The 57,083-nt window shown below is 73.3% G+C and carries 50 protein-coding genes and 1 pseudogene (2 of these 51 cut by a window edge); 22 read left to right on the top strand and 29 right to left on the bottom strand.

What is annotated here, in order from left to right; translation table 11 throughout:
• On the top strand, positions 1-2,295 hold the 3' portion of the coding sequence (gene treY, locus K304_RS0115115; protein ID WP_027764431.1) for a malto-oligosyltrehalose synthase. Its footprint begins 96 nt before the window's first position; the window shows 2,295 of its 2,391 coding nt (coding positions 97-2,391); the start codon falls outside the window, past its left edge; the stop codon is at positions 2,293-2,295.
• Positions 2,296-3,499: 1,204 nt separating this feature from the next.
• On the opposite strand, the pseudogene K304_RS34080 reads toward treY, so the two are convergent.
• A pseudogene (locus K304_RS34080) lies at positions 3,500-3,734 on the bottom strand (IS5/IS1182 family transposase); the annotation flags it as partial.
• 368 nt (positions 3,735-4,102) lie between these two features.
• Between K304_RS34080 and K304_RS0115110 the strand changes: the two are divergent.
• The gene (locus tag K304_RS0115110; RefSeq protein WP_027764430.1) at positions 4,103-4,372 is read left to right on the top strand and encodes a hypothetical protein; all 270 of its coding nucleotides are present in this window, start codon (positions 4,103-4,105) and stop codon (positions 4,370-4,372) included.
• Positions 4,373-4,839: 467 nt separating this feature from the next.
• Here K304_RS0115110 and K304_RS0115105 read toward each other — a convergent pair whose 3' ends face one another.
• From K304_RS0115105 to K304_RS0115085, 5 genes are all read right to left on the bottom strand, one after another.
• Positions 4,840-6,615, bottom strand: coding sequence for an alpha,alpha-phosphotrehalase (locus K304_RS0115105; protein WP_027764429.1), 1,776 nt, complete (start codon positions 6,613-6,615; stop codon positions 4,840-4,842).
• Positions 6,612-7,493 (bottom strand): carbohydrate ABC transporter permease, encoded by an 882-nt coding sequence (locus K304_RS0115100; RefSeq protein WP_027764428.1) that lies wholly within the window; start codon positions 7,491-7,493, stop codon positions 6,612-6,614. Before K304_RS0115100 ends, K304_RS0115105 begins: the two co-directional genes overlap by 4 nt.
• Complete coding sequence (locus K304_RS0115095) at positions 7,493-8,434, bottom strand: carbohydrate ABC transporter permease (RefSeq protein ID WP_078529140.1); 942 nt, start codon at positions 8,432-8,434, stop codon at positions 7,493-7,495. Before K304_RS0115095 ends, K304_RS0115100 begins: the two co-directional genes overlap by 1 nt.
• A 29-nt stretch (positions 8,435-8,463) precedes the next feature.
• A complete protein-coding gene (locus K304_RS0115090; protein WP_037790513.1) occupies positions 8,464-9,699 on the bottom strand; it encodes an extracellular solute-binding protein in 1,236 nt (411 codons plus the stop codon).
• 147 nt (positions 9,700-9,846) lie between these two features.
• Positions 9,847-12,021: an alpha-galactosidase gene (locus K304_RS0115085; RefSeq protein ID WP_027764425.1), complete on the bottom strand. Its 2,175-nt coding sequence runs from the start codon at positions 12,019-12,021 to the stop codon at positions 9,847-9,849.
• A 269-nt stretch (positions 12,022-12,290) separates the two neighbouring features.
• On the opposite strand from K304_RS0115085, the gene K304_RS29200 reads away from it, so the two are divergent.
• Positions 12,291-13,445: an ROK family protein gene (locus K304_RS29200; protein WP_037790512.1), complete on the top strand. Its 1,155-nt coding sequence runs from the start codon at positions 12,291-12,293 to the stop codon at positions 13,443-13,445.
• Positions 13,446-13,623: 178 nt separating this feature from the next.
• Here K304_RS29200 and K304_RS0115075 read toward each other — a convergent pair whose 3' ends face one another.
• Positions 13,624-14,172, bottom strand: a complete 549-nt coding sequence (locus K304_RS0115075; RefSeq protein ID WP_027764424.1) for an FHA domain-containing protein — start codon at positions 14,170-14,172, stop codon at positions 13,624-13,626.
• Between the two features lie 79 nt (positions 14,173-14,251).
• On the opposite strand from K304_RS0115075, the gene K304_RS29195 reads away from it, so the two are divergent.
• The 3 genes from K304_RS29195 to treZ all read left to right on the top strand — a co-directional run bounded on the left by K304_RS29195 (position 14,252) and on the right by treZ (position 17,608).
• Positions 14,252-14,794, top strand: coding sequence for an NUDIX domain-containing protein (locus K304_RS29195; protein WP_078529156.1), 543 nt, complete (start codon positions 14,252-14,254; stop codon positions 14,792-14,794).
• Between the two features lie 138 nt (positions 14,795-14,932).
• Positions 14,933-15,841, top strand: a complete 909-nt coding sequence (locus K304_RS0115065) for a GCN5 family acetyltransferase (RefSeq protein ID WP_027764423.1) — start codon at positions 14,933-14,935, stop codon at positions 15,839-15,841.
• Between the two features lie 33 nt (positions 15,842-15,874).
• Positions 15,875-17,608 carry a malto-oligosyltrehalose trehalohydrolase gene (treZ, locus tag K304_RS0115060; protein ID WP_027764422.1) on the top strand — a complete coding sequence of 578 codons (1,734 nt, stop codon included), beginning with the start codon at positions 15,875-15,877 and terminating at the stop codon, positions 17,606-17,608.
• 74 nt (positions 17,609-17,682) lie between these two features.
• Here the strand turns inward: treZ and K304_RS34075 are convergent, their stop codons facing one another.
• Positions 17,683-18,198, bottom strand: coding sequence for an aminoglycoside phosphotransferase family protein (locus K304_RS34075; protein ID WP_486591677.1), 516 nt, complete (start codon positions 18,196-18,198; stop codon positions 17,683-17,685).
• A gap of 21 nt (positions 18,199-18,219) precedes the next feature.
• Entirely contained in the window at positions 18,220-18,534 is a 315-nt protein-coding gene (locus K304_RS34070) for a hypothetical protein (protein WP_486591676.1), read from the bottom strand.
• Between the two features lie 219 nt (positions 18,535-18,753).
• Here K304_RS34070 and K304_RS0115050 point away from each other — a divergent pair, with 219 nt between their 5' ends.
• Positions 18,754-19,539: an NPP1 family protein gene (locus K304_RS0115050; protein ID WP_027764421.1), complete on the top strand. Its 786-nt coding sequence runs from the start codon at positions 18,754-18,756 to the stop codon at positions 19,537-19,539.
• A gap of 65 nt (positions 19,540-19,604) precedes the next feature.
• Positions 19,605-20,426: a methyltransferase domain-containing protein gene (locus K304_RS0115045; RefSeq protein ID WP_027764420.1), complete on the top strand. Its 822-nt coding sequence runs from the start codon at positions 19,605-19,607 to the stop codon at positions 20,424-20,426.
• 179 nt (positions 20,427-20,605) lie between these two features.
• On the opposite strand, the gene msrB is transcribed toward K304_RS0115045, so the two are convergent.
• Both msrB and murC read right to left on the bottom strand, forming a co-directional pair.
• Positions 20,606-21,013, bottom strand: a complete 408-nt coding sequence (gene msrB, locus K304_RS0115040; RefSeq protein ID WP_027764419.1) for a peptide-methionine (R)-S-oxide reductase MsrB — start codon at positions 21,011-21,013, stop codon at positions 20,606-20,608.
• Positions 21,014-21,043: 30 nt separating this feature from the next.
• A complete protein-coding gene (murC, locus tag K304_RS0115035; protein ID WP_037790509.1) occupies positions 21,044-22,456 on the bottom strand; it encodes a UDP-N-acetylmuramate--L-alanine ligase in 1,413 nt (470 codons plus the stop codon).
• A gap of 490 nt (positions 22,457-22,946) precedes the next feature.
• Here murC and K304_RS29185 point away from each other — a divergent pair, with 490 nt between their 5' ends.
• The gene (locus tag K304_RS29185; RefSeq protein WP_486591675.1) at positions 22,947-24,227 is read left to right on the top strand and encodes a family 2 encapsulin nanocompartment cargo protein terpene cyclase; all 1,281 of its coding nucleotides are present in this window, start codon (positions 22,947-22,949) and stop codon (positions 24,225-24,227) included.
• Between the two features lie 14 nt (positions 24,228-24,241).
• Positions 24,242-25,126 (top strand): geranyl diphosphate 2-C-methyltransferase, encoded by an 885-nt coding sequence (locus K304_RS0115025; protein WP_027764417.1) that lies wholly within the window; start codon positions 24,242-24,244, stop codon positions 25,124-25,126.
• A 59-nt stretch (positions 25,127-25,185) separates the two neighbouring features.
• On the opposite strand, the gene K304_RS0115020 is transcribed toward K304_RS0115025, so the two are convergent.
• Together K304_RS0115020 and K304_RS0115015 are read right to left on the bottom strand one after the other, a co-directional pair.
• Positions 25,186-25,653 carry a hypothetical protein gene (locus tag K304_RS0115020; protein ID WP_027764416.1) on the bottom strand — a complete coding sequence of 156 codons (468 nt, stop codon included), beginning with the start codon at positions 25,651-25,653 and terminating at the stop codon, positions 25,186-25,188.
• Between the two features lie 145 nt (positions 25,654-25,798).
• The gene (locus K304_RS0115015; protein WP_027764415.1) at positions 25,799-26,620 is read right to left on the bottom strand and encodes a pyrimidine reductase family protein; all 822 of its coding nucleotides are present in this window, start codon (positions 26,618-26,620) and stop codon (positions 25,799-25,801) included.
• A 68-nt stretch (positions 26,621-26,688) separates the two neighbouring features.
• On the opposite strand from K304_RS0115015, the gene zapE reads away from it, so the two are divergent.
• The 3 genes from zapE to K304_RS0115000 all read left to right on the top strand — a co-directional run bounded on the left by zapE (position 26,689) and on the right by K304_RS0115000 (position 30,334).
• Entirely contained in the window at positions 26,689-27,819 is a 1,131-nt protein-coding gene (gene zapE / locus K304_RS0115010; RefSeq protein WP_078529138.1) for a cell division protein ZapE, read from the top strand.
• Positions 27,820-27,964: 145 nt separating this feature from the next.
• Positions 27,965-29,371: an alkaline phosphatase PhoX gene (locus K304_RS0115005; protein ID WP_027764413.1), complete on the top strand. Its 1,407-nt coding sequence runs from the start codon at positions 27,965-27,967 to the stop codon at positions 29,369-29,371.
• 159 nt (positions 29,372-29,530) lie between these two features.
• Positions 29,531-30,334: a TIGR04222 domain-containing membrane protein gene (locus K304_RS0115000; RefSeq protein ID WP_027764412.1), complete on the top strand. Its 804-nt coding sequence runs from the start codon at positions 29,531-29,533 to the stop codon at positions 30,332-30,334.
• A 19-nt stretch (positions 30,335-30,353) separates the two neighbouring features.
• Here the strand turns inward: K304_RS0115000 and hemQ are convergent, their stop codons facing one another.
• Together hemQ and hemG are read right to left on the bottom strand one after the other, a co-directional pair.
• Entirely contained in the window at positions 30,354-31,070 is a 717-nt protein-coding gene (gene hemQ / locus K304_RS0114995) for a hydrogen peroxide-dependent heme synthase (protein WP_027764411.1), read from the bottom strand.
• Between the two features lie 4 nt (positions 31,071-31,074).
• Positions 31,075-32,526 (bottom strand): protoporphyrinogen oxidase, encoded by a 1,452-nt coding sequence (gene hemG, locus K304_RS29180; RefSeq protein WP_037790506.1) that lies wholly within the window; start codon positions 32,524-32,526, stop codon positions 31,075-31,077.
• Positions 32,527-32,663: 137 nt separating this feature from the next.
• Here hemG and K304_RS0114985 point away from each other — a divergent pair, with 137 nt between their 5' ends.
• Positions 32,664-33,764 carry a DUF4349 domain-containing protein gene (locus K304_RS0114985; protein ID WP_051308476.1) on the top strand — a complete coding sequence of 367 codons (1,101 nt, stop codon included), beginning with the start codon at positions 32,664-32,666 and terminating at the stop codon, positions 33,762-33,764.
• Positions 33,765-33,816: 52 nt separating this feature from the next.
• Here the strand turns inward: K304_RS0114985 and K304_RS0114980 are convergent, their stop codons facing one another.
• Positions 33,817-35,112: an FAD-binding oxidoreductase gene (locus K304_RS0114980; protein WP_027764409.1), complete on the bottom strand. Its 1,296-nt coding sequence runs from the start codon at positions 35,110-35,112 to the stop codon at positions 33,817-33,819.
• Between the two features lie 35 nt (positions 35,113-35,147).
• Positions 35,148-36,215 (bottom strand): uroporphyrinogen decarboxylase, encoded by a 1,068-nt coding sequence (gene hemE / locus K304_RS0114975; protein ID WP_027764408.1) that lies wholly within the window; start codon positions 36,213-36,215, stop codon positions 35,148-35,150.
• Between the two features lie 79 nt (positions 36,216-36,294).
• On the opposite strand from hemE, the gene K304_RS0114970 reads away from it, so the two are divergent.
• The 7 genes from K304_RS0114970 to K304_RS0114940 all read left to right on the top strand — a co-directional run bounded on the left by K304_RS0114970 (position 36,295) and on the right by K304_RS0114940 (position 43,905).
• Entirely contained in the window at positions 36,295-37,005 is a 711-nt protein-coding gene (locus tag K304_RS0114970; RefSeq protein WP_078529136.1) for a DUF3000 domain-containing protein, read from the top strand.
• A gap of 257 nt (positions 37,006-37,262) precedes the next feature.
• Positions 37,263-37,937 carry a response regulator transcription factor gene (locus K304_RS0114965; RefSeq protein WP_027764406.1) on the top strand — a complete coding sequence of 225 codons (675 nt, stop codon included), beginning with the start codon at positions 37,263-37,265 and terminating at the stop codon, positions 37,935-37,937.
• Between the two features lie 117 nt (positions 37,938-38,054).
• Positions 38,055-39,329, top strand: coding sequence for a ribonuclease D (locus K304_RS0114960; protein WP_027764405.1), 1,275 nt, complete (start codon positions 38,055-38,057; stop codon positions 39,327-39,329).
• Between the two features lie 147 nt (positions 39,330-39,476).
• Positions 39,477-39,851: a hypothetical protein gene (locus K304_RS34065; RefSeq protein ID WP_486591674.1), complete on the top strand. Its 375-nt coding sequence runs from the start codon at positions 39,477-39,479 to the stop codon at positions 39,849-39,851.
• A 197-nt stretch (positions 39,852-40,048) separates the two neighbouring features.
• Positions 40,049-41,263, top strand: a complete 1,215-nt coding sequence (locus K304_RS0114950; RefSeq protein WP_027764404.1) for a thiolase family protein — start codon at positions 40,049-40,051, stop codon at positions 41,261-41,263.
• The gene (locus K304_RS0114945; protein ID WP_027764403.1) at positions 41,260-43,389 is read left to right on the top strand and encodes a 3-hydroxyacyl-CoA dehydrogenase NAD-binding domain-containing protein; all 2,130 of its coding nucleotides are present in this window, start codon (positions 41,260-41,262) and stop codon (positions 43,387-43,389) included. Before K304_RS0114950 ends, K304_RS0114945 begins: the two co-directional genes overlap by 4 nt.
• A 138-nt stretch (positions 43,390-43,527) precedes the next feature.
• Positions 43,528-43,905 carry a hypothetical protein gene (locus K304_RS0114940; protein WP_027764402.1) on the top strand — a complete coding sequence of 126 codons (378 nt, stop codon included), beginning with the start codon at positions 43,528-43,530 and terminating at the stop codon, positions 43,903-43,905.
• A 15-nt stretch (positions 43,906-43,920) separates the two neighbouring features.
• Here K304_RS0114940 and K304_RS0114935 read toward each other — a convergent pair whose 3' ends face one another.
• From K304_RS0114935 to K304_RS29145, 8 genes are read right to left on the bottom strand one after another with little or no spacing between them, the layout of a single operon-like run.
• On the bottom strand, positions 43,921-45,435 hold the full coding sequence (locus K304_RS0114935; RefSeq protein WP_027764401.1) for a glycosyltransferase family 39 protein: 1,515 nt from the start codon (positions 45,433-45,435) through the stop codon (positions 43,921-43,923).
• A gap of 9 nt (positions 45,436-45,444) precedes the next feature.
• Complete coding sequence (locus K304_RS33385; RefSeq protein WP_051308475.1) at positions 45,445-46,545, bottom strand: NUDIX domain-containing protein; 1,101 nt, start codon at positions 46,543-46,545, stop codon at positions 45,445-45,447.
• The gene (locus K304_RS0114925; protein ID WP_027764400.1) at positions 46,542-47,606 is read right to left on the bottom strand and encodes a hypothetical protein; all 1,065 of its coding nucleotides are present in this window, start codon (positions 47,604-47,606) and stop codon (positions 46,542-46,544) included. The genes K304_RS33385 and K304_RS0114925 overlap by 4 nt, the downstream gene beginning before the upstream one ends.
• Positions 47,603-48,139, bottom strand: a complete 537-nt coding sequence (dcd, locus tag K304_RS0114920; RefSeq protein ID WP_027764399.1) for a dCTP deaminase — start codon at positions 48,137-48,139, stop codon at positions 47,603-47,605. Before dcd ends, K304_RS0114925 begins: the two co-directional genes overlap by 4 nt.
• Positions 48,136-48,678 carry a 2'-deoxycytidine 5'-triphosphate deaminase domain-containing protein gene (locus K304_RS29160; protein WP_051308474.1) on the bottom strand — a complete coding sequence of 181 codons (543 nt, stop codon included), beginning with the start codon at positions 48,676-48,678 and terminating at the stop codon, positions 48,136-48,138. The genes dcd and K304_RS29160 overlap by 4 nt, the downstream gene beginning before the upstream one ends.
• Positions 48,675-49,613, bottom strand: coding sequence for a phosphotransferase (locus K304_RS0114910; protein ID WP_027764398.1), 939 nt, complete (start codon positions 49,611-49,613; stop codon positions 48,675-48,677). The genes K304_RS29160 and K304_RS0114910 overlap by 4 nt, the downstream gene beginning before the upstream one ends.
• Before the next feature lie 46 nt (positions 49,614-49,659).
• A complete protein-coding gene (locus tag K304_RS33380; RefSeq protein ID WP_158687350.1) occupies positions 49,660-50,676 on the bottom strand; it encodes a cytidine deaminase in 1,017 nt (338 codons plus the stop codon).
• Between the two features lie 28 nt (positions 50,677-50,704).
• Positions 50,705-51,595 (bottom strand): class I SAM-dependent methyltransferase, encoded by an 891-nt coding sequence (locus K304_RS29145; protein ID WP_078529134.1) that lies wholly within the window; start codon positions 51,593-51,595, stop codon positions 50,705-50,707.
• Between the two features lie 487 nt (positions 51,596-52,082).
• Between K304_RS29145 and K304_RS0114890 the strand changes: the two genes are divergently transcribed.
• Positions 52,083-53,351 carry a SidA/IucD/PvdA family monooxygenase gene (locus K304_RS0114890; RefSeq protein WP_027764397.1) on the top strand — a complete coding sequence of 423 codons (1,269 nt, stop codon included), beginning with the start codon at positions 52,083-52,085 and terminating at the stop codon, positions 53,349-53,351.
• On the opposite strand, the gene K304_RS0114885 is transcribed toward K304_RS0114890, so the two are convergent.
• The 4 genes in view from K304_RS0114885 to K304_RS33375 are tightly spaced (at most 33 nt apart) and all read right to left on the bottom strand, a layout consistent with a single transcriptional unit that may run on beyond the window.
• Positions 53,340-54,632, bottom strand: a complete 1,293-nt coding sequence (locus K304_RS0114885; RefSeq protein WP_027764396.1) for an MFS transporter — start codon at positions 54,630-54,632, stop codon at positions 53,340-53,342. The genes K304_RS0114890 and K304_RS0114885 overlap by 12 nt on opposite strands.
• Before the next feature lie 33 nt (positions 54,633-54,665).
• Positions 54,666-55,904 (bottom strand): hypothetical protein, encoded by a 1,239-nt coding sequence (locus K304_RS0114880; RefSeq protein ID WP_027764395.1) that lies wholly within the window; start codon positions 55,902-55,904, stop codon positions 54,666-54,668.
• Positions 55,901-57,082: an ATP-grasp domain-containing protein gene (locus K304_RS31730; protein ID WP_051308472.1), complete on the bottom strand. Its 1,182-nt coding sequence runs from the start codon at positions 57,080-57,082 to the stop codon at positions 55,901-55,903. The genes K304_RS0114880 and K304_RS31730 overlap by 4 nt, the downstream gene beginning before the upstream one ends.
• Positions 57,079-57,083, bottom strand: the 3' end of a protein-coding gene (locus K304_RS33375) for a hypothetical protein (protein ID WP_027764394.1). The gene runs 1,225 nt beyond the window's last position; 5 of the gene's 1,230 nt are visible here — the last part of the coding sequence; its start codon lies off the right edge, out of view; its stop codon occupies positions 57,079-57,081. The genes K304_RS31730 and K304_RS33375 overlap by 4 nt, the downstream gene beginning before the upstream one ends.

The raw sequence follows: 57,083 nt of genomic DNA, 5'->3' as shown, positions 1-57,083 counted from the left end.
TCGCACCTGCACCTGTCCCCCGTGCTGACCACCGTCCCGGGCTCGGCCCACGGGTACGACGTGACCGACCACCGCACCGTGCGCGAGGAGCTGGGCGGCGAGGCGGGGCTGCGCGGCCTGTCGGCGACCGCCCGTGCGCACGGCCTCGGCCTCGTGCTGGACATCGTGCCGAACCACATGGCCGTCCCCGCCGACCTGCGGCTGAACCGCCCCCTGTGGGAGACGCTGCGGGACGGCCCGGACTCCTCGTACGCCCGCTGGTTCGACGTCGACTGGGAGGCGGGCGGCGGCCGGATACTGCTGCCGGTACTCGGCGGGCCGCTGCACCGCGCGGCCGAGGCGCTCACCACGCCCGGCGACGGGACCCTGCGCTGCGGACCGCACGTGCTGCCGCTCCGGCCAGGCACCGCCGGACTCCCGCTGCCCCGGCTGCTGGACGCCCAGCACTACCGGCTCTCCTGGTGGCGCCTGGCGCGCACCGAACTCAACTACCGACGGTTCTTCACCGTCTCCGGCCTGATCGGCGTGCGCGTGGAGGACCCGGAGGTGTTCGACGCGACGCACGCCACCGTGCTGCGGCTGCTGCGCGAAGGTGTGGTCGACGGGCTCCGGGTGGACCACCCGGACGGTCTCGCCGACCCGGAGACCTACCTGCGGCGGCTCCAGGACGCCGGCGGCGGCCGCTGGACCGTGGTGGAGAAGATCCTCGCCCGCGAGGAGACGCTGACCGAGAGCTGGCCGGTGGCCGGCACCACCGGGTACGACGCGCTGCACCACGTCGACGGCCTGTTCACCGACCCCCAGGGGTACGCCGAGCTGGTCGCCGCCTGCCAGGAGACCGTCGGGGCCCCGGACGACCTCGGCGGCACCTGGGCGGACACCCTGCGGCGGGCCTCGCGGGAGGTGATCGGCGACGACCTGGCCACCGAGGTCGACCGGCTCACCCGGGTCGCCTCCCGGGTCTGCGCGACCGCACCCGGCCTGCGACTCCGGGACCACGCCCCCTGGGCGCTGCGCCGCGCGCTGTGCGAGGTGCTGATACGGCTGCCGGTGTACCGGCCCTACGCCGTCCCGGGCCGCCCGGCGCGCGCCGTGGACGCCGAACGGCTGGAGACGGCGGCGGAAGGCGCCCGCGCCGCGTTCACCGTCCCGGAGGAGGGCGACGCGGTCGAGGTGGTGCGCGACCTCGCCCTGGGGCGGCTGAGCGAGGACGGGGACGAGGACGGGCGGGACTTCGCGGCCCGCTTCGCGCAGGTCGCCTCGGCGCTGCGGGCCAAGGCGGTGGAGGACACCGCCTTCTACCGGTTCACACCGCTGCTCAGCGCCGCCGAGGTCGGCGGCGACCCGGCCCGCCCGGCCGTACCGCCGGAGGAGTTCCACGCCTACTGCGCCCGCATGCAGCGCGCGTGGCCCGAGGGCGGGACGGCGCTGTCCACGCACGACACCAAGCGCAGCGCGGACGTGCGGGCGGCGCTGCTCGTCCTGGCCGAGTGTCCGCAGCGGTGGCGGGCGGCGCTGGAGGCGGCACGGGAGAAGGCGGCGGCCCTGCCCGACGACGGGCACCGGCCGCCGGACGCGCACAGCGAGTGGACGGCCTGGCAGACGGCGTACGGGCTGGGCGCGCCGGATGCGGAACGGCTCACGGCGGCGCTGCGGAAGTCGGCCCGGGAGGCGGGGGTGCGCACGAGCTGGACCGAGCCCGACGAGGACTACGAGGCGGCGCTCGTCCGGTTCGTCGAGGGCGCGGTCTGCGGGGCTCCGTGGGCCGTGATGGGCGAGCTCACGGCGGAGCTGGCACCGCACGTGCGGGCCACGTCCCTGGGCATGGCGCTGGTCCAGCTGATGATGCCGGGGGTGCCGGAGGTCTACTGGGGCGGAGAGCGGTGGTCCCCCACCCTGGTCGACCCGGACAACAGGCGCATCCCGGCCGTCCTCGGGGACGGCGAGGACGACGGGGCGGACGACGACCCCAAGGTGCGGGTCACGCGCGCGGCCCTGCGGATGCGGCGCGAGCATCCGGAGTGGTTTCTCGCGGGTTCGACGTACGAGCCGCTGCGTGCGCGCGGCGAAGCGGCGGCGCACTGCCTGGCGTTCGCCCGGTCCGGCGCGGTGGTCGCCGTCGCGACCCGGCTGTCGCTGCGCCTGGCCTTCGGCGGCGGCTGGAGCGACACCACGCTCGCCCTGCCGCCCGGGGTATGGCGGGACACCCTGCGGGGCGACGACACCTACGAGGGCACGGTGACCCTCGCGGACCTGCTGGCGACCGGCCCCGTCGCCCTCCTGCGCCGCACCTGACGCGTGTCGAGCACCAGCCTCGCCCACTCCGACGCCCACATGACCCCCGATTCCACCCGAGACGGGCGGGCCGGGTCGCCGCCGACCTCGACGACGCACAGGACTCAACGGCACCCAAAGAAGGCATCCCTCGTCGCTCATCTCCCGTGTCCTGACTGCGGTAGGGCGAAGCCGCTAGTACTGGTGCAGTTGTCCGCATTTCCGCAGGTGAGAGCCCGTCAGGTTCCCGGCGTCTGTTGACATGAGCACCGTGTGGTTGATCAGATACACGGCGTCCCCCCACTTGTGAAGTCATCTCCACATCCTTCTCCCTTCAAGCTCGGGTTCTGAAGGTTCGTGAGGCCGCTGCCGCCGGGCTGGACGCGGTGGACGGGAACGGCAAGGCGGTGTATTCAAGGCGCCGGCGGCGTTCATGTGGGACTCCTCCGGTAACCAGACCAGCGCCCACCGCGCAGGGGCAGCGTCGCCGCCCTGGACGCGGGCCCGGCTGGCCCCGGGGAGCACGACCGCAGCGCGGGTCCGGCGCCCGGCGATGAGATCGCCGAGGTGGATGTGCAGGTGGCGGACGACACCCTGTCCGTCGCCCCGGACGCGGACATGCTCACCAGCACTCCCCGGGTTGGTGCTGAATTCACAGAAGCTGATGGAGGTGTGGGGCCCTTATGGGACGCAGTACTCGGTCGCGTGAGCGAAGCAGAGTTAAAGCTCGACCTGGAAAGGTAATCCAGTCTTGGAAGCATCCTCGCTGGGAGCGAGCCTTGTTCTTTTTTACCGCCGTAATCGCGCTTGCTATGACGTTGCTTAGTGCGGTCGGTCTCTTTGCACAGTCCGATGTGGCCTTTGAGGATGTATTCACCCCAGTCTCCTTCCTCTCTGCTGGGGTCCTTGCCTTTGCGCTTGCAGAGTCTTCGATCAGCATAACGTCACAGGCTGTCTGTGTGCGAAACTTCTACAAGTGGCGAGTAATCCCACTAGAGGCTATTGCTTCAGTTTCCCCCGGGTATTACGGAATTGTGGTCCGGTATTCATCGGGTGGATGTCTTCTTAGTCTGGCTTCGCAGAAATCAAATTATGCGACGTGGTTTAAGCGCAGGACGCAAGCAGACGAGATTTCTTGTGAGATCTTGGCGGCTGTGCGTGCGCGTAAGGGGTTCTGACCTAGCTTGCATCCATTGACGGCAGCCAGCGCAGATACCCGGTGGGACTCCGGGCCCGATTTGCGCAGCGTCTTCAGCAGTCCCGGCGCCTTGTCCGCTAGGTGCTGGACTACGGTGGTGACGTAGGCGGGTGTCGTGCTTTCGGAGGTACGCGAGCCGTGATCAGTGCGCGGCCGGAGAGACGGAGTTCGTAATCGTGGTCACCCTCACGGGAGACGGTCAGCCTCGTCACCGCCTTAACAGCGCGTGCGGGAGGTCGAGTGCGGCATGATGGAAAACCAACAAGGCTCCTGGACTGCGAGGTTGAGACGTCGAATATCTCAACCAGCGGCACGGGAGCCCTGTCCATTGTGACCACCCCGCACTTCACCGGAACGGTGGTCAACCTCAAGCCCCTCAGTCGTCCAGCAGGTCTTGCAGCTGGACGACGAGAAGCAGGCTGCCCGTGCATCGTTGCCAAACGCATCGTCGAGCGAACCTTCGGCACCATCAATGCCCTTCTGTGCCAGCAGAACTCGCCGGCAGGCTCACCGTTGAAATTACTCGTTCCACCCGCGCCCCGGGCTCCGTGCACACCCATCGGGGCGCCCATAACTGACCCCGTGGCGGGGGCAGGCATGGAAACCGTCCCTTCAGTTTAGGAGGAAGTCGTGTTTGATGTAGCTAAAGCAGCATCGTCGCAGGGTTTTGACATAACCTTGCTCTTTGTGGTGGGTCTGGGCTTCTTGGTGTCGGGCATTCGCGCCATCGTGAACGCCCGAAAGGAGAATGGGCAATCCCTCAATGACATGAGAGTGATGCAAGGCTTCTCTCCGCGCCCGCAGGAAGAGAACAAGACGCTCTCGTGGATTTTCGGAGTCGTTTTCCTTGTCGCTGCGGTGGGCTGCCTCTCCGGGGGGCTTGTGTTCGTATTCACATAGTCTCAACTTGTCGTGGAGGTCTGTCGCTTTCGCTGATGATTGCTGCGGTGGGGTATGTACCGCTTCCTCGCACCCCGCTGAGACAAAGTCCCCTACATCGCCAATGGCCGGCAAGGCGGTGAAGCTGCCATGAGCGACGTGATGGCAATGCCCCTTCAACACCGCCGACGGCACCATGGAAGCGGCCGCAGCCGACCACATGCAGCGGGCCTAACAGGACCCGGCGAGCACGAGGCCGTCCAACGAGGCCAAGGACATCTCCCGCCAGACCACCAGCCGTCTGCTGCACCACCTGTGCGACGACACCGACCGCTGAGACGCCAACCGCCGAGGCCATCCGGGCCTACCGCCAGCACTGGGGTGCGGACCACCCGCAGGACGGCCAGCGCGAGTACGACGAGTTCCCCTTCGCCTCCACCAATGAAGGGTCTTGGGCTCGAGGAGACCGGCCGGGGAGGGTGGCGCGGTCAGGCGGGCGCGGTGCGGCGGTGGATGCGGGCCTCCCAGGGGGCGAGGGTGACGGTCGTGGCGACCGGGGCGGGGTCGGGGACGTTGCCGAGCAGCAGCTCGGCGCCGGCCCAGCCGGCGGGGACGGGGACCTCCGCGGCGGAGCCCGTGAAGTTGCCGAGCACCAGCAGCTCCACCCCTGCGGTCTCGTCGTGCCGGAGAAACGCGTACACGCGCTCGTCGTCGGGCAGCAGCATCTCGAAGCGGCCGCGCGCCACCGCCGGTTCGTCGTGGCGCAGGGCGATCAGGCGCCGGTAGTGGTGGTAGACGGACGTCTGGTCGGCCACCGCCGCCTCGGCGTTGACCCGCACGTGGTCGGGGTTGACGGCGATCCAGGGTGTGCCGGTGGTGAAGCCCGCGTTGGGCCCGGCGGTCCACTGCATCGGGGTGCGCGCGTGGTCGCGGCTCATCGCGGAGAGCCCGGCGAGGACGTCCGCCGGGTCGGCGCCCGCGGCGACGGCGTGCGCGTAGTGGTTGCGGGCCTCCAGGTCCCGGTAGTCCTCGATGCGGGTGAACGGCGCGTTCGTCATGCCCAGTTCCTCGCCCTGGTAGACGTACGGCGTGCCGTGGTGCAGGTGCAGGACGGTGGCGAGCATCGTCGCGGACCGGACCCGCGACCGCTCGTCGGTGGCGTCGCCGAAGCGGGACACGATGCGGGGCTGGTCGTGGTTGCACCAGTAGAGGCTGTTCCAGCCGACCTGGTCGAGGCCGGACTGCCAGCGGCCGAGCGAGGCCTTGAGGTCGGTGAGGCGCAGGGGCTTCGGGGTGTACTTGTCGCCGTCCTGGTCGAGGCCCATGTGCTCGAACTGGAAGACCATGTCGAGCTGCCGCCGCCCGGGGTCGGTGTGACGGCGGGCCTCGTCGACGGTGACCCCGGGCATCTCGCCGACGGTGAGGGTGCGCTGCGGGCGGTCGGCGAAGACCTCGCGGTGCATCTCCTGCAGGTACTCCTCCAGCCGGGGGCCGCCCATGCAGGCGGCGAGCCCGCCGGCGTAGGGGGCGCCGCCGGTGACCGGGCCGTCGGGCAGGCCGGGTTCCTTGGAGATGAGGTTGATGACGTCCATCCGGAAGCCGTCCACCCCGCGGTCGAGCCACCAGCGCATCATGGCGTACACCGCCTGCCGGACCTCGGGGTTCTCCCAGTTCAGGTCGGGCTGCTTGGGCGAGAAGAGGTGCAGGTAGTACGCGCCGCTCGCCTCGTCCCAGGTCCACGCGGGGCCGGAGAACGCCGAGCCCCAGTTGTTGGGCTCGGCGCCGGGGGTGCCGGGCTTCATGCCGTCGCGGGCGGGGCGCCAGACGTACCAGTCGCGCTTCGGGCCGCCCGGACCGCCGCCGCGCGAGGCGGCGAACCAGGGGTGTTCGTCGGAGGTGTGGTTGACGACGAGGTCCATGACGAGCTTCATGCCGCGCGCGTGCACGGCGGCCAGCAGTTCGTCGAAGTCGGCCAGGGTGCCGAAGACGGGTTCGATGTCCTGGTAGTCGGCGACGTCGTAGCCGTTGTCGTCCTGCGGGGAGGGGTAGACGGGTGACAGCCACAGCACGTCGACGCCGAGGTCGTGCAGGTGGTCCAGGCGGCCGAGGATGCCGCGCAGGTCGCCGACGCCGTCGCCGTCGCTGTCGGCGAAGCTGCGGGGGTAGATCTGGTAGACGACGGCCGACTTCCACCAGGCCTCGTCACCGGGCGGGGGCGGTCCGGGCGGCTGCGCGGAGGGGGACACGGCGGTGGGCAGGGTCACTTGGCGGAACCTCGCATGACTCCGGAGATCACCCAGCGCTGGGCGAAGACGTACACGAGCAGGACGGGGGCCATCGCCATCAGGTAGGACGCGAAGGCCACCGGGTAGTCGGTGTTGAACTGGTTCTGGAAGACGTACTGGGCGAGCGGGAGGGTCTGCTCGGCGGGGTCGGAGAGGACGACGAGCGGCAGCATGAAGTCGTTCCACGCCCACAGGCAGGTGAGGATGCCGACGGTCGCGTTCATGGGCTTCAGCAGGGGGAAGATGATGCGCCAGAAGACGGTCCAGGTGCCGGCGCCGTCGGTGCGGGCGGCCTCCTCCAGTTCGCGGGGCACCGACCGCAGGTAGCCGACGTAGAGGAAGATGTTGAGCGCGAGGCCGTAGACGACGTAGAGCAGGGCGAGTCCGGCCTGGTTGTCGAGGCCCAGCAGCGAGGTCTGCTTCACGACCGGCAGCATGATGATCGGGAACGGCACGAACAGCGCCGAGACGAAGTAGTAGTACAGCCCGCGGAACAGCCTGCGGTGCATGTTGCGGGCGATGGCGTACGCCACCAGCGAGTTGGTGAGCAGCGTGACGGCGACGGCGCCGACCGTGATGAGCGCGCTGTTGAGCAGGGCGCTGGGGAAGTTCGTCAGGGTCCAGGCGTCGGCGAAGTTGGCCCAGCGCACGGTGTCGGGCAGGCCGAAGCCGGAGCCGCCGAGCTGATCGGTGGTCTTCAGCGCGGTGACGACGGTGAAGTACAGCGGGACGAGCACCGTCAGGGACAGGGCCGCCATCACGCCGGTGAGCCACCAGTTGACGCGCGGCCGGGCCCGCTTCGCCCGGGCGGGGTGCTCGTCCCCGCGTATCGGCGCGGGGGTGGAGGTCGACGGCATCACAGGTTCACCTCGCGGCGCTGGAGCAGGCGCATCTGGAAGACGGAGATCAGGACGATGACGGCGAAGAACAGCACCGCGTTGGCGGTCTGGTAGGCGTACTCGCCGCCCTTGAAGCCGCCCTTGTAGATCAGGTACGAGACCGAGGTGGTGGCGCTGCCCGGTCCGCCCGCGGTGAGTGCTTCGACGTGGTCGAAGACCTGGAGGAAGTTGCGCAGCGAGAGCACGGTGTTGATGGTGACGAACGGCGCGATCAGCGGCAGCGTGACGGAGCGGAAGCGCTGCCAGGGCCCGGCGCCGTCGAGGGTGGCGGCCTCGTGCAGGTCCTCGGGGACGGTCTGGAGGCCGGCCAGGTAGATGATGATGTTGAACGCCGCCGCCTGCCACACGGCGAGGATCACCACGCCCACCCAGGCCAGGTCGGGGTCGGCGAGGATGCTGGTGCTGAGCGCGTCGATGCCGAGGTGCTCTCCGATGGCGGGCAGCGAGTAGGTGAACAGGTAGTTGAAGACGTAGCCGACGATGAGGATCGACAGCACGTTGGGGGTGAAGAAGACGCCGCGCAGCGTGGCGCGGAACCTGATCCGGGCGTGGAGTCCGAGGGCGACAGCCAGGGCCACAATGTTGGTGAGCACGGTCGCGACGGCGGCGAACTGGAACGTGAAGAGGTAACTCTCCGCGATCCGTGCGTCCTCGAACAGGTTGAGGTAGTTCGTGAGGCCGACGAACTCGTAGGAGCCGTAGCCCGCGTAGTCGGTGAAGCTGTAGTAGATGCCGCGCAGCACGGGGGTGGTGTGCAGCAGCAGGAACAGCGCCAGCGCGGGCAGCACCATCCAGTAGTACGCGGCCTCGGTGCGCGGGCGGCGGCGGCGCGGGGCGGGGGCGGCCTCCCGCGCGGGGGTGGTCTCGGGCGCGGCCGTCGGGTCGGTGAGTACGGTCATGTCTCCTCCTTTCCGGGTGAGGGGCGCGGTCAGGTCGTGCGGGCGAGGACGCGGTCGTAGCCGTCGTCGAGGGCGCGCAGGAAGGCGTCGGTGCGGCCGTCCAGGAGGAACTGCTGGAGCAGCGGTTCCAGCCCGGCCGCGAGCGGGATCTGGTGGTCGGGGTAGCCGGTGACGCGGCCGCGCGCGAAGTACGGCTCCAGCGGCGCGAGGGCGGGGTCGGCGGCTTCGGTCCCGTCGAGGGTGGGGACGGCGCTCTGTTCCTCGGCGTAGGACGCCACCACGTCCTGGGTCATCAGGAAGTCGATGAACTCCAGTACCTCGTCGGGGTGTTCGGTGTCGCGGCCCATGGTGAGCGCGACGTCGACGCCGGAGACCAGGCGGGTGTCGGCCGGGTCGTCGCCGGTGGGCATCGGGAAGGTGCCCATCTCGAACGCGGGCTCGTGGGCGCGGATGGCGGGGAGCGCGTAGCTGCCCTGGACGAGCATGGCGGCCTCGCCGTCGGCGAACGCCTTGTTGCCGGCGTCGTAGTTGCGGGCGAAGCGGGTCTTCTGGGTGTGCCGGTAGGTCTCGGTGAGCTTGGCGGCGACGTCGGGGTAGGCCTCGGCGAAGCTGGTGCGGCCGGCGCGGCGTTCGTCCCAGAAGTCGTCCGGGGGGATGTTCGCGGCGAACTGGTTGAAGACCGGGAGTGCCGTCCACGCGTCGGCGAGGGTGCCGTAGAAGGGGGTGACGCCGGCCTTCTCGAAGGTGTCGGCGGCGGAGAGGAGTTGGTCCCAGGTGCGCGGCACCTCCACGTCGTGCCGTGCGAACAGGTCCTCGTTGTAGATCACCCCGCCGGCGTTGGAGGCGAAGGGGAGCCCGTTGACCTCGCCGGGGGCGGCGGTGCCGAGGTCGTTCAGCACCTGCTGGACGCCGGGGGTGACGCGGTCGGCCGCGGGATGGCCGGAGAAGTCGTGGAAGACGCCGGCGGAGGCCAGTTCGCCGAAGGTGCCGTTGCCGTTGAGGGTCATGACGTCGGGGACCCGGTCCTTGACCAGCCGGGTGCGGAGGGCGGTCTCGGCGTCCGGCACGTGGTGCTGGACCACGTCGATGCGGGGGTGCTGCTTCTCGAAGTCGGCTATGAGGCGGTCGAAGGTGCCGACGGCCTCCGGTTTGAACTGGAAGAAGTCCAGGCTGACGGTGCCTGCTTCGCTGCCCTCGGCTCCGGCGCACCCGCCGACCAGCAGGGTGGTGGCCGCGAGGGCGGCGACGGCTTTGCTGCGTATCATCTGCTTCCTTTCGCGGAGGCGGCGCGCGGCGTGCTGGGGGCGCTCGTCTCCGGTGTGGACCGGCGGCGGTTCGGACCGGCTCCGGGTGGACCGGCTCCGGGCGTGGCCCCCTCCGGAACACCCGGGGCGTCGGTGTCCGGTGCGCGGTCAGCCGACCCGGCGGGCTTCGAGGAGGACGAGGCGTTCGGGGTAGAGGGTGGGCGCGTGGACGCCGGCGGCGGCCAGCGCGCGGCCGGGCAGTGCGACGCCGTCCCGCCACCAGGGCAGCGGGTCGCGGGTCGGCCCCTCGGGGCGGTCGCCGGGCGGCAGCGGCGCGAGCCGGTACACCGCGTCCGGGTCGAGTCCGGGCAGGGTGACGCGTTCGCCGGCGGACTGGACGGACGTCTCGGTCTGCACCAGCGCGTACACGGCCCGGGAGCGGTCGGCGGCGACGACGCCGTGCACCCACAGGGCCGGGTCGGGGTGGTCGCCGCGCACCACGTCGCCGGTGTGCAGCAGGTCGCGCAGCTCCTTGTGCAGGGCGACCCAGCGGGCGAGTGCGGTGCGTTCCTCGTCCGAGGCCTTCGTCAGGTCCCATTCGATGCCGAAGTGGCCGAAGAGGGCGGTGCCGGCGCGGAAGGCGAGTGTGTGGCGGCGGCCGGTGGTGTGCGCGCGGGGGCCGCCGACGTGGGCGCCGAGGAGTTCGGGGGGCAGCAGGAGGCCGGTCCACCGCTGGATGCCCTGGCGTTCCAGTGCGTCGATGCAGTCGCTGGTCCACACCCGGTCGGTGCGCTCCAGCACGCCGAGGTCGACACGGCCGCCGCCGGAGGAGCAGGACTCGATCTCCAGTCCGGGGTGGCGGGCCCGCAGCGCGTCGAGCAGCCGGTACACGGCGAGGGTCTGGGCGTGCACGCCGGCCCGGGCGTCGGGGCCGTGTCCGGCGTCGACCAGGTCGCGGTTGTGGTCCCACTTCAGGTACGTGAGCCGGTACTCGGCGATCAAGGTGTCGAGCCGCTGGAGGATGTACGCGTACGCGTCGGGGTGGCCGAGGTCCAGCACCTGCTGGTGCCGGGCCTCGGGAGGCGTCCGGCCGCCCGCCGCCAGGACCCAGTCGGGGTGGGCGCGGGCGAGGTCGGAGTCCGGGTTGACCATCTCCGGTTCGACCCACAGGCCGAACTCCAGACCCAGGCCCCGGACGTGGTCGACGAGCGGGTGCAGGCCCTTGGGCCACACCTCCGGGTCGACGTACCAGTCGCCGAGGCCGGCCCGGTCGTCGCGACGTCCGAGGAACCAGCCGTCGTCCAGCACGAACCGCTCGGCGCCCACCTCGGCGGCGGCGTCGGCGAGCGCGCACAGCTTGTCGAGGTCGTGGCGGAAGTAGACGGCCTCCCAGGTGTTGAGGGTGACCGGGCGGGCGGTGCGCGGGTGGTGCGGCCGGGCCCGCAGGTGCCGGTGGAAGCGGCCGGCCATCTCGTCCAGGCCGCGGCCGTAGGAGCCGTACACCCAGGGTGTGGTGTACGACGCGCCGGGCCCGAGGCGCACCTCGCCGGGCAGCAGGGTCTCGCCCCCGCCGAGCATGCGCACCCCGGCGGCCGTCCGCTCCGCGAGGGAGCGGTGGTTGCCGCTGAAGGCGGTGTGCAGGCCCCACACCTCGCCGTGCCGGAAGCCGAAGCCGTCCTCCCCGGCGACGTGCACGAGGGTGGCGTCCAGGCCGGTGCGGCCGCGCCGGTTCTCCCGCAGGTGGGTGCCGAGGGTGAAGTCGTGGCGCTGCGGGCTGCGTTCGCGCAGGTGGCGTCCGGCGAGGTCGAGCAGTTCGGTGGCGCGGGCGGGCAGCGGCAGGGCGAGGAGCAGGCCGTCGACGGTGTACGGCGCCGCGCCCTCGCCGGAGGTGTCGGTGAGGGTGGCGCGTTGCCGGACGAGGCCGGAGGCGCTCATCTCGATCTCCAGGCGCAGGGCGAGACCGGCCTGCGGGTCCACCGCGTCGGCGGTCAGCCCGTCGGCGCGGGTGGCGATCTCGTCCACGGCGAAGGCGGTGGAGAAGTGTGCGCCGTCGCGGTGGCCGGTCAGCCCGGGGGTGCCGAGCCATCCGGCGGACTGCTCGGGCACCGACGACAGCGGGACCCGTACGTCCAGGGAGCTGGAGACCACCTGCGGCCGGGCGGCGACGGCCAGCGCGGTCAGCGCGTCGTCGGAGAGCGGGCCGAGGTCGGCGCCCCAGTGCAGCACCCGCGGCAGGCCGTCCCCGGTGCGGTCGAGGACGAGGGAGACGCCGCCGGCGCGGAGGTGGACGTACGAGGGGGCGTTCGAGGGGGTGCCGTCGCCGGCGGTGCCGCTGTCGCGCATCGATCGGTCCTCGGGATGGGTGCGGTGCGTGATGTCGCGGTTAGTTTTGGCGCAGAAGCTTCGGCGAGTCAACACCTTGCACCGGACGGGTCGGGTGGCGATTCCGTGCATGGAGGGCCTGGGGTAACTTCTGATATGGAAATAAGCACGGTGGGTCGGGGTCCGGACCCGGACGGTGCGGCCGGGTGCACGGAGCCCGTCCCGGAGGCCCGCTGCAAGGATGAGCCCCGTCCGGACACGCCCCCTACGTCCCCCGGAGGCACGCGAAGGTGACCGCGCTCCCGCAGCCCCCCTGGGCGCCGCTGTCCGAAGCGGCGCGGGCCATCATGCTCGCGGTGCTGATGCGCGGCCCGACCCCGCGCAGCGAACTGGCCCGGCGGATCGGGCTGTCCGCCGGGAGCCTCACCCGGCTGACTGCGCCGCTCCTGGAGAGCGGCCTGTTGGTCGAGGCCGGACCCAGCCGCAGCGGCGCCGGCCGTCCCACCCGCCCGCTGGACATCGCGGCCGACGCCCACCACTTCCTGGGCGTGAAGGTCACCGACGAGGACGCCCACCTGGTGGTGACCGACCTGCGGGCGCAGATCGTGGCCGGCGCCCGCGCCGCACTGCCCGGGCACTCCCCCGGCGACGTGGTGGCGACCGTGCGGCGCGAGGCGGAAGCACTCGCCCGGCAGGTGCCCGAGCTGACCGCGGCGGGGCTCAGCCTCGGCGGACAGGTCGCCGACCACGCCACGGTCACCGCCGCGCCGTTCCTGCACTGGACGCGCGAGGTGCCGCTGGGCCCCCTGCTCACCGAGGCGCTGGGCGTGCCGAGCGTGGTCGACAACGACCTGCTCGCCCTCACCCGTGCGGAGCACTGGTTCGGCGCCGGCCGCGGCCACGACCGGTTCGCCGTGCTCACCACCGGCATCAGCGTCGGCTACGGGCTGGTCGTGCACGACCGCATCGTCGACAGCCCCGACGCCGGACTCGGCCTGATCGCGCACCTGCCGCTGGACCCGTACGGCCCCTACTGCCCCGACGGACACCGCGGCTGCGCCACCGCGATGCTCGCCGCGCCCGGCATCGCCGCCGCCGTCTCCACAGGGGTGCGCCGGCCGGTCTCGTACGAGGAGTGCCTGCGGCTGGCCGCGGACGGCGACCGGGTCGCCTCGCCGGTGGTGACCGCCGCCGCCCACGCACTGGGGCGGCTGATCACCGTCGTCTCCTCACTCACCATGGCGCGCCGCGTCGTCCTCACCGGCGAGGGCATCGGCCTCGCGGAGGTGGGCCGCGAGGCCCTGGAGGACGGCATGCGCGCCGACCGCCACGCCGCCGCGACCCCCACCTCGTACGAGATCCAGCCGATCGACTTCTCCCTCTGGGCGCGCGGGGCGGCCGCCACGGCGATCCAGCGCTTCATCCTCGGCCCCGAGGACGGCTGACCCACGCGGACACGCGGAGTCTCAGAGCAGGCCCAGTGCCTGCCCGGCGCATGCGGGAGCGGACAGCCGAGCGAGGCGAGGACGCCTCACAGCAGGTCGGCCAGGACGGGCGTCCCCGACGGCCGCTGCCCGGCCGTGACGGCGCGCGGCTCGCGCGCTCCGTCACGGCGTCACGGCGTCACGGAGCGGTCAGGCGGAAGCCGGCCTGGCCGAACTGGACGTGGTCGCCGGGGCGTACGGCGACGCTGCCGGTGACACGGCGCCCGTTGACCCAGGTCCCGTTGCTGGAACCCAGGTCGCGCAGGCTCCAGCCGGCGCCGGTGTGCCGGAGCTGGGCGTGCGCCCGGGAGACGGTGTGGTGCGTCAGCCGCAGCATCGACCCCGGCGCGCGTCCGATCGACAGCGGGTACGGGCCCGGCCCGGGCAGCATGAGCTCCGGCAGCCGTTCCCGCTGCCAGGCGCGGCGCAGCAGCACGGGGAAGGCCGACGCCCTGCCCACCATCCGGTACAGCCAGTGCGTGCCGCCGGACCGGCGGTGGTGCAGGTCGCCCAGGACCAGGTCGAGTTCGTCGTGCCGCTGGGCGTGCAGGATGACTTCCATGCGCCGCAGGAAGGTGTCCTGCGAGACCCTGCCGTCCGCCGCGCTCTCCCGGAGCACCTCGAGCGCGCGTTCCCGGTCGCCGTCGGACAAGCGCGGCGGATACGCACTGAACTCGAGAGACGTCATGCCTCCATTCTCCGGAAGCGGTGAACTCCTGTCCAGAATCCGGGCGTTCCGCAGCACCCCTCCGGATAGGGTCGTGCGCATGCGAACCCCCAGGCAGGCGGCCCGTATCGCGGTTCTCGACCCGCATGGTGCAGTGTTCCTGTTCCGTTACGACAACGAGGAGGTCGGGGTGCACTGGGCGATGCCCGGCGGCGGCCTCGACCCCGGCGAGACCCCGCGCGAGGGGGCGGTGCGGGAGCTGCGTGAGGAGACCGGCTGGGCCGACGTCGAGCCCGGCGGGCTGCTGTGCACCTGGGAGCACGACTACACCCGGGAGGGTGTGCCGGTGCGGCAGCACGAGCACGTCTACCTCGGCCGGGGACCGCGCAGGCAGCCCGTCGGCGATCTCGCCCCCGCGCACCGCGCGGACGGCATCCTCACCTGGCGGTGGTGGGCCCCCGGCGAACTGGCCGCGGCCGAGGAGGCTTTGTGGCCGCCGCAGCTCCCGGCCCTGCTCGCCCGCCGCGCCGGACACCCGGGCGCCGGGCCGGAGCACCTCGGCTTCGTGCCGAACGACACCCCGCCCCCGGCCCCGCCGGGCCGTGCGGAAAACCCGTGGACGCCCGGCGGCCGCGCGGGCTAACGTGCCGCTCACGCCCGCGAGACCGCAGGAAGGAGGCGAGCGCGATGCACCGCACCACGACCATGCGCTCCCGCCCCTGCCACCGGGCGATCCCTCTCCGCTGACCGGGAGCGCGACACGCCTTCCGGAAGGATCCCCATGACCGCACTGGTCATCCGCGCGCTCGTCGAGGACGAGGCCAGCGCACTGTTCACCTCCCTGTCCGGCCCCGGGCTGGTCGGCCGTCCGCTGCTCGGCCGCCCGTACGCGACCCACGCCGAGGGGGGCGAGTACCGCCCCGACTGGACGTGGGTCGCCCTGCGGGACGGCGTCGTCGTCGCCCGCGCCGCCCTGTGGGGCGCGCCCGGCGACGACGAGCCGAAGGTCCTCGACTGGTTCGACTTCGCGCCCGGCGAGCGCGAGGCCGGCGTGCGGCTGCTGCGGGCCATGCCGCACCGCGAGTACGAGATCATGCTGCCGCCCGGCTGGCGCGACGACCCGGCGGTGCGCGCCGCCGCCGAGGAGCGCATCGACGCCGCCCGGGAGGCCGGATACCGGCCCCTGGTGGAGCGCTTCCGCTACCTGTGGACGCCCGCCTGCGGGCTTCCGGAACGTCCGGGACGGCTCGTCTTCCGGCCGGAACCGGACGACGAGGTGATCCTCGACGTGCTGCGCGGCGTCGAACAGGGGTCGCTGGACGCCCACGCCCGTGCCCTGCTCGACACCGACGGTGTCGAAGCCGCCGCCCGGGACGAGCTGGAGTTCCTCCACTGGATGCCCTCGCCCCGCGACTGGTGGCGGGTGGCCTGCACGCCGGACGGCGAGACCGTCGGCCTGCAGATCCCCGGCCGCAATCCGAACGGGCCGGTCGTCGGATTCATCGGCGTCGTGGCCGGGCAACGCGGTCACGGCTACGCGTACGACCTGCTCGTCGAGTGCACGCACCAGCTCGTCGGCGAGGGGGCGCGGGAGATCGCGGCGGCCACCGACCTGGGCAACGCCCCGATGGCCGCCCACTTCGCCCGTGCGGGCTACCCGGTGGTCCAGCACCGGTACTGCATGAGCTAGCCGCGCGGGGTGCCCTGCCGCAGCATGGGAACCATGCTGTTCGAGGTGTGGGCGCCCACCGCGGCGGAGCGTGTGGTGCTCCGGCTGGAGGCCCGCGAGCTTCCGATGGAGCGCGACCCGGCCCGGCCCGGCTGGTGGACGCTGCGCGTCGAGGCCGGGCCGGGCACGCGGTACGGGTTCGCGCTGGACGGCGGCCCCGTACTGCCCGACCCGCGGTCCCGGCGGCAGCCGGACGGGCCGGACGGACTCAGCGCCGTCGTCGACCCGGGCGCGTACGAGTGGCGGCATCCGTGGCAGGGCAGACCGCTGGCCGGCGCGGTCCTGTTCGAGCTGCACGTCGGCACGTTCACTCCGGAGGGCACCTTCGACGCCGCGGCGGCGCGGCTGCCGCACGTCGCGCGGCTCGGCGTCACCCACGTGGAGCTGATGCCGGTGTCACCCTTTCCGGGGACACACGGCTGGGGCTACGACGGCGTCGCCCCGTGGGCGGTGCACGAGCCGTACGGCGGGCCGGACGGGCTGGCGCGTTTCGTGGACGCCGCGCACGGCGCGGGCCTGGGCGTCGTCCTGGACGTGGTGCACAACCACCTCGGCCCGTCCGGCAACCACCTCCCCGCCTACGGCCCGTACTTCACCGGCCGCCACCGCACGCCGTGGGGCGACGCCGTCAACCTCGACGACGCCGGTTCGGACGAGGTGCGGGCCTCGTTCGGCGGCAGTGCTCTCGCGCTGCTGCGCGACTTCCGCCTGGACGGTCTGCGGCTGGACGCCGTGCACACGCTGGCCGACGACCGGGCGCGGCACTTCCTGGACGAGCTGTCGGCGGCCGTCGACGCCCTCGCCGCCGAAACCGGCCGTCCCCTGTTCCTGATCGCCGAGTCCGACCGGAACGACCCGCGGACCACCACGCCGCGCACGGTGCACGGCCACGGCCTGCACGCGCAGTGGAACGACGACTTCCACCACGCGCTGCACGTCGCGCTCACGGGTGAGGCGGGCGCCTTCTACGCGGACTTCGCCCGCGCACCGATGGCGGCCCTGGCCAAGACCCTGACCGGCGGCTTCTTCCACGACGGCTCGTACTCGTCGTTCCGCAGGCGGCGGCACGGCGCTCCGCTGGACCCGATCACGCCGACGCACCGCCTCGTCGGCTTCGCGCAGAACCACGACCAGGTCGGCAACCGGGCGGCCGGGGACCGTCTCGCCGTATCCCTGTCCCCCGGCCTGCTGGCCTGCGCGGCGGCGCTGGTCCTCCTCTCGCCGTTCACGCCGATGCTGTTCATGGGCGAGGAGTGGGGCGCCCGTACGCCGTGGCTGTACTTCACCGACCACACCGACCCGGACCTGGCCCGGGCCGTGCGCGAGGGGCGACGCGCGGACTTCGCCGCGCACGGCTGGGACGGCGACGTCGCGGACCCGCAGGCACCGCAGACCCGGGAGCGTTCCTGCCTGGACTGGTCGGAACAGGAACGCGACCCGCACGCGGCCCTGCTGGCCTGGCACCAGGACCTGATCGCCCTGCGGCGCGCCCACCCCGGCCTCGCCCACACCTCGCTGGGCGCCGCCCGTGTGACCTACGACGAGGACACCCGCTGGCTGGCGCTGAGCAGCGGGCCGCTGAGCATCGCCGTCAACCTGCACCCCAGCGAGACGGCGGCCGTACCACTGCCCGCGCACCTGGAGATGCTGGCCACCTGGAGCACCGCCTCCCAGCATGAGGACGGCATGCTGCTCCTCCCGCCGGAGTCCGCGGCCGTCCTCCGCTGAGCGGCCGCTCGGCGTGCGCCGCGGCAGCAAGGAGGGTGCCGCCCCGCGCTCACGGTCACCTGACGCCCCGGAGTTCAGCGCCCAGCGAGCGCCAGGAGGAAACGGGTCTGCTCGTCGTCCCGCCCGGCGCAGATCCGGGGGACGGCGGCGAGCGGCGCCTGGACCCGGCACCAGCCCAGCACGCGGTCGGGACACTGGCCGGGCACCATGGCGGCCAGTTCCGCGGCCCGCCGCTTCAGCGCGGCGAGGTCCGAGACTCCGTCGAGCACCCAGTCCACCGCGTCGAAGTCGGGGTCGCCCCACGCGGGCCTCGGGTCGATCGCCACGAGGCGCCCGCCCGGCCCGGACAGCACGTTGGCCGGGTGGAGGTCTCCGTGGACGAGGCCCACCGGACCGCTGTCGGACAGCTCCCGGCACCTGGCCCTGGCCCGATCGAGGAACGCGGAACCGAAGCACCCGGGCGCCCCGGCGTCCACTCTGCGCTCGGTGAGACGGCAGAGGAAGTCGACCCGCTCCGAGAGGGGACGCAGCGCCGAGGGTCCCTCCCGAGCGGGCGACGGCTCCCGCAAGGCGCGGAGCAGGGCGGCCACTTCGGGCAGACGCCCGGCGAGTCACCGCACGGGAAGACCCGGTGCCACGTCCTCCAGCAGCAGGGCCCCGGCCTGGAGATCCTGTGCGAGCAGACCGACCACCGACGGCGACCCCGCCCAGCGGTGCAGGGCTTCCGTCTCCTCGCGCGCGATCGCGGGCGCGGGCGTGACCTTCAGCCACACGGTCGTCCCGGCGCCACCTCGTCGGCAGCGGAAGACGCGTGAGGTCCCTCCGCCGTGGGACGCGAGGAGTTCGAGGTCCCAGCGGGCCGCCAGTTCTCCCGCGTGCGCGGGCAGCGCGTCGCACCAGGCGAGCGCTTCCGGACCGAACCGCACGACCAGCCGGTCCCGGACGGCCCCCGACGTGTGGGCCGGATCGCTCGTCTCTCCAGGAATCCCGGCTCCGCATCCGGCGAGCCTACGGACCCGGGGCTGGAGCCCGCTCCCGGTTTTCTGCGCTATTGACCGCGTGCAGTCAATGTGATGTTTCATGGGGCAGCCGCCCGACGGGCCGGTTGCGCACCACATTCCGACGAGGTCACTGGAGGGGCACCCATGCGAGAGCAACGGCCGGGACGGCGACGGTGGTTCGGGAGACTGTCGGTCACGGCGGGTTCCGTCGCGGCACTGCTGCTGGCCACCTCGGGCGTGGCCTTCGCCGCGCCGCCCCCCGCGCTCCCCGGCAACGCCCCGTCGGCGGACCGGTCCTACCAGCCGGCCCTCGACTACGACGGCGACGGCTGCTACCCGACGCCCGCCATCGGCAGCAACGGCGTGATCGCTCCCGGCCTGGACCTCGGCGGAGCGGTCAACGGCAACTGCCGCGACGCCTGGGACCTGGACAACACCAACGCCTACTCCCGCACCGCGTGCAACAACGGCTGGTGCGCCTACCTGTACGCGCTCTACTTCGAGAAGGACCAGGCGCTCCCCGGCACCGGCATCGGCGGTCACCGGCACGACTGGGAACACGTCGTGGTGTGGGTCCCGGACGGCGGTGCGCCGCAGTACGTGTCGGCGTCGGCGCACGGCGACTACCAGATCCGCTCCCGCGGCGACGTCGCGTGGGAGGGCGCGACCCACCCGAAGATCGTCTACCACAAGGACGGCATCTCCACCCACGCGTTCCGCTTCGCGGGCTTCGACGAGCAGCCGGAGAACCACAAGGGCGCCTGGCAGTACCCGCCACTGGTCGGCTGGGACGGCTACCCCTCCGACTTCCGCGACCGGCTCACCCAGGCGGACTTCGGCAGCGCCCAACTCGGCATCAGGGACTCCTCCTTCGCCCACGAACTGTCGAAGGCCAAGCCCGACGGCATCCCGTTCGACCCGCAGGGCTGACCCTGCGGCGTCCACGATCCGGAACGGCGTCGACCACCATACGGACACGGGTCTAGGGTTCCGGCATGGCACGGGACGACGCCGTCTACACGCACGGCCACCACGACTCCGTACTGCGCTCCCACCGCTGGCGCACCGCCGAGAACTCGGCGGGGTACCTGCTGCCGCGGCTGCGGCCGGGCATGCGGGTGCTGGACGTGGGGTGTGGGCCGGGGACGATCACGGCCGACCTCGCCACGGCCGTGGGGCCGGAAGGACACGTGACCGGCATCGACGCCGCCCCCGGCGTGCTGACGCAGGCACGGGAGGCGGCGGCCGAACGTGCGGTGGCGAACGTGGAGTTCGCCGTCGGGGACGTGTACGCGCCGGCGTACCCCGAAGCCTCGTTCGACGTGGTGCACGCCCACCAGGTCCTCCAGCACCTCGGGGACCCGGTGGGTGCGCTGCGGGCGATGCGGCGGGCGTGCCGGCCCGGTGGCGTCGTCGCGGCGCGGGACTCCGACTTCGCGGCCATGACCTGGTACCCGCGGGTGCCCGGGCTGGACGCGTGGCTGGACCTGTACCGCCGGGTCGCCCGGGCGAACGGCGGCGAGCCGGACGCCGGGCGGCACCTGTACGCCTGGGCACGGGAGGCGGGCTTCGCGGACGTGTCCGCCACCGCGTCGGCCTGGTGCTTCACCGGAGCGGAGGAACGCTCCTGGTGGAGCGGGCTGTGGGCGGAACGCACGGTGTCGTCCGGATACGCCCGCCGGGCCGTCGACGGCGGCCACGCGACCACCGCCACGCTGGAGCGCGTCGCGGACGCGTGGCGGGAGTGGGGCGCGTGCGAGGACGGCTGGTTCGCCGTGCTGCACGCCGAGGTGCTGTGCCGCGACCCCGCCCCCTGAGCAGCCCACCCCACGAGGCCCGCGCGGTCAGCCCTCCGGACGGGGAGTCCCCTCGTTCCCGCTGGGGCGGGTTCGGGCGCGGAAGCTCTTCGTAGCGGCACTCGGCGACGGGCACCGCCTCCGTGTACCACTGGCGCCATCGACTCGACTTCGCGGATCGCCCGGTTGACGCCGTGCGGTCAGGTGTCGGTGGGCTCGAGGCGGAGGGAGACGGAGTTGATGCAGTAGCGCTGGTCGGTGGGGGTGGGGTAGCCCTCGCCCTCGAAGACGTGGCCCAGGTGGGAGCCGCAGCGAGCACAGCGCACCTCGGTGCGGGTCATGCCCATCGAGTGGTCGGAGATCAGCTCCACCGCGTCGCTGTCCGACGGGTCGTAGAACGACGGCCACCCGCAGTGCGACGCGAACTTCGTGCCGGACCGGAACAGTTCCGCCCCGCAGGCACGGCAGTGGTACACGCCGGTGGTCTCGGTGTCCGTGTAGGCGCCGGTGAACGGGCGCTCCGTCCCGGCCTGGCGCAGCACCCGGTACTCCTCGGGGGAGAGCTCGGCGCGCCACTGCTCGTCCGGCTTGTCGATCTCGTAGGCCATGGTGGCATCCTCCCAGGTCGCGGGCGGGCGTCAGTCGGCGAGGCGGGCGAGGATCAGCGGACCGAGGTCCGTCACGTCGCCCGCTCCCATGGTGAGAACGACGTCACCGGGCTTCGCCATTCCGGCGAGCACGTCCGGAGCGGTGTCGCGGAAGGGAGCGTGCTGGACGTCGGCCCCGGCGGCGAGGGCCGCGTCGATGATCAGTGCGCTGGTCACGCCGGGGATCGGGTCCTCCCGTGCCGGGTAGACGTCGAGGACGGCGGAGGCGTCGGCGTGCGTGAGGGCCTCCCCCATCTCGGTGGCCAGCTCCTGGGTGCGGCTGAAGAGGTGCGGCTGGAAGAGGACCAGGACCCGTGCGTCCTCCGGCAGCCCGCTGCGGAGGGCCTCCAGGTCGGCGGTCATCTCCGTGGGGTGGTGCGCGTAGGTGTCGATGACCTGCACACCCCTGGCCTCCCCCTTGAGCTGGAGGCGCCGGTTCACGCCGGTGTACGTGCGCAGGGCGTCCGCGAGGCCGTCGGCGGGAACGCCCGTCGCGACGCCGGCGGCGAGCGCGGCGACGGCGTTGTGCGCGTAGTGGCGCCCGGGCACCGAGACGATGAAGTCGAGCTCCTCGCCGTCCAGTTCGACGGCGACCCGGCTGGTGAGGCCGTGCGGGACGACGCGGAGTACACGGACGTCGGCGTCGTCGCGCTCGCCGTACGTGACCACGTTCAGGCCCTCGCGGCCGCGGACCCGGGCGGTCAGTTCGCGGGCGCCCTCGTGGTCGGCGGAGATCACCAGCGTGCCGCCGGTGCGGATGCGGCCGACGAACGTCTCGAACGACTCGTAGATCTCGTCCATCGACGCGTAGTTGGCGTGGTGGTCCAGCTCCACGTTGAGGATGATCGCCGCTTCGGGGGCGTACTTGTGGAAGCTGCGGTCGCTCTCGTCGGCCTCGGCCACGAAGAGGTCCCCGTCGCCGTGGGCGGCGTTGGTGCCCGGGCCGTCGAGGTCGCCGCCGATGGCGTACGACGGCTCCAGGCCGAGGGAACCGAGGCTGACGGCCAGCATGGAGGTGGTGGTGGTCTTGCCGTGGGTGCCGGCCACGGCGAGGGCGCGGCGGCCCTCCATCAGCGCGGCGAGCGCATCGGAACGGTGCACGACGGGGAGGCCGCGCTCGGCCGCCGCGCGCAGCTCCGGGTTGTCGGGGCGGATGGCGCTGGAGACGACGACGCAGGTCGCGTCGGCGGCGAGGTGGGCGCTGTCGTGGCCGACGTGCACGGTGGCGCCGGCCTGGCGCAGCGCGGTGACGGTGGGCGACTCGCGGGCGTCGCTGCCGGCGACGTCCGCTCCGCGGGCGGTGAGGATGCGCGCGATGCCGGACATGCCGGCGCCGCCGATGCCGATGAAGTGCGGACGTTCCATGGCGGGCGGCACGGCGGCGGTCGTCGGCGTCGGCGGCATCGGCGGTTCTCCCAGGTCGTACGCTCGGGCGCTGCGCGCCGCTGAGCCGGTCGGTGTCTGCGGCTCAGCCTAGTAGGCCCTGTGGGCGCCGGACCCCACGCGCCCGCCGGGGGCGCGTGGCGGCAAGCGCGCGCCGGGGGCGCAGCGGCCGCGGCGGCGGAGCACCGGAGCGCCGGAGCGAAGGGACCACGGAGACGCGGGCACCCCCCACACCCGCCCGGGCGGCGTGCTCACCGCGGCGTGCGCCCGGCGCGCGCGGTCGGCCGGTGGCAGGAATCCCGGGGCGCGCGGTCGCAAACACGACGCGCGGCAAGAACACCGCATCGAGGTAACTCCGCCGTCCACCCGGGCTGTTCGGGGCGAACCGGCCGTACGGTGGCGGCGAACTGCACCGATTCCCGCGGATTGTCCCCGTGCCCCGGTGATCCGGGGGCCGAGCGCCCTCCCGGAAGCCGGGGCGGCCGCAACCGATCTCACCGAGGAGCCACGGATGTCCGACCCCGACACCGGTCCCCCGCTGCCCGGCCCTCCGCCGGGGCCCGGCGGGGCCGCGAGAACCCTCGTCCGGCCCGTGCCCGCGCCCGACACCCGCGGGAGCGGCGGCACCGGCGCGGGCGCGGCCGGCCTTCCCGACGCGGGCGGCCTTCCGGGCGAGGGCGGCGCGGGCGGCGGCGTGCTCGGGGGACTGCTGGACGGCCCGCGCGGCCTGGGCACCGCCGGGCTGTACCCGGGCCGCGCCGGGGCGTCGGCCGGGCCGGTGGCTCCGCCCGAGGGCGCGGGGGCTCCGGCGGAGGGCGCGGCGATCCCCGGCCTGTACCACCATCCCGTGCCGGAACCGGACCCCGTACGGGTGGCGGAGGTGGACCGAAGGATCAAGGCGTGGGCCGTGGACGAGGCCCGGGCGTATCCGCCGGAGTGGGAGGACCAGTTCGACGGCTTCGCCGTCGGGCGCTACATGGTCGCCTGCCACCCGGACGCCCCCACCGTCGACCATCTGATGATCGCCACGCGGCTGATGGTCGCCGAGAACGCCGTGGACGACTGCTACTGCGAGGACCACGGCGGCTCCCCCGTCGGACTGGGCAGCCGGCTGCTGCTGGCGCACACGGCGCTCGACCCGCTGCACACCGTGCGGGAGTACGAGCCGGCGTGGGACGAGTCCCTCGCCTCGGACGGGCCCCGCCGCGCCTACCGCTCCGCCATGGAGTACTTCCGGCGGCAGGCCACCCCCTCCCAGACGGACCGGTACCGGCACGACATGAGCCGGCTCCACCTGGGATACCTCGCGGAGGCGGCCTGGGCCCAGGCCGAGCACGTGCCCGAGGTGTGGGAGTACCTGGCGATGCGCCAGTTCAACAACTTCCGCCCCTGTCCGACGATCACCGACACCGTCGGCGGCTACGAACTTCCGGCGGACCTGCACGCGCGGCCCGACACGCAGCGGGTCATCGCGCTCGGCAGCAACGCCACCACCGTCGTCAACGACCTGTACTCCTACACCAAGGAGCTGAAGAGCCCGGGCACGCATCTCAACCTGCCCGTGGTGATCGCCGAGCGGGAGGGCCTCTGTGAACGGGAGGCGTACCTGAAGGCGATCGGGATCCACAACGAGCTCATGCACGCCTTCGAGGCCGAGGCCGCCGCCCTGGCCGCCGCCTGCCCCGTCCCCTCCCTGCTGCGCTTCCTGCGCGGCGTGGCCGCCTGGGTGGACGGCAACCACTACTGGCACCGGACCAACACCTACCGCTACAGCCTGCCTGATTTCTGGTGAGAAAGGACCGCTCTGTGACGAGCAACCAGTCGACCGACCTCAAGGTTCCCGCCCCGTTCGTCCCCGCGCCCGCGTCGCCCTACCAGGGGGAGATCGCCCGGTACTGGGACCAGGAGGCCCGGCCGGTGAACCTCCGTCTCGGTGACGTCGACGGGCTCTACCACCACCACTACGGGGTCGGCGAGGTCGACCGCGACGCCCTGGGGGACGCCGGCGACGGCGAGTACGAGAAGCGGCTGATCGCCGAGCTGCACCGGCTGGAGTCGGCCCAGACGCAGGTCCTCCTGGACCACCTCGGCCCCGTCGGACGTGACGACACCCTCGTGGACGCCGGCTGCGGCCGGGGCGGGTCGATGGTCATGGCCCACCAGCGCTTCGCCTGCAAGGTCGAGGGCCTCACCCTGTCCGCCAAGCAGGCCGACTTCGCCAACCGGCGCGCACGCGAACTCGGCGTCGCGGACCGGGTGCGGGCGCGGGTGTGCAACATGCTCGACATGCCGTTCGAGTCGGGCCGGGCCGTGGCCTCCTGGAACAACGAGTCGAGCATGTACGTCGACCTGCAGGACCTGTTCGCGGAACACTCCCGGGTCCTCGGCACCGGCGGCCGCTACGTGACGATCACCGGCTGCTGGAATCCGCGTCACGGCCAGCCCTCGAAGTGGGTCTCCCAGATCAACGCGCACTTCGAGTGCAACATCCACTCCCGCCGGGAGTACCTGCGCGCGATGGCAGACAACCGTCTCGTGCCGGCGGCGGTCGTCGACCTGACGGAGTCGACCCTGCCCTACTGGGAGCTGCGGGCCACATCCTCCCTGGTCACGGGGATCGAGGAGGCGTTCATCAACTCCTACCGGGACGGCTCCTTCCAGTACCTCCTGATCGCCGCCGACCGGGTCTGACCGGCACGGCTGGAAGGGGGCCGGGCCGTCCGCACGACGGCCCGGCCCTCCGCCACGCGCTACGTGGTGTGCGCGAAGAGCTTGAGGACCGGGACCCCGACCTTGTGGCGGGCGCGGGAGGCCCAGTCCCGGTGGAAGAACTCCTCCACCAGGTGGGGTGCGGTGAGCACGATCACCTCGTCGGCGCGGGTCTCGTCGACGACGGAGGTGAGCACGTCGAGCGGGTGCCGCTCGATGATCCGGCCCACCGCCTCCGCCCCCGTCTCCCGCAGCGCTCTGAGCGAGTGCTCCAGCGCGCGCCGCACGGGCTGCGACGCCCCGCCGCCCTCCGGTTCCTCCCCCTCGTGGACGGCCTGGTCCAGTGCGCCGAGCGCGACGTCGTCGAGGGCGCGCAGCAGCCGGTCCTGATCGCCACGGGGCTGCATCAGGACGACGAAGGAGACGGTCTCGTCCCCGTGCAGCGTGGTGACCATCTCGACGTCGTCGGACACCAGCGGCTTCTCGATCATCAGCACGGTCGTGAACACGGCGAGCGCCTCCTCGTACGCGGGCCGGCGGGCCCGCTGCCGTACGCGGGCGCACGGCCCGCAACCGGACAGAAACCATTCTCCCCCGGCCACGCGCGGGGCCCTTCGCTGTTCAGTCTGCCCCCAGCGACCTAAGCGGAACGTCTCATTCCGCCGATGCGCCGATCCTGCGGTAGCGGGTGAACAGGAAGCCGTCCTCCTCCAGGAGGGAATGGAGGCGGAAGTCGGCGGGCGTGTCGAGCACCGGACCGTTCATCACCCGCGCGGCGGAGCCCAGCGCCACCCGGGGCGAGACCGCCAGGCACAGCTCGTCCAGCACACCGGCGGCCGTCAGCCGGCCCAGCAGCGTCGGACCGCCCTCGGTGAGCTGGCGGGTCAGCCCGCGCTCGGCCAGGGCGCCGGGCACGAGCGCGGGGTCGACCAGGGCGCTGTCACCCGCCACCACGACCTCCACCCCCGCGTCACGGGCCGCCCGCATCCGCTTCTCCGGGGCCCCGGCACCGGTGAGCACCAGCGTGGGAACCAGCGGCTCGGCGAAGAGGGGCAGTGAGAAGTCCAGGGCCAGGCTCGCGCTGACCACCGCGAGGGCGGGCGCGGGGCCCTGCCCGGCCGCCTCGCGCCGGGCTGCGAAGGCCTCGCGGCGGCGCGCCGGGCGGTACCCCTCCTGCCGCACCGTCTCCGCGCCCACGACCACCACGTCCGCCAGGGCGCGGAGCACGCCGAAGATCCGCATGTCGGCCGCGGAGGACAGCGGCTGCGAACGCCCGCCGTGGTGGGCCGCGCCGTCCAGCGAGGACACCATGTTGGCGCGCAGGTACGAACGGCCGCCGCCGGACGGTCCGGCCCAGTCCGGATAGGCGTAGGCCTCCGCGAGCGCGTCCAGGCTCCACTCGGTGTCCGGCCGCTCCTCGTCGCGGGCTGCGGACTCGGCGGTCCCGGGCGTGTCGGCGGGGAACAGGCGTCGCATGAGCCGCAGTGTGGCATGCCGCACGCGAGGGCCGCCGGGCACCGGGCCGGGCACCCGCACCTCGTAGCATGAAGGGCGTGTCCACCTCCCCCTCGCGCCCGACCGACCCCGCCCACGTCCCCGACGGCGCCGCCGACGGGTCCGCTCCCGGCTCCCTGAGTTCCCGCGAGCCGCGGGTGCCGCCGGAGCGCCTGGTGGCCGAGATGGTGCCGCCGCCCCGCTTCGACTCGGTGCGGTTCGAGAACTACCTCCCCGATCCGGCGCAGCCGAGCCAGCGGGAGGCGGTCGAGGTGCTGAGCGGCTTCGCCGCGGGGATCGGCGGGACGGACCGGGCGGGCGGCGGGAAGCGGCGCTGGTTCCGCCGCGAGCGCCGCGGCGGCGCGACGGCCGCGACGGGCCCGCGCGGCGTCTATCTCGACGGCGGGTACGGCGTCGGCAAGACGCACCTGCTGGCCTCGCTGTGGCACGCGACGCCCGCGCCCGCGGAGCAGAAGGCCTTCGGCACGTTCGTCGAGCTGACGAACCTGGTCGGCGCGCTCGGCTTCCAGCAGACGGTACGCACGCTGGGCGGCCACCGACTGCTGTGCATCGACGAGTTCGAGCTCGACGACCCGGGCGACACGGTGCTGGTGTCCTCCCTGCTCAGCCGGCTCGTCGAGCAGGGCGTGGCGCTGGCGGCCACCTCCAACACGCTGCCCGGCCGGCTGGGCGAGGGGCGGTTCGCCGCTGCCGACTTCCTGCGCGAGATCCAGGGCCTCTCCGCGCACTTCCGCCCGCTGCGCATCGACGGCGAGGACTACCGCCACCGCGGGCTGCCCGACGCCCCGGCACCGGCGCGGGACGAGGAGGTCACGCGTGCCGCGCAGGCCACTCCGGGCGCCACGCTGGACGACTTCTCCGCTCTGCTGGACCACCTCTCCTCCGTCCACCCCAGCCGGTACGGCGCGCTGTGCGAGGACGTCGCGGCGGTGTGCCTGACGGGCGTCCAGCCGGTGCCCGACCAGTCGACGGCGCTGCGCCTGGTGGTGCTCGCCGACCGCCTCTACGACCGCGAGGTGCCGGTGCTGGCCTCCGGGGTGCCGTTCGACCGGCTGTTCAGCGAGGAGATGCTGGCGGGCGGCTACCGGAAGAAGTACTTCCGCGCCATCTCCCGGCTCACCGCCCTGGCCAGGGACGCCGCGGAGCTGCGCCCGGCGTGACGCGCATGTCCGGAAGCGTCCCCACCTGCCGTTGAGCGCGGCGGTGACGGGCGGGAACGGATCGGCCGTGCCTGGTGTGCCGGGAGGGGTACACGTGGTAGACACACGTGGTCTGTGTCCTGTCCGCCAACAGGGAGCGTGACCGATGTCCACCTCACGACGTCAAGTACTGGCCGGCTCGGGTGCCTTGGGAGTGGGCATCGCCTTCTCCGGAACGATCTCCGAGGTCTTCGCAGGGACCGCCTCCGCGGCCGGCCACGGCCGGGACGGCTACGGCCCGCTCGTGCCGGACCCGCACGGCCTCCTCGACCTGCCGCGCGGCTTCCGTTACCAGGTGCTCTCCCGCGAGGGCGAGGAGATGCGCTCCGGCGAGGGCAAGGTGCCGAGCAACGCGGACGGCATGGCGGCCTTCGCCGCCGGGCGCCGCGACGACCACGACCGCCGGGGCGGCGGGCGGCGCGACCGCACCTGGCTGGTCCGCAACCACGAGAACCGCATGGAGTCGCGGCAGGCCGTGCCCACGGTGCGGGGGCTGACCTACGACCCCGCCGCGGAGGGCGGCTGCACGCTGCTGGAGCTGGACGGCGACCTCGACGTGCGCGACGAGCGGGTCGGCATCGCGGGCACCTCGACCAACTGCGCGGGCGGTCCGTCCCTCTGGGGCACCTGGCTGACCTGTGAGGAGACCGAGTTCAAGGCCGGCGAGGAGGGCTACACCAAGGACCACGGCTACATCTTCGAGGTCGGCTTCCGCCGGGAGCACCGCACGGTCCCGGAGCCGCTCACCGCGATGGGCCGCTTCCAGCACGAGGCCATCGCGATGGACCCGCGCAACGGCGTCGTGTACGAGACCGAGGACGCGTTCGACTTCCCCTTCGGTCTCTTCTACCGCTTCCTGCCGAACCGGCCGAAGGGCGGCTTCGACTCGCTGCGCGCGGGCGGCACGCTGCAGGCCATGCGGGTGCCGGACGTGCCGGACCTGTCGGCGATCGACGAGCCGGGGGCGAGCTTCGACGGCATCGAGTGGATCGACGTCCCCGACCCGCTGGCGCGGGAGACGCCGATCCGCAACCAGGACTTCGGGCGCGGCGGCATCACGCACGCGCAGAAGCTGGAGGGCTGCTACTGGGGCGGCCGCAGCGTCTACTTCGTCTCCTCCTACGCCAAGAGCGCGGAGGGCTCGGCCGGCGACCACTACGGCCAGGTGTGGCGCTACGACCCGCACCGGAACCGGCTCACGCTGGTCGTGGTGTTCGGGCCGGACAGCGACCTGGACATGCCCGGTGAGGAGCCGGACAACATCTGCCTGGCGCCCAGCGGCGGCCTGATGGTCTGCGAGGACGGGCAGGGCGCCCAGCACGTCTACGGCCTCACCCACCGCGGCGACGTCTACCCGATGGCGCGCAACCGGCAGAACATCGGCACCCCGGAGGAGCCCGCGTGGGGCGAGTTCGCCGGTGTCACCTTCACGCCGGACAACCGCACGATGTTCGTGAACTGCTACACCCCCGGCACCACGTTCGCCGTGACCGGACCGTTCCGCCGGCACTGACCGGCCGGCGCGGGGCCCGGACGACGTCCGGGCCCCGCGCCCCTTCGGGCGCCCCGTCGCCGCTTCAGGCTCCCGTCGCCGCTGGGGCGGAAGTCGCCTTCTGCCCGCATCGTGCGCGATGTCTGGCGCGGTGCCGGTCACCCCGGGTAGAACTCACCCATGTGGGTGTTCTTCCTCGTCACCGCCTGGGTGGCGGCCTTCGCCGCGTGCGCGCGACTGTGCCGGGTGGCCGCGACGTCCGCCCGTGCCGACCGGGAGTGCCGCACCGGCGACCCCGAGCGGGGACTCACCCTCTACGAGACCGCCTTCCTCGCGGGCGGCCCCGCACGGCTCACCGACGTCACGCTGGTGTCCATGTCGGAAGAGCGGCGGATGCTCCTGGCGCACACCGGCTGGGCCACCGTCGTCGACCCCGACGGCCACGACGACATCGAACGCTCCCTGATCACCGCCATCGGGCCCGGCGGCCAGTCCCGGATACCGCCGGTGCGCGCGACCCTCGCCGCCACCGACGCCGTGACGTCGCTGGCGGAGCGGCTGACCTGCGCCGGACTCGCGGTCCCGGAGACGCTGCGGACCGGTCTGGCCTCGGCGACCCGGCAGGTGCGGCGGGCGGCGCTGCTGGTCCTCGCCGCGGCCGTGTGCGCGGAACTGGTGGTCGGTGCCGGAGCGGATCCGGGAGCACGTTGGCCGTGGTTCGCGCTGCCGCTGATGCTGACGCTCGGGACGCTCGCCATCGCGCGCTGGGAGGTGGCACCGTCGGCGCGCTGGGCCTCGCCGGCCGGGGAACGGCTGCTGCGGGCCCAGGACGCACCCGTCACCCGGAACGGCCGGGGCGGCCCGGTCCCCGGCGGCGCCGTGCTGACGCAGCTGGCGCTGCGCGGGGTGCGGGCGCTGCCGCAGGCGGAGCTGCGGGCCGCGCTGGGCGGTGCGCGCCCGCCGTTCGGCCACCCCCGCGGCTGAGGCCCGGGCCCCGCGCCGGCTAGGCGAGGCCGGCGACGAGTTCCGAGACCGGCTTGCGGCGGCCGGTGTAGAAGGGGACCTCCTCGCGCACGTGGCGGCGGGCCTCCGAGGCGCGCAGGTGGCGCATGAGGTCCACGATGCGGTGCAGTTCGTCCGCCTCGAAGGCGAGCAGCCACTCGTAGTCGCCCAGCGCGAACGACGCCACGGTGTTGGCGCGCACGTCGGGGTAGCCGCGGGCCATCCTGCCGTGGTCGGCGAGCATCCGGCGCCGGTCCTCGTCGGGCAGCAGGTACCAGTCATAGCTGCGCACGAAGGGGTACACGCACAGGTAGTCGCGCGGCCGCTCGTCGGCGAGGAACGCGGGGATGTGCGACTTGTTGAACTCGGCGGGGCGGTGCAGCGCCATGTTGGACCACACCGGCTCCAGCGCGCGCCCCAGCTCCGTGCGGCGGAAGCGGTTGTAGGCGTCCTGGAGGGCGTCGGCGGTCTCGGCGTGCCACCAGATCATGACGTCCGCGTCGGCGCGCAGCCCGGAGACGTCGTAGGTGCCGCGGACGACGACGTCCTTCGCGGCCAGCTGCGCGTACAGCTCCTCGACCTCGTCGGCGTAGCCGGCGCGGTCGTCCGGGAGCACCTCGCGCAGCCGGAAGACCGACCAGAGCGTGTAGCGGATGACCTCGTTGAGGTCCTTGGCCTTCTTGCCCGCGTTCGCGGCCCTCTCCGGTTCAGCAGTCATGCGCTCATTCTCCCCCGCGCGCGGCCGGGCCCGTACGCAGGGTCCGGTCGGCGGCGCGACGGCCGTCGGCGACGCAGGCGGGAATGCCCACACCGCCGTACGCGGCGCCGCACACCGCGAGTCCGGGGAGTGTGTCGAGGTCGCGGTGGACGCGGGCGACGCGTTCCAGGTGGCCGACGGGGTACTGCGGGAGGCCGTTCTCCCAGCGGGTGACGACGGTGTCGACGGGGGCCGCGGTGAGGCCGACGGCGTCGGCGAGGTCGCGGCGGGAGAGGGCGGCCAGGTCGGCGTCGTCGCGGCGCAGCCAGTCGTCCTCGCCGTGGCGTCCGACGGAGGTGCGGAGCACGAACAGGCCGGGGTCCTGGGCGGCGGTCCAGCCCCACTTGTTGGCCGAGAAGGTGGCGGCCTTGATGCCGCGGCCGTCCACGGGCGGGACGAGGAAGCCGCTGCCCGGCGGCGCGGCGGGCAGGTCGGAGCGGCGGAAGGCCATGGTGATCAGCGCCATCGAGGCGTACTCGACGGCGTCCAGCTCGGCGGCCGCCGCGGGCGCGGCGTCCCCCAGCAGCCGGGCGGCCGCGGGCGCGGGGGTGGCCACGATCACGGCGTCGGCGCTCAGCGTCCCGCCGCCGTCGAGTTCCACCCGCCAGCGCCCCTCACCCGAGGCGGGGGCGGAGCCGGAGCCGGAGCCGGAGCCGGCGGCAGCCCGCACACGGCGGACGGCGGCACGGGTGCGGAGGTCCGCGCCGGCGCTGCGGCAGGCGTCGGCCACGGCGGCGGCGAGCCGCCCGACGCCGCCGTCGATGCCCATGAACACCGGCTCCGGGGCGCGGTCGGCGGCGCGCCCGGCCGCGGCGCGCTCCTGGTACGCGCGGACGCCGGCGAGCAGCGAGCGCTCGGTGCGGGCGATCTCGTAGAGCGGGGGGACGGCCGCCCGCAGCGACAGGCGGTACGGGTCGCCCGCGTAGACGCCGCCGAGCAGCGGCTCGACCATCCGGTCGACCACCTCGCGGCCGACGCGGGCGGCGACGTACGCGCCGACGGCGATGTCCTCGCCGACCTCGGTGCGCGGCAGCACCGCGTCCTCCGCGACCCGGGCGAGGCCGTCCGGGGAGAGCACGTCGCCGAGCACGGCCGGGTCCGGGGGGACGCCCATCAGGTGGCCGGTGGGCATCGGCCGCAACGCTCCGCGGGTCCAGACGGCGGCGCGCGCGGTGGTGGGCGGCTGCAGCGCGTCGTCCAGTCCGGCGGACCGGGCGAGGTCGACGCCCTCGGGGCGCCGGGCGAGCATCGACTCGGCGCCGAGGTCGACGCGGAGGGTGCCCGCGAGGTCGCCGGTGCGGAGTTTGCCGCCGAACCGGCCGGAGCCCTCCAGCAGGGTCACGGTGGCGCCGCCGGCCAGCAGGCGGTGGGCCGCGCTCAGTCCGGAGATGCCGCCGCCGATGACGATCACGTGCATGCGTCCACTCTCGCAGACGGGGCGGGCGCGCCCGGAACGAGTCCCGACCGTGACCGGACCGCGACCGCGGGCGGCAACCGGTTCTCCCGCCGTTCCGTCCAACGGGCATACGGATCAAGTGCCTTGGGGGGTACGGAATGCAGGGGAAGTACGGGAGTGCGCATGCGGGCGGACGGCCCGCGCGCGTCCGGGCGGCGCTGGGCGCGGCGCTGCTGGCCGGTGTGCTGGCGGTGGCGGGCTGCGGAGCGTCCGGTACGAGCAGCGACGGGGCCTCGGGGGTCAGCGCGGACGGCAAGTCCGACGCCTCCGACCTGACCCGGTCGGAGGGGAACGCGCAGAGCGAACCGGGAGGGTCCACGGCCGAAGCGGGGAGCAGCCCCGGGAGCGACACGGCGGCGGACGGCTCCACCGAGGGCTCCACCGACGGCGACACGGCCGCCGACACCGCCCGGGCCGCCGAACGGCACGTCATCAGGACGGCTTCGCTGACGGTGGAGACCGAGGACGTGCAGGACGGGCTGGACGAGGCGCGCCGGGCCGTGGACACGGCCGGCGGCTACGTCTCGGCGGAGACCACCGACCGGGACGCGGACGGCGACGAGCGCTCCCGCATCACCTTCAAGGTGCCGCCGGAGGAGTACGACGGCCTGCTGGACGCTCTCGCCGGGATCGGAGAGCTGGAGGACCGCAAGCAGTCGGCGCAGGACGTCACCGGCGAGGTCGTCGACGTGGAGAGCCGCATCAAGACGCAGAAGGCCAGCGTCGACCGGGTGCGGAAGCTGATGGAGGACGCGACGGAACTGTCCGACGTGGTCTCGCTGGAGTCGGAGCTGAGCACCCGTCAGGCGGACCTGGAGGCGCTGCAGGCGCGGCTGAAGTCGCTGGAGGCCCGCAGCGGGATGGCCACCGTGACGATGGAGCTGCGGACCCCGGACGCGGCCCCGGTCGAGGAGGAGGACGAGGACCCGTCGGTGGGCGGCGCGTTCAGCGGTGGCTGGGACGCCTTCGTCACCATGCTGCGCTGGATCGCCGTGGCGATCGGCGCGTCGCTCCCGTTCCTGGTCGCGCTGGGCCTGCTGTACGTGCTGTGGCGCACGCTGCACGGGCGGCTGCCGCGGCGTACGCCGGTCGCGGCGACCGGGGCGGCGGTTCCGGCCCGGCCGGCGACCCCGCCGGGCGTGCCGTCTCAGGGCGCGGAGCCGAAGGAGACCGGGGAACCGAAGAAGAACGAGGGCTGACCGGGCCCGGCAGCGCGCCGGGACCGTCGCCGTCGCGCGCGCCGCGCCCTGCTCACGGCAGGGCGCGGCGCAGCCGTTCCAGGCGCGCCGCGGCGTCCGGCTCGTGCTCCGGGCGGGCCGGGTCGGCGGGGTGGTCGCCGAAGACGAAGTTCGGGCTGCGCCCGAGCGCCCACGGCGCGACCGGGCCGAGCAGCCGCCGGTGCAGGGCGCGGACCGCGCGGGTGTCCGTGCCGTCCAGCGGTGAGAGGAGGCGCAGCAGGTGGCGGGCGCCGCGGAACCCGACGGCGTTCGGTACGCGCGGGGGCCGGGACAGCGCGCCGCCCAGCGGGTTGAGCTGCACCACGCACCTCGTCGGTGCGGCCGGTCCCGCCTCCTCGGCGACGGCCGCGAGCGCGTCCGCGTCCAGGCCGTCGAGCAGCACGTTGTCGCCGTCGTAGGCGTGGGGCCGGTCCGGGTCGCTGTGGACGGTGTGGGACGCGGTGTACGGCATGCCGGCGAGGCGGTCGGCCAGGCGGGGCCCGACGGCCCGCAGCGGCGCCACCAGCCGCTCGCCCTCCTCGGGGGAGCGGGTCCAGGCGAGGCGGACCTGGCCGACGTGCCGCCCGCGCAGCGCCGCGGGAACGACGGGCAGATCCGGGTAGACCAGCAGCGCCAGCGACGAGGTGAGCGCGTCGGGCACGGAACGCGCCCAGTCCGGGTAGGCCCGCAGCAGGCCGGGAAGCCGGTCGGCGCCGAAGACCAGCTGCCCACCCCACACCCGCGCGACGGGCGCAAGCCCGATCTCCAGACCGGTCACGGCGACGCCCAGGCCGCTGCCGCCGCCGCGCAGCGCCCAGAACAGTTCGGGCTCCGAGTGTGCCGTCACCCGCAGGGCCGCGCCGTCGCCGGTGACGACGTCCAGCGCCCGCACGTGGTCCGCGGCCCAGCCCTGCTCGCGGGCCAGGATGCCCAGCCCGCCGCCCAGCAGGTAGCCGGTGACGCCGACGCCCGGCGCCGAGCCGTTCGGCGGCGCGAGCCCGTGCGGTGCGGCGGCCTCGATCACCCGCGCCCAGGTGGCGCCGGCCTGCACCCGGGCCGTACGGGTGGCGGCGTCGACGCGGACGCCGTTCATCCGCGCCGTGGAGATCAGCACGCCGCCGTCGAGCGGGGCGCGGCGCCCGTGGCCGGTCGCCTGGACCGCGTACGGAACGCCGCGGGCGGTCGCGTGCGCGACGGCCTGCCGCACCTGCTCGGCCGTCGTCGCGGAGACGATGCGGGCGGGGCGGTGCGGGCGGGCGAGCTGGTAGCCGGAGCACCGGCCGTCGTCCGGTGCGGGCGCTTCGGCGGCGTCGTGGTCCTGGTGAGACATGGCGTCAGGCTGCCGCGGAAACCTGACACGGCCGGTCAGCTTTTCGCGGTCCGTTCGTGGACGTGCGCGACGAGCCGGGTCAGGGCGTCGGGGTCGGTGGCGGGCAGCACGCCGTGGCCGAGGTTGAAGATGTGGCCGTCCAGGTCCGCGGCGGCCTCCAGCACCTGGTCGGCCTGGTCCGCGACGGCCTCGCGGGGGGCGAACAGCACCGCCGGGTCGAGGTTGCCCTGCACCGCCTTGCCGGGGCCGATGCGCCGGGCGGCCTCGTCCAGCCGCACCCGCCAGTCGGCGCCGACGACGTCGGCGCCCGCCTCGGACATCGCACCGAGCAGCTCACCGGTCCCCACGCCGAAGTGGATGCGCGGCACGCCGAGGCCCTCGACCGCGTCGAACACCTTCTTCGAGGCGGGCAGCACCGAGCGGCGGTAGTCCTCGGGACGCAGCGCGCCCGCCCAGGAGTCGAAGAGCTGCACCGCCGAGGCGCCGGCCTCGATCTGCACCCGCAGGAACGTGGAGGTGATGCCGGCCAGGCGGTCGAGCAGGTCGGCCCACAGCTGCGGGTCGCCGTACATCATCGCCTTGGTGTGCTCGTGGTTCTTGGACGGGCCGCCCTCGACCAGGTAGCTGGCCAGCGTGAACGGCGCACCGGCGAAGCCGATCAGCGGAGTGGCGCCGAGTTCGGCGACCAGCAGGCGTACGGCCTCGGTGACGTAGGAGACGTCGCCCGCCTCCAGGGGCCGCAGCCGCTCCAGGTCGGCGCGGGTGCGCACCGGGCGCTCGACGACGGGACCGACGCCCGGGCAGATGTCCAGGTCGAGGCCGATCGCCTTGAGCGGCACGACGATGTCGCTGAAGTAGATCGCGGCGTCCACTCCGTGCCGGCGGACCGGCTGCAGCGTGATCTCGGTGACCAGGTCGGGGCGCATGCAGGAGTCGAGCATCGCGATGCCCTCGCGCACCTTGCGGTACTCGGGCAGCGAGCGCCCCGCCTGCCGCATGAACCACACCGGGGTGTGCGGCACGGGCTCACGGCGGCAGGCCCGGAGGAAGGCCGAGTCCTGGGTGGCGGTCGGGGGGCCGGAGGGGCGGTCGTAGGCACTCACAGGGGGAAGTCTCCCACGCGCTCCCCCGCGCCTCGTGTCCCTACCGGCGCCCGCCGGGCCGGGCGCCTACCCTCGCCCCATGGCAGCGGCTCGAACACATGAGGCGGGAGGCCCCGGCAACGGCGGCGCGGGCGCGGGCGGCTCCTCGGGCGGTGGTACGCGCGACGGAGGCGGTGGTTCGCGCGGGGCGGGCGGTGAGGCTCCGGCGGCGTTCCGCAGGGCGCTGACCGCGCTGGAGGTCGCGCCGCACCGGCCGGAGGTGCACTTCGGCGGTCTGCCCGCGCCGAAACGGCTCGCGCCGCACGCGCACGCCATGGAGGCGGTGGTGGAGGCGGACGGCGAGGAACTGGCCGACGGCCGCTTCGTCCTGCTGTACGACCCGGAGGGACAGGAGCCCTGGCAGGGCGACTTCCGGATCGTCACCCTCGGCCGTACCGAGCTGGACGCCGAGATGGCCGCCGATCCGCTGCTGCCCGAGGTGACGTGGACCTGGCTGACCGGCGCACTGGAGGCGCACGGCGTCGCGTACACCGCGCCGAGCGGGACGGTGACGCGCTCCGACTCCTCCTTCTTCGGCGGCCTCGAGGACCGTAGGCCGCACGCGGAGCTGGAGGTCCGGGCGAGCTGGACTCCGGTGGTCCCGGCGGGCGGTGGTCAGGTGCCGGACGTCGGCGCGCACCTCGTGGCGTGGTGCGAGCTGCTGTGCCAGAGCGCGGGACTGCCGCCCCGGGAGGGCGAGGGCGGCGCGGTGGTGACGCTCCCTCAGCGACGCGGGCCCCGTCCGGTCTGAGCCGCCGGGCTGAACAGCCGGTCTGAACAGCCCGCCGGCGCGGCCGTTTCCGCAACAGGGCGGCAACCAGTCGATTGACTGTCCGAATTGCACCAATTGTTATCACTGATTCGTGATCATTCCCTAAAGCCGGGCGCCTGACCTGCCGAAGCATCAGGTGACCCCCTTCCACCAGGGCACGCCCCGGCTCGCACCCCGCTCCCCACGGGGGCCGCACCCGAGCCGGCACCGTCCCAGCCACTCCCCCAGGAGGCCCGGTGTCTGTTCTCCTCGAGCACCCCACAAGCCTGGTCGCCTACCGCCCGAACAAGCCGACGGCCATGGTCGTCGTCGCCGACCCCCGAGTCCGTTCCACCGTGACGCGTCACCTGTGGGCACTCGGAGTGCGGGACGTCATCGAGGCGTCGTCGATCGCGGAGGCACGTCCCCGAGTCGCCAACCCCCGCGACATCTGCGTCGCCGACGTCCACCTGCCCGACGGCTCCGGACTGAGCCTGCTGTCCGAGACCCGCGCGGCGGGCTGGCCCAACGGCCTGGCCCTGTCCGCCGCCGACGACATCGGCGCGGTCCGCAACGCCCTGGCCGGCGGCGTGAAGGGCTACGTCGTCACGGGCACCCGCAACAACCTCGGCGGCATGCACGCCCGTCCCGGCGCCGCCCACATGGGGGCGGCCGCGGCCCGGATGCACCGCCGTCCCGGCGGCGGGCCCGGCGGACCCGGCCACCCCGGCGGGCAGCGCGAGCTGTCCGGCCGCGAGGTGGAGGTGCTGCGGCTGGTGGCGGAGGGCCAGTCGAACAAGGCGATCGGCGTGTCCATGGGCCTGTCGGCGCTCACCGTGAAGAGCCACCTGGCACGGATCGCCCGCAAGCTGGGCACCGGCGACCGGGCCGGCATGGTCGCGGTGGCGCTGCGCACCGGCATCATCCACTGACCCGGACGATCCCCCGGCCCGGATTCCGGGGCCCCCGAGCCCTGGGGAAACGCCCGCCGACGCCGCTCCGGCGTCGGCGGGCGTTTCCCCGGGCGGACACACAGCTACCCTTGACCGGTGACCGACGCACAGGAGACCGAAACCCGCACGGCCAGAGCTCAGCCCTCCTCCCAGGACTCCAGTCCGGCGCCGGTCCCGCTCCTCGAGCCGCGTGAGGGCATCCCGCCCGTCACCGCCACCGCACAGGAGCTGGCCCGGGTCGTCGAGCGGTTCGCGGGCGGCAGCGGCCCGGTGGCCGTCGACGCCGAGCGTGCCTCCGGCTACCGGTACGGCCAGCGGGCGTACCTGATCCAGCTGCGCCGACGCGGGGCGGGCAGCGCCCTCGTCGATCCCGTCGCCTGCCCCGACCTCACCGTTCTCGGCGACGCGCTGCGCGACACCGAGTGGGTGCTGCACGCGGCGACCCAGGACCTGCCGTGCCTGCGCGAGATAGGCATGATCCCCGAGCGGCTCTTCGACACCGAGCTGGCCGGGCGGCTCGCCGGTTTCGCCCGGGTCGGCCTGGGCCCGATGACGGAGAACGTCCTCGGCTACGCGCTGGAGAAGGGCCACTCGGCCGTCGACTGGTCCACCCGCCCGCTGCCCGAGCCCTGGCTGCGGTACGCCGCGCTGGACGTCGAGCTGCTCGTCGACCTGCGCGACGCACTGGAGGAGGAGCTGACCGCGCAGGGCAAGCTGGACTGGGCGCTCCAGGAGTTCGCGGCGATCGCCGCCGCTCCCCCGCCGCCGCCGCGCAAGGACCCCTGGCGGCGCACGTCCGGCATGCACAAGGTGCGGCGGCGCCGGCAGATGGCCGTAGTCCGCGAGCTGTGGACCACCCGGGACCGGATCGCGCAGCGGCGGGACCTCTCGCCCGGCAAGATTCTCGGGGACGCGGCGATCGTCGAGGCGGCGCTGGCCATGCCGGCGGACGTGCCGGCGATGGCCGCGCTGCCCGGCTTCGCCCAGCGGATGGGCAAGCGCGGCATCGACCAGTGGTTCGCGGCCGTGGAACGGGCGCGGGCGCTGCCGGACCGCGAGCTGCCGCAGCAGGGCCAGCACGTGACGGGGCCGCCCCCGCCCCGCGCCTGGGCGGACCGGGACCCGGTGGCCGCCGCCCGCCTCGCGGCGGCCCGCGCGGCGGTGACCGCGCGGGCCGAGGAGCTGTCGCTGCCCCAGGAGAACCTGATCACGCCCGACACGGTGCGGCGGGTCTGCTGGGAGCCGCCGGCGGACACCTCCGAGGCGGCCGTCGGCGAGGTGCTGCGCGCGCACGGCGCGCGCGAGTGGCAGATCGAGCAGACGGCCCCGCTGCTCACGGTCGCCCTCGCAGCGACCCCGGCCGAGGAGTAGGAGGAGCAGGGAGTGCCCCGGGCCGGCGGTTCGGCCCGTGCGGGACGGCCCTCGGTTGCGATGCGGCCACTGTTCGGAATTCGCAGTTCCCCCCGCGCCTCGCGGCACATAGGGTGATCAGCCGTCACCACTCTCATGGGGGAGCAGATGTCGTACCCGCAGGACCCGTACTCGTCCGACCAGCCCTACCAGCAGGGCCAGCCGTACCAGCAGGGCCAGCCGTACCAGCAGGGGCAGTATCCGCAGGGCCAGCCCTACCCGGGGCAGCCGTATCCGCAGGGCGGTTACGAGCCGAAGCAGCAGAACCCGTCCAACACGCTGAGCATCATCGGCATCGTGCTGGGCTGCATCGCGTTCCTCTTCTGCCCGCCGCTGTTCGGCATCGGAGGCATCGTCTGCGGCGTGATCGCCAACTCCAAGGGCGAGCGGCTGGCCAAGGTCGCGATCGGGGTGTCGGCCGCCGGTCTGGTCATCGGCATGATCATCGGTTTCCTGGTCTTCCAGGGCACGTACGGGATGTAGCGCGGGCGCGTTTCCGCGCCTCGCACGCGTTGCGGGCCCGTCCGGCGTCGCCGGGCGGGCCCGTTCGCGTGCGGCCCGAGTGTGACGTGTGCCTCGCGGGGTGCGGCGACTGCTTGCCAGGCGGTTACCGACAAGTAGCATAGGGCGTGGGAAGCGCGCCGCACGGCGTACCACCGCACCCCTGGAGGAGAGCCAACGTGCCTCGTACCGCTAGGGACGTCGTCTTCGTCGACGGCGTCCGGACCCCGTTCGGCAAGGCGGGCCCGAAGGGCATCTACCACGAGACCCGCGCCGACGACCTCGTCGTGAAGTGCATCCGCGAGCTGCTGCGCCGCAACCCCGATCTGCCGCCGGAGCAGATCGACGAGGTCGCGGTCGCCGCGACCACCCAGATCGGCGACCAGGGCCTGACGCTGGGCCGTACGGCGGGCATCCTCGCCGGGCTGCCCTCGTCCGTGCCGGGCTACTCCATCGACCGGATGTGCGCCGGCGCGATGACCGCCGTGACCACGACCGCCGGCTCGCTCTCCTTCGGCGCCTACGACGCGGTCGTCGCCGGCGGCGTCGAGCACATGGGGCGGCACCCGATGGGCGAGGGCGTCGACCCCAACCCGCGCTTCGTGTCGGAGAAGCTGGTCGACGAGTCCGCGCTGTTCATGGGCATGACGGCGGAGAACCTGCACGACCGCTTCCCGCACCTGACCAAGCAGCGCGCCGACGAGTACGCCGTGCGCAGCCAGGAGAAGGCCGCGAAGGCCTACGCGGACGGAAAGATCCAGCAGGACCTGGTGCCGATCTCGATCCGGCGCACCAACGAGGAGGCCGGAGAGACCGGCTGGGGCCTGGCCACCGAGGACGAGCCGATGCGGCCCGGCACCACCCTGGAGATGCTGGCCGGCCTCAAGACCCCGTTCCGCGCGCACGGCCGCGTCACCCCGGGCAACGCGGCGGGTCTCAACGACGGCGCCACCGCGTCGATCATCGCCGCCGAGGACTTCGCCCGCGAGCTGGGCCTGCCGGTGCGGATGCGCCTGGTCGCCTACGCCTTCGCCGGCGTCGAGCCCGAGGTGATGGGCGTCGGCCCCGTCCCGGCGACCGAGAAGGCGCTGCAGAAGGCCGGCCTGTCCATCGACGACATCGGCCTGTTCGAGATCAACGAAGCGTTCGCCGTGCAGGTCCTGGCCCTGCTGGACCACTACGGCATCGCCGACGACGACCCGCGCGTCAACCAGTACGGCGGCGCGATCGCGTTCGGCCACCCCCTCGCCTCCTCCGGCGTGCGCCTGATGACGCAGCTCGCCCGGCAGTTCGAGGAACAGCCCCATGTCCGCTACGGCATCACGACCATGTGCGTGGGCTTCGGCATGGGCGGCACGGTCATCTGGGAGAACCCGCACTGGGAGGGCAAGTGACGAACATCGCCGAGCTGCTGAAGGGCGCGGCCCAGTCCTTCCCGGACGAGGTCGTCACCCAGGCACACGTGCGCCACCTGGACCTGCCGTCGAACGGCGGCAGGTTCGCGCTCATCACGCTGGACAACGGTTTCGACCACAGCAAGCCGACCACCTTCGGCCCGCAGTCGCTGGCCAACCTGGACGTCGCGATCGACCAGGTCGAGGCGGAGGCGAAGGCCGGCGAGATCGTCGCGGTCGGCCTGACCGGCAAGCCGTTCATCTTCGCCGTCGGCGCCGACCTCAAGGGCGTCGAGGTGCTGAAGGACCGTGCGGACGCCCTCGCCATCGGCCAGGCCGGGCACGCGGTGTTCCGCCGGCTGGGCGACCTGGGCGTGCCCAGCTTCGCCTACTACAACGGTGCGGCCATGGGCGGCGGCGTCGAGGTCGGCCTGCACTGCACCTACCGCACCGTCTCCCGGGCGACGCCCGCGTTCTCGCTGCCCGAGGTGTTCCTCGGCCTGGTCCCCGGCTGGGGCGGCTGCGTGCTGCTGCCGAACCTGATCGGCCCCGAGCGGGCGATCAGCGTCGTCATCGAGAACTCCCTGAACCAGAACAAGCAGCTCAAGGGCCCCCAGGTGCACGAGCTGGGCATCGCCGACGCGCTGTTCGAGGGCGCCGACTTCCTGGAGCAGTCCCTGCACTGGACCTCCGCCGTGCTGCGCGGCGAACTCCAGGTGCAGCGGCCCGAACCGGACCGCGGCGAGGCGTGGGACGAAGCGGTGCGGCGCGGCCGCGAGAGCGCCGACGCGAAGGTGCACGGCGCCGCGCCGGCCGCCTACCGGGCGCTGGACATCATCGCCGCCGCCAAGGACGGCGACCTCGGAGCCGGCTTCGCCGCCGAGGACGAGGCGCTCGCCGACCTCATCATGGGCGGCGAACTGCGCAGCGGCATCTACGCGTTCAACCTGGTGCAGAAGCGGGCCAAGCGGCCCGCGGGCGCCCCGGACAAGTCCCTGGCCCGGCCGGTGACCAAGGTCGGCGTCGTGGGCGCCGGCCTGATGGCGAGCCAGCTCGCGCTGCTGTTCGCGCGCCGTCTCGAGGTGCCGGTCGTGCTGACCGACATCGACCAGGAGCGGGTGGACAAGGGCGTCGGCTACGTCCACGAGGAGATCGACAAGCTGCTCCTCAAGGGCCGGGTCAACCAGGACAAGGCCAACCGCCTCAAGGCGCTGGTCACCGGCTCGCTGGACAAGGCCGCCTCGTTCGGCGACGCGGACTTCGTCATCGAGGCCGTGTTCGAGGAGATGGGCGTCAAGCAGAAGGTGTTCGCCGAGGTCGAGGCGGTCGTGCCGGAGCACGCGATCCTCGCCACCAACACCTCCTCGCTGTCCGTCACCGAGATGGCCTCGCAGCTGCGGCACCCGGAGCGGGTCGTCGGCTTCCACTTCTTCAACCCGGTGGCCGTGCTGCCGCTGCTGGAGATCGTGCGCGGCGAGCAGACCGACGACGCGTCGCTGGCCACCGCCTTCGGCGTGGCGAAGAAGCTGAAGAAGACCGCGGTGCTGGTCAAGGACGCCCCGGCGTTCGTGGTCAACCGCGTGCTGACCCGCTTCCTCGGCGAGGTGCTGCGCTCCATCGACGAGGGCACCCCGGTCGACGTCGCCGACCGCGCGCTCGCCCCGCTGGGCCTGCCGATGTCGCCGATCGTGCTGCTCGAACTCGTCGGCCCGGCCGTCGCGCACCACGTGGCCGGCACGCTGAACGGGGCCTACCCGGACCGCTTCGGCATCTCGGAGAACCTGGGCCGCATCGTCGCGGCGGGCAAGCGGAACCTGTACGTCTACGACTCCGGCACGCCGGAGCTGGACCCGGAGGTCGCCGAGCTCTTCGAGACCGGTGACACCGTGCTGACGGAGGAGCAGGTCCGCGACCGCGCGCTGGACGCCATCGCGCAGGAGATCCGCCTGATGCTCGACGAGGGCGTGGTCGCCGAGGCGCAGGACGTCGACCTGTGCCTGATCACCGGCGCCGGCTGGCCCTTCCACCTGGGCGGCATCACGCCGTACCTGGACCGCGAGGGCGTCAGCGAGCGGGCCACCGGCAAGCGCTTCCTGGAGCCGGGGGTCGCGTCCGTCCCCGCCTGACAGCCGACGGCTGAACGCTGACGGCTGACGCCGAACGGCTCCGCAGCTCGCGCAGGGGTGCGCCGCACACGCGGCGCACCCCTTTCGCGCGTCCCCGGCCGGGCTCCCGTACGTACGGCGTCGTGGGAGGCTTGCGGCATGAAGACCCTCCTCGTCGTGGACGCGGCGAACGTCGTCGGCTCCGTCCCCGACGGGTGGTGGCGCGACCGCCGGGGCGCCGCCGAACGGCTCCGGGACCGCCTCGTGCCCTACGCGGACTCGGGGGTGCCGGGGCATCCGGGGCCCCTGGAGGTCGTCCTCGTCGTCGAGGGCGCCGCGCGCCCGGTGGCGTCCGTGCCCGGCGTCCGTACGGTCGCCGCGGAGGGCTCCGGAGACGACCGCATCGTCGCGCTCGTCGCCGAGGAGGGCCGCGACCGCACCTGCCTGGTCGTCACGGCCGACCGCGCCCTCCGCGACCGCGTCCGGTCGCTGGGCGCCGAGGTCGCCGGCCCGCGCACCGTCCGCCCCCGCCCGTGAGTCACCGGGCGTGAGTCACCGCCCGTCGCGGCGGACGTGGAACACCGCGCCGTCGACCGTGGCGACCGGGCGGTAGTGGGCGGTGAGGTAGGCGTCGAGGCGAGGGATGCGGGCGGGACGGTAGGGGGCGCCGCGCGAGTCGTCGACGACGACGGCGGGCGGGTGCTTCCGCAGGTCGCCCAGGAAGCGCGGCCAGGAACCGGGCATGGCGTACTGCTCGCCGGTGCGGACGCCGCCCCGGCCGCCGCTGAAGTTGGTGAGGAATCCGGCGGTGAGGTAGCGCGTCGCAGGCCGGCGGTCGGCGAGCCAGTAGTCCTCGGGATGCATGCCCCACACCAGGACCGGCTCGTCGGGGGCGGTGCGCTGCCGGAGTTCGGCCGCGACCCGGCGCGCGTGCTCCAGCTCGGTCCGTTCGGCGGTGAACCCCCAGGTGACGAACCCGGCGGTCAGGACGCCGGTGAGGGCGACGGCGACGGCGGCCCGGCGCGGCGCCGCCGCCCGCAGGGCGAAGGTGGCCAGCAGGGTGAGCGGGGGCAGCAGTTGCAGGAAGTAGTGTCCGTAGAACTGGAATCCGACGGCGACGGCGACGGCGGAGGCGCCCAGCCAGACCCACAGGTCGGCGGTGCCGGTGAGCCGGCGCCCGCGGGCGGCGTGGGCGAGTACACGGACCAGCGGCGCAGCGGCCAGCAGCAGCAGTGCCGTGCAGCCGGCGGCACGGCCGGCGGCGAGGAGTTCCGCGCCCTGCACGGAGGCGTACTCCCCCGAGCCGGCGAACGTCCAGTAGGCGAAACGCCGGGGCTCGAGAAAGAGCGCCGCCACGCCGACCGGGAGCGCGGTCGCGGTGAGCAGCCGGAGCCACGTCCCGGCCTGTGCGCGGTCCTCGTCGCGGAGCAGCAGGAAGAGCACGGGCAGCAGGACGACGCCGCCGGTCTGCTTGGTGAGGAGCGCCGCCGCGACGGAGAGGCCCGCCCGGCCCCAGCGCCGCCGGTCGGCGTACCGGACGGCGGCCGCCGTCCAGGGCAGCATGAACACCTCGAAGGTCGCGGCCTGCGCATCCTCCGGGGTCATGCCGACGGAGAGCAGCACGGAGACGACCCCGGCCGTCCAGCCCGCGCGGTCGCCCCAGCGGCGGCGGGCGGTGGAGGCGAGGAGTGCGGCCGTGGCGACGGTGGCGGCCACCGCAAGGGCCTTCAGCGGCCACAGCGACGCGTCGCCGAAGACGGCGAACGCGGCCTGGTACAGCCAGGGCAGCAGCGGCGGTTTGCGGTCGACGACCGTCTCGTACAGTGCGCCGCCCGCGGCGAGTTGGCGGGCCTGCATGGCGAGGAACCCTTCGTCGGGGTTCCAGAGGGTGGTGGTGAAGGAGGGCAGACGCGTCAGTGCCGCGAGGAGGGTCAGGACCGCGAGGAGCGGTGTCCAGAAGCGGCGCGCCGGCCGCGTTCCGGCCTCGGGCGGCGCGGAGGGGCGGAGGCCCGGGGACGCCGCCCCGGCGGTGAGCGTGCGCTGCGAGGGCTCTCCGGGCGGCGGCATGCCGTCAACCTATCGCCCGGGCCGCCTCCCGGGGGCCGCGTCGCCGTCCGCGGGGATCTCCTCCACCGGGGCGCCGGGGGCGCACTCCGCGACGCCGAGGCTGCGTGCGGCGTGGAGTGCGGCGTCCACCTGACCCGCCGCGGAGGGCCCCCAGCCGCACAGGTCCGCGGCCAGGCGGGGCGGGACCAGCAGCCTGCGGTGGACGGTGCCGGTGGCGGGGTCCGTCGCGGCGGGGCCGACGCGTGCGATGGCGGCGGCCATCCGGACGCGTGCGCACGCCGGGCCGTCCGGCGGGGCGTCGCGGAGGTATCCGAGGTAGCGCAGTCCGCGGAGTTCGATCTGCGTCTCCTCCCACACCTCGCGCCGGGAGGCCGCGGCGGCGTCCCGCTGCTCGAACGGCTCCAGCGTTCCGCCGGGGAGGCCGGCCTGCCCGGTGTCGTCCACGTACATCACCACGCGGCCGTCGGGTGCGAAGACCCACACCCACGACTGGCGGATGGGCAGTTCGTCGGGTACCGGCGCGTCGTACCAGCTCCACGCGGACCCGCTGTGCACCCACGGCGCGATGCCGTGACGGCGCATCGTGTTCAGGACGGCCGGTTCCCACCCGTCCTCCAGGTAGCGGGGGCCGCCGTCCCGCCGTGCCCGGAGGGCGGCTTCGACGACGCGCCGGACGCGGCCTCCGACCCGTCCGTCCAGCTGCTCGACGGGGACGAACGCCACCTCGCCGCTTCCGCGCCGGGCGGAGGTGACGCGGTGCCGCGCCGAGCGGCTGATGCCGCCGCCGTCGAACACCAGGAGGGCGCCGCGGGTCCGGGCGGCTGCCGCCTCCTCCGGAGGGGCGTCCGTCGCGGTCGGGCGAGGCGTACGGGGCGTGTGGGGCCAGTCGACGGCCAGCAGCCCTCCCGGGCGCGGGGTGAGGCCGACGGACCGTGCGGTCTCGTGCACGGCGGTGTCCCAGGGCGTGCCCGCATCCGCCACCGTGCCGCCGGGGAGGGCCCAGGAGGCGCGGCGGCCCGGCCCGCGCACCAGCAGGACGTGCCCGGCATCGTCGGTGACGAGCAGGGCGGCGGCCTCACGTTCCGGGGCGCCGCGGGGCGGCAGGGTCACGCGGGCACCGCGCGGAGCGCGTCGCGCAGCGCCGCCGTCGCTTCGCGCAGGCCGTGCATGTGCTGGGACATCCGGAAGAACACGGCCTCGTCCAGCAGCCGTTCGCACAGGCGGGCGCGGCGCGCGGCGTCGGTGTGCGGGTACCAGTCGGCGAGGAACGGGTCGTACTTGGTGCCCCGGTCCTCCATGTGGTGCCGCAGCTCCGCCGCGGACTGTTCGCGGTCCAGCCGTACGAGGGCGGGCCCGTCGGGGCGGTCCTCGAACCGGGGGAAGACCACGGCGTCGACCCGGCTCTCCGGGACCGCGTCGCAGCCGACGGTCGCGCACAGTTCTCCGGCGCGGACCCACAACGACCCGGGCAGGGCGGCGCCGGAGGCGGTGTGCAGCGCCTCGGCGGTGCGGTGCCGTCCCTCGAAGGAGTTGGTGGGGTGCGTGGAGTCGGTGAGGAGGCGGGCGACGGCCGGGGCCGACTCGGCGAGGGCGAGCAGCGCGTCGGTGCGCACGTTCACGGTGCGGGGTGATCCGTAGCCGCGCAGCGCCCCGTCGGGGGTCTCCCCCACCGTCAGGTCGTCGTTGGACACGAAGTCGGCACCGCCGTGGACGAGGGCGCTGAGGATGCTGGAGGTCTTCCCGGAGCGTTTCGCCCCGGCGAAGGCGACGCCGCGGCCGTCCATGCGCACCAGCCCGCCGTGCAGCAGCAGGTCGCCCGCCGCGTAGACCTGCCAGCGCAGCAGGTGGCGGACGGAGCGCAGGGTCTGCTGCGCCCGCCATTCGGACGGCTCGCCGACGACGGCGATGCGCCGGCGGGCGTCGTCCACCCACACCACGCGGTCGGGTTCGTAGTCCGAGGAATAGGCGAGGCGGCGCCAGCCGTCGCCCCGGGGAGCCCGGGTGGCGACCTGGACGAGGGCGGGCGGGGGCCGGTCGTCGGCGGCGGCGGGGGTCAGGCGCACGAAGTCGCCCGCCATCCGGCCGAACTCGGCGACGGCCTCGGCGGGGGCGACGAGTTCCACCCGGGCCGTGCCGCACGACGCGTGCATACGCTGCGGGTCGGTCGTCATCGTGCCAGCGTCTCCCAGTGCGGGTCGCGGAAGATCTCCGACTTCCGGGGGCCCTTGGATCCCTGGTACTTGCCGGAGTACAGCGTGATCTCGCCCTGGGGCTTCCAGAACGTCATCTGCCCGATGCGCATCCCCGGGTACACGCGCAGGGCGAGGGTGGAGAAGAGCTGGAAGGTGATGGTGCCGATGGAGCCGATGTCGATCAGGTCGGCCGTCACGTGCACGAACAGCCCGGCGCGGGCGGTGCTGGACTTGGCGTGCACCATCGGCACGTACTCGGTGCTCCCCACGATCTCGCGGGAGGAGCCGAGGCAGAAGCTCATGGGCTCCAGCACCAGGCCGTCCGCCGGGATGCGCTCCTCCACGACCTCCGGTTCGACGCGCGGGTCGATGACCGGGTCGCGGTAGCGCAGCAGGGTGTCGTCGAGCGTGAGATCGATGCTGTTGGGGTTGATGAGCGCGGAGTCGAACGGCGTCACCGTGATCGCCGCGGACTCGACCTGCCGCTGGATTTCATGACCGCTGAGAATCACTGCAACTCTCGAATCTGTGGCTGTCGCACGTCGTTCCTGTGCAGCTTGGAGGGCATCGGCCGGTCGTGCCGCCCGTACCAGCCCCGGTATGCCAGGACGTCGCCGGTGGCGGTCCAGAACGAGACCTGGCCGATGATCTGGCCCGGGTAGACGTAGATGTCGAGGGCGGGCAGGAGTTCCAGCGTCCACCGGTGAACCGCTCCGCAGTGCCCGAGGTCGGCGGACAGCTGGACGAACAGGCCGAGCCGGCCGACGGAGCTGCGCCCGATGAGCGAGGTGACGTACCGGGTGGAGCCGATGCGCTCCAGGGTGTGGCCGAGGTAGAGCTGGCCCTTGCGGAGCAGGCAGCGCCCGTCGACGGTCTCCACCGGTTCCTGCACCGCGTCGCGGCGCGGGTCGGGGCCCGACTCGACCCGGTAGATCTCCGGGCCGAGGCGGTAGTTGTAGCTGTTGGGGTTGACCCGGTCGTCGTCGAACGGGTCGATGACGATGTCGCCGCCCCGTACGGCCTCGGTGATGGCCTGGCCGGTGAGGATCATGGTCGTTCCGGGGCAGGCAGGTGGGTGCGGACCAGGTCGCGGAAGTCGTCGTCCAGGAGGACCGGCGAACCCCAGTTGCGCCACTCGTGCCGCCGGTCGGGTTGCCGGACGGCGTAGAAGGACAGGATGCCGAGCATGCCCCAGAGTTCGAAGTGCGGGACGAGCGGCGCGTCGTCCGGGCACAGCCGCTCGGCGGCGGCGTCCAGGAAGGGCTTGTACGGGGGCCGGTGCCTCAGGTGGAGGCTGATCGCCCCGACGGCGTGGGCCGGCGCGGACAGGGCGGCGATCGGCACGTTGAGCACGACCATCCGGCCGTCCGGCGCGACGACGGTGTTCTTCAGGTTCGCGTCGATGGAGACCACCGTGTGCGGCGCCGTGTGGGCCTTGGCCGCCTCGGCGAAACCTCCGTCGAGCCAGGCGTCCACCGCCGCGGCGGTCTCCGTGCCCTCGTAGAACGGCCGGACGCGGTTCCAGTACCGGCGGCCGTAGTGGACGACGAACTCGGGCCAGGTGGCGAGAGCGGGCGCCTCCCGCTTGTACAGGCCGTAGCCGTCCCGCATCGGCGGGAGATGACGGCAGGCCAGGACGAACCGGCACAGGTGGTCCACCAGCGCGTCGGTCGACGGCCCGTCGTCCTCGCGCTCCATGGCCGCCGCCAGGTTCTCCCCCTCCACGTACTCCGCGAAGACGGCGTCGAACGGGTCCCCGTCCTCCGTGCGGCAGACGCGGTGGATGCGCTGGACGGGCAGGTGCTCCCCGAGCGCGGCGGTCGCCTCGGCCAGATAGCCGAGCGGGATGTCGCCGTCGACGACGTGCTTCGCGACGACCGGGCCCTGGTCCGTCCGCACGAGGTACACGAGGTTGTTCGAGCCGCTCAGCTCGCTGACGGGGGCGTCGGGGAACTCGTCGACGAGGAAGTCCCGGAACGTGGTCACGTGATCACCAGCCTGAGAGGGGGCGGTTCGGGGGCGGCGGGCCGGGTCAGCGGGTGGGCCACTTGGTCCCCACGTATTTGTGCGGCAGGAGGGAGGCGAGGGGCACGACGCGCATCTCGTCTCCGTCCTGGACGACCGTGCTGACGCGGGGACCGTAGTCGAGCAGCAGTTCCCGGCACAGGCCGCAGGGGGGTACGAGCTTGATGTCCCGGCGCTCCTCGGAGGGCTTGGGGTGACGTACCGCCAGCGCCAGCATCAGGTCGCCGGCGCCCGCCGCGCGGGCCTGGCCGAGAGCGACGGCCTCGGCGCAGACCGAGGCGCGGCCCACCATCGCCTCGAGGTGGATGCCGGTGAACACCCGCCCGTCGCCGGTGACGACCACCGCCCCGATCTGGTGCCGGTTCTCGGCGTAGCGCTCGGTGATGACCTCCCGGGCCAGCCCGACGAGGGAGGCGACGACCTGCTCGGCGGCCTCCTGCCCCGCCGGGGCGGCGGGCAGCCGCTTGGCGAGTTCGACGACCTGCTCCTCCAGCGCGGGGAGGTCGGCCGCGTTGTCGAGGACCAGGTCGGCCTCGACGCCGTCGCCGCCGAGCTCCGTGGGGTGGTCGTCCCGGCCGGCCCGCCGGTCGCCGCGGCCGGCCTTGCGTTCCCGCCGCAACGTGTCCGGCGCCGTCACCCGCACCAGCGTGAACCCCTGGTCGCGGAGACCGTCGAGGTCGGCGGGGCGGGCGTCGTCGCACAGCAGCACGTCGGCGCCCGCGAGTTCGGCGGCGGCCGCGCGCTGAGCGAAGTCCTCCAGCAGGAGGCCCGGGGCCGCCGTCCGGAAGTGGGAGCCCAGGAAGTTGAGCAGCTCGCCGTCCTGCTGCCCTTCGGCGAGCCGGGTGCGTGCTCGCGCGTAGAAGGCGGCCTGCACGTCGTACAGCGGGGCGGCGAGCTTGATCACCTCGACGTGCCGTCCCATGCCGGCCACCGTCCGCCGCAGCAGGCCGGCGGCCGTCGACTTGCCGGCTCCGGGCAGCCCGAAGAGGGCGACGCGCTGCACGGAGCGGGATGCGCCTGTCATCTGGTGTCCTTCCGGCTCGGGCGCGGGGTCAGGCGCAGACGAAGACCGAGTTGCGCTTGCTGACCTCGAAGTGGCCGACCTCCGCGATGCGGTCGCTGACGGCCTTCTCGACGCCCCGGTACAGCTCGTCCTTCATCTCCTGCGTGATGTCGTCGCCGCCCATGGCCTGGACGCCGAGCAGCCGGTGGCCCGCCGAGTAGAAGTCCATGAACGGCTGCGGCGTCTCGAAGCGCAGGGCGTCCACGTACGGCCGCTCCTCGACGCTGTCGAAGTGCCGGACGAGCGTCTCCTCGGTGTTGTCGAGCGTCATCTTGCCGCGGCGCCCGCGCGGCAGCCGGTCGATGAAGTCCGCGGGGAAGCCGAGCTTCTCCATGGTCTCGAAGTGCAGGTCGTACATCTCCGGCATGGAGCGGCGCGCCTCGATGGTGACGATCGCGAGGCCCTTCGGGTCGCGGACGCGGGCGATCTGAGAGCAGACCAGGTCGGGGTCCTCGATGTAGTGGAAGATGTAGTTGGCCATGACGCGGGTGAAGCTGCCGTCCGCGAAGCGCGAGAGGTCCTCGGCCCGGCCCTCGGTGAACTCCAGCGGCGCCCAGGCGATGGTGGCGTTGCGCTTGGCGAGCTCCAGCATGGCCGGGGAGATGTCCATGGCCACGGCGCGGCCGCCGTGCCGGAGCCGGCTGACCACGTCCCGGAGAATGAATCCGTTTCCGCAGCCGAGGTCCAGGACCGATTCGGTTCCGTTCAGGTCGAGACACCGCAGCAGGTGGTCGATGAGCGGCTCGGGATTCTCGCGGTACACGTTGTGCGTCATCTGCTGCGTGAAGAGCGCCGTGTTGCTTCCGAAGTGCTCACGAATGTATTCGAGACCGAAGTCGAACGGCTTCACCGACGCTACGCCCGCGGTGTCCTGACTCATTGCACCCTCACTAGTGAGAAACCGATACCCATTTGCGGTTGTCCAGGGCTGCACACGAAGAAACTAGGAAAAGCACCAGACAAGGAGAATGCCCGTCGCGAGCCTCCCCACCGGGCTGCCCACTCGTGCGCCAGGAAACGTACCTCAGCGTTCACCGGCGAACAAGGCATGGTTCGCCTGCAGTTCGAGTCCCACCGCTCTCCGGGGACACAGCACGTCAGGGGACTCACGAGAACTGCGGGATCCCTTCGCACTTCCGCCCCTTGCCCGCTTATGCCCGTTATCGCCACGATCCGTGGGAGGGCACTGGCAGGGTGACGCGAGGGAAAAGAGCAGAGGGACGCGGGATTTCCTCCGGATATCTTGCCAAGCGCCTCGGGCGTCCTTCACACTTCTGCCGCGGACGCGACCTTGCGCGCAGCGCGGGAGAATTATGGACGGCGGCCGGAAGCGGTCCCGGGGCGAAACACGCGCGAGAAGGGTGCCCATGGAATCGTTCGACCTTGTCGGAATCGGTGTAGGACCGTCGAACCTGAGCCTCGCGGCACTCGCCGAACCGGTCGAGGGGCTGCGGGCCGGTTTTCTCGAGTCGAAGCCGCGCTTCCGCTGGCACCCGGGGCTGATGCTTCCGGACGCCTGGCTCCAGGTCTCCTACCTCAAGGACCTGGTCACGCTCGTCGATCCGACCAGCCGCTTCTCCTTCCTCAACTTCCTCTCGGAGCAGGGCCGCATCTTCCGCGCCCTGGTGGCCAACGGGATGAGCTGCTCGCGGCAGGAGTTCGAGCAGTACTACCAGTGGGCCGCCGGGCGCCTCCCGGACATCCACTGGCAGTCCCGCGTCAAGTCCGTGTCCGTGGTGGGCGACCGCTTCGAGGTGGTCTGCGACTCGGGTCTGACGGCCACGGCCCGCAGCCTGGTGCTGGGCTCCGGGCGGGAGCCGTACCTGCCGCCCTTCGCCGCCGCGTTCCACGGTTCGCGCGTGCTGCACGGCAGCGAGCTGCTGTCCGTCCGCCCCGACCTGGCCGGACGGCGGGTCATGGTGGTCGGGGCCGGGCAGAGCGGCGCCGAGGTGGTGAACTACCTGCTCTCCGAGGACGCGGCGACACCGGCCGAACTCACCTGGGTGTCCAGCCGGGTGGGCTTCCTCCCGATCGACGACTCGCCGTTCAGCAACGAGTGGTTCGCGCCGTCCTACGTGGACTACTTCCACTCACTGCCCGCCGGCCGGCGTGCGGACCTGCTGGGGCGTCAGCGACTGGCCAGTGACGGCGTGTCCGAGTCGCTGCTGCGCAAGATCTACCAGCGCCTCTACCGCCTCGACCACCTGGAGGGCGGCACGCTGTCCCACCGGCTGCTGCCCTGCCGCCGCGTCACCGACCTGCGCGGGCACGCGGACGGGCTCGAGGTCTCGGTGCTGGACACGGACCGCGACGTGCGGGAGACCGTGCCCGCCGACGTCGTCGTCTTCTGCACCGGGTACCGCAGCCGGTTCCCGGACTACCTGGAACCGCTGCGGGAGGCGCTGACCGGGGACGACGGCGGTTTCCGGGTGCGGCGCGACTACTCGCTGGACTGGGACGGGCCGCCCGGTCTCCGCGTCTTCGTGCAGAACTTCGCCGAGGACAGCCACGGCATCGCCGACCCGAACCTGAGCCTTTCCGCCTGGCGCAGCGCACGGATCGTCAACGCGGCCGTGGGCCGGGAGGTGTACCGCACGGACGGGGCGTCGACCGCGACGACCTGGTCATCCGCGTGACGCCGCGCCGCGGTCCGCGGCGGCGACGGCGTCTCCCCCGGTACCGTCCGGCTGCTGCGGCGAGCGGCGGCCCGCCCGCGCGAGGTACCACGCCCACACGGCCACGCCCAGCGCGCTGAACAGGACGACCGGCGTCCAGTGCAGTTCGGACGGCGCCCACTTGTGGAAGAAGGCGAACACGACCGCGGACAGCGGGATCGCACCGGTGATGAACATGCGCATCACGGAGTTGACCCGGCCGGAGATGGCCATCGGTATCGACTCCTGGCGGTACCGGATGGAGTTGATGTTGCTGGCGCCGAGCGCGAACGTCGTGATCACGTAGCCGACGACCCGGACCTGGAGCACCGGTACGGCCATCACCGTGACACCGGCCAGCGCGGCCAGCTGCCAGTACAGGATGCGGCGCTGGAAGGACGACCGGGGGAAGAGCCTGCCCGCGGCCCAGGTGCCGGCGGCGGCGCCGACCGCACCGATGGAGACCACCAGTCCGATCCCGGTCGCGGCCATGCCGGAGTCGCCGAGCAGCGTGATGAAGATGACGTCGAGCGTGCCGACGCCGATGTTCGCCAGCGTCATGGTGGCGACCAGCGCGATGGCGGAGCCGTTGCGCCACAGCCAGGAGAAGCCCACGCTCAGCGCGCGCCGGGGCTTCTCCCCCGGCTCGGCGGGCTCCTCCTCCTCGATGACCACCCGGGGCACGAACAGCGCCACCAGGGCGGACAGCGCGAACAGCGCGCAGGTGAAGACCAGGGCCGTGGCGCCGCCTGCGAGCACCACGATGCCCCCCGCGGACAGCGGTCCGACGATCTTCACGACCTCGCGCAGGGCGCTGTAGTCGCTGAGCGCCTTGGACCGTCGCTCCGGGGTGACGAGTCTGGGCACCAGCACGAAGTAGCTGGAGATGTTCGCGACCACCGCGCCGAGTCCGGAGAGCAGTACCAGCACCGCCAGGACGAGGACGTCGTCCAGGAAGAGGGCGATGAGGCCCAGGCACAGCGCCTGGTAGAGCTGGGCCAGGATGTAGACGTCACGCCGGTCGAAGGAGTCGATCAGCATGCCGATGAACGGCGAGAGCAGGTAGGCCGCGACCCGGGCGGAGAAGGCCAGCACCGTGCCGGCGACCGACTCCGTCGCCGCGAGCACGCTCAGCGGGACGGCGATGGTGAAGAGCTGGTCGCCGCCGCGGGCGAAGAGCCCGGAGGAGACGAACACCCAGAAGTCGCGGCGGCCCTGCGGCGGTTCGGTGAGGACACGCTTCGGCCGGGGCAGGAAACCCATGGCACCTCGTTCTTCCGTGGACGAAGGCGGCTGTCAGGAGCCGCCGGAGGCGGAGCGGTAGGCGCTGCGGACCGCCGCAAGACGTGCTTCCAGGGCGTTCCGGTCGGCGGCGCCGACGACGTAGCGGTCCCGGTAGTCCACGCAGTGGCGGACGCCCTGCGGGCCGCTGCCCGCGATGTCGGAACGGGTGTGCTCGGCGATACCGAGCGCGGCGTGGCGGTCCTCCGGGATGCCGGGGGCCGGCGACGCGCCAGAGTCGTCCGGGTAGAAGCCCAGTACGGCCCACGCCCCGCGCGCCGGGCGGGTCGCGGCGTCGTCACCGAGGCCCGGGTCCACCCCGGACTGGAGCCGGTACGCCACCTCGTTGAGGTTGCAGCCGTAGGCCCGCTCCACGATGCGGTCGATGCCGCCGCCTCCGGGGCGGGCGGCGACCTCGCAGAAGACCAGCGCGTCGTCCGGTGTCCGGAAGACCTCCAGGTGGGTGACGCCGTCGCGCAGGCCGAGGGCCCGCAGCACCCGCGCGTTGGTCTCCCGTATCCGGCCCCACACCGGGTCCGCGTGGTCGACCAGCATGCTGCCGGCCGCCGACCCCGGGGCGAAGTCGCCCGGCTTGGCGAGGTACTCGGACACCGCCGCGAAGCGCACCGCACCGTCCTGCACCACCGCGTCGCAGTGGTACATGGGCCCCTCGACGTACTCCTCGATCTCCCAGCCGTCGCCGCCGGTGCCGAGCGAGGCCAGGACCGCCTCGGCCTCCGCCCGCGAGGCGACGACGTGCACGTCCTCCGCTCCCACGCCCCACCGGCTCTTGACGACCTTGCGGCCCGCGGACCAGTCGAACGCGTCCAGGTCCGCGGGTCCCCGGAGTTCGGCGAACCGCGGCACCGCGGCGGCGTCCGCCGCGACGACCGCCCGCTTCATGGCCACCTTGTCGCGGAAGAGCAGCGTGGTGGGCAGGTCCATGCCCGGCAGCGCGTGGGCGTCGCGCACCCGGGCGGCGAGCAGCAGCATCCGTTCGTGCACGGCGACGATCCGGCGTGCGCCGTGCCGGCGCACCAGCCAGTGGAGAACGGCGAGGACCTGCTCCTCGTCGTTGGTGTCGCAGACCGAGACGTGCGGGAAGCGGACCGGGTCGAGGCCCGTCGTCCCGCCGTACGGGTGGGTGACGAGGCGGACGTCCACCTCGTCGGTGGGGACCAGACACCGGGTGCCGCGGTGGAGGCTCGCATACACGTTGCGGCTGAGCAGCACCACGGGCGCGGCGGCGGTCACCGTACGGTCTCCACGACGACGCGGGCGGCCAGGTCCCGTACGGCGGCGAGTACGGTCGCCGGGTCGTCCCCCGTCGCCAGCACGTGGCCGGCGCGCTGCCGGGAGTCGGTCAGCTCGCCGATCTCGTCGCCGGGGCCGACGTAGAGGTCGACGTCCCGTACGTCCGCTCCCTGCGGGGCGAAGTCCGGGACCCGCACCGCGGTCACCCTCCCGGGCGGGGCGGTGACGAAGGCGATGGCAGCGGCCCCCGCCTCCGGTGCGCTGGTGCAGTCCGCTGCGGTCAGCCCCGCGGACCAGCCGAGGCTCCAGCGCTTGAGGTCCACACCCGTCACCCGCTGCACCAGGCGCGTGATGCCGTCGCCGCCGATCCGGGTGTGCGACTCGATGATCCTGAACTCGCCGTCCCGCAGCCTGAACTCGGTGTGCGCGGGGCCGTCCGTCAGCCCCATGGCGTCCAGGAAGCGGGCCACGCACTTCTCCACCAGCGCCTGCTCGCCGTCGTCCAGGCCGGGGGCGGGGACGACGTGCGCCGCCTCGACGACCGTGGCATCGAAGAGGTGCTTGCGGGTGACGGCCACCAGCCGGTGGGTTCCGCCGGTGCTGAACGTCTCGGCGCTGTACTCGTCGCCCTCGGCGAACTCCTCCAGCAGGGCGGGCGCGCCGAGGTCGAGCCGTTCGAGCTCGGCCGGGTCCGCGACGATCCGCACGTCCCGGCTCGCCGTTCCTTCGAGCGGCTTGAGCACCGCGCGCGCCGCACCCCACGCGCGCATGCGGCGAGCGGCCTCCACGCCGTCGGCCGGGACGGCGTACCGCACCGACAGGTCGGGGACGGTCTGCGCCATCCGCTGCCGCATCACGGCCTTGTCCTGGAAGCGGCGCACCACCTCGGGGCGCAGCCCGGGGGTGCCCAGCGTCTCGTTCGCGACGGCCGCGGGCAGCTGCCCGGTCTCGGTCACGGAGACCACGGCGGACACGCCGAGCGGTGCGACGACCTCCCGCAGCAGCACCCGCAGTTCCTCGTCGCGGGAGAAGTCCGTCGTGTAGAGGTTGCAGCCGATCCGCACGATCTCGTCGACCGGGGAGCCCGGCTGCTGGAGGAACACGGCTACCGGGTCGACCTCGCGTGCGACGGCGGCGATGGACGGGCTCGCCCCGATGACGACCAGCCGCCCGCTCACT

The organism is Streptomyces sp. CNS606, from assembly GCF_000426325.1.
Note: the sequence above shows the minus strand (reverse complement) of the source record. Positions and strands in the feature narration are given on the sequence as shown.

Excerpts from the sequence above, each read along its gene's own strand:
- K304_RS0115065 (WP_027764423.1), top strand. The coding sequence starts at position 14,933 with ATGACCGCACTGGTCATCCGCGCGCTCGTCGAGGACGAGGCCAGCGCA.
- zapE (WP_078529138.1), top strand. The coding sequence starts at position 26,689 with ATGAAGGGCGTGTCCACCTCCCCCTCGCGCCCGACCGACCCCGCCCAC.
- K304_RS0115050 (WP_027764421.1), top strand. The coding sequence starts at position 18,754 with ATGCGAGAGCAACGGCCGGGACGGCGACGGTGGTTCGGGAGACTGTCG.
- K304_RS0114940 (WP_027764402.1), top strand. The coding sequence starts at position 43,528 with ATGAAGACCCTCCTCGTCGTGGACGCGGCGAACGTCGTCGGCTCCGTC.
- K304_RS0114885 (WP_027764396.1), bottom strand. The coding sequence starts at position 54,632 with ATGGGTTTCCTGCCCCGGCCGAAGCGTGTCCTCACCGAACCGCCGCAG.
- murC (WP_037790509.1), bottom strand. The coding sequence starts at position 22,456 with ATGCCGCCGACGCCGACGACCGCCGCCGTGCCGCCCGCCATGGAACGT.
- K304_RS0115095 (WP_078529140.1), bottom strand. The coding sequence starts at position 8,434 with ATGACCGTACTCACCGACCCGACGGCCGCGCCCGAGACCACCCCCGCG.
- K304_RS0114890 (WP_027764397.1), top strand. The coding sequence starts at position 52,083 with ATGGAATCGTTCGACCTTGTCGGAATCGGTGTAGGACCGTCGAACCTG.
- K304_RS34065 (WP_486591674.1), top strand. The coding sequence starts at position 39,477 with ATGTCGTACCCGCAGGACCCGTACTCGTCCGACCAGCCCTACCAGCAG.
- K304_RS0115090 (WP_037790513.1), bottom strand. The coding sequence starts at position 9,699 with ATGATACGCAGCAAAGCCGTCGCCGCCCTCGCGGCCACCACCCTGCTG.
- hemQ (WP_027764411.1), bottom strand. The coding sequence starts at position 31,070 with ATGACTGCTGAACCGGAGAGGGCCGCGAACGCGGGCAAGAAGGCCAAG.
- K304_RS0115085 (WP_027764425.1), bottom strand. The coding sequence starts at position 12,021 with ATGCGCGACAGCGGCACCGCCGGCGACGGCACCCCCTCGAACGCCCCC.
- K304_RS0114980 (WP_027764409.1), bottom strand. The coding sequence starts at position 35,112 with ATGTCTCACCAGGACCACGACGCCGCCGAAGCGCCCGCACCGGACGAC.
- K304_RS0115045 (WP_027764420.1), top strand. The coding sequence starts at position 19,605 with ATGGCACGGGACGACGCCGTCTACACGCACGGCCACCACGACTCCGTA.
- K304_RS29160 (WP_051308474.1), bottom strand. The coding sequence starts at position 48,678 with ATGATCCTCACCGGCCAGGCCATCACCGAGGCCGTACGGGGCGGCGAC.
- K304_RS0114970 (WP_078529136.1), top strand. The coding sequence starts at position 36,295 with ATGGCAGCGGCTCGAACACATGAGGCGGGAGGCCCCGGCAACGGCGGC.
- hemG (WP_037790506.1), bottom strand. The coding sequence starts at position 32,526 with ATGCACGTGATCGTCATCGGCGGCGGCATCTCCGGACTGAGCGCGGCC.
- K304_RS33380 (WP_158687350.1), bottom strand. The coding sequence starts at position 50,676 with ATGACAGGCGCATCCCGCTCCGTGCAGCGCGTCGCCCTCTTCGGGCTG.
- K304_RS0115100 (WP_027764428.1), bottom strand. The coding sequence starts at position 7,493 with ATGCCGTCGACCTCCACCCCCGCGCCGATACGCGGGGACGAGCACCCC.
- K304_RS0115005 (WP_027764413.1), top strand. The coding sequence starts at position 27,965 with ATGTCCACCTCACGACGTCAAGTACTGGCCGGCTCGGGTGCCTTGGGA.
- K304_RS0115015 (WP_027764415.1), bottom strand. The coding sequence starts at position 26,620 with ATGCGACGCCTGTTCCCCGCCGACACGCCCGGGACCGCCGAGTCCGCA.
- K304_RS0115000 (WP_027764412.1), top strand. The coding sequence starts at position 29,531 with ATGTGGGTGTTCTTCCTCGTCACCGCCTGGGTGGCGGCCTTCGCCGCG.
- msrB (WP_027764419.1), bottom strand. The coding sequence starts at position 21,013 with ATGGCCTACGAGATCGACAAGCCGGACGAGCAGTGGCGCGCCGAGCTC.
- K304_RS0115075 (WP_027764424.1), bottom strand. The coding sequence starts at position 14,172 with ATGACGTCTCTCGAGTTCAGTGCGTATCCGCCGCGCTTGTCCGACGGC.
- K304_RS0114935 (WP_027764401.1), bottom strand. The coding sequence starts at position 45,435 with ATGCCGCCGCCCGGAGAGCCCTCGCAGCGCACGCTCACCGCCGGGGCG.
- K304_RS0114985 (WP_051308476.1), top strand. The coding sequence starts at position 32,664 with ATGCAGGGGAAGTACGGGAGTGCGCATGCGGGCGGACGGCCCGCGCGC.
- K304_RS29145 (WP_078529134.1), bottom strand. The coding sequence starts at position 51,595 with ATGAGTCAGGACACCGCGGGCGTAGCGTCGGTGAAGCCGTTCGACTTC.
- K304_RS0114925 (WP_027764400.1), bottom strand. The coding sequence starts at position 47,606 with ATGACGACCGACCCGCAGCGTATGCACGCGTCGTGCGGCACGGCCCGG.
- treZ (WP_027764422.1), top strand. The coding sequence starts at position 15,875 with ATGCTGTTCGAGGTGTGGGCGCCCACCGCGGCGGAGCGTGTGGTGCTC.
- K304_RS29195 (WP_078529156.1), top strand. The coding sequence starts at position 14,252 with ATGCGAACCCCCAGGCAGGCGGCCCGTATCGCGGTTCTCGACCCGCAT.
- K304_RS29185 (WP_486591675.1), top strand. The coding sequence starts at position 22,947 with ATGTCCGACCCCGACACCGGTCCCCCGCTGCCCGGCCCTCCGCCGGGG.